Here is a 55,693-nt window from a genome sequence, read left to right as displayed (position 1 = left end):
CCGATCATGAGGCGGAAGCCCCAGTAGGTGACGAAGATGCTCGGGATGTAGTCCTTGGGGTCGCCGCCGTGCTGGGCGGCCTCGGCGGCCGCGGTGTCGTTGATGCCGGGGACGGAGGAGCTGAAGTCGTTGTGGGCGAGGAAGGAGAGTATCCCGGGGATCTCCAGGGCGACCGAGTTGTGGCCCTTGCTGACGTCGCCGACCGCGAAGACCGAGAACGGCGCCGGTGACTGGGTCTCCCACAGTGCCTCGGCGGCGGCCATCTTCATCGGCTGCTGCTCGAACATCACCTTGCCGAGGGTGTCGCCGCTGAGCGCGGTGCCGGCGCCGAAGATCACCGCGAGCACCAGGCCGAGGCGCAGCGAGGTGCGCATCGCGGCGGTCCGCTTGGGGTCGGCCGTCTCAGGCTTGCGCTTGGCCTTCCAGAGGTGGAAGGAGGCGATGCCGACCACGAAGGCCGCGCCGGTGAGGAAGGCGGCGGTCAGGGTGTGGAAGACGACCACGAGCGTGGTGTTCTGGAACAGCACCCGGACGATGTCGGTCAGCTGCGCCTTGCCGGTGGCCGGGTCGATCGCGTAGCCGACCGGGTGCTGCATCCAGGAGTTGGCGGCCAGGATGAAGTAGCCGGAGAGCACGGTGCCGAGCGCCACCATCCACATGCAGGCGCAGTGGATCTTCCTGGGCAGCTTGTCCCAGCCGAAGATCCACAGGCCGATGAAGGTGGACTCGAAGAAGAAGGCGATCAGCGCCTCCATCGCGAGCGGGGCGCCGAAGACGTCACCGACGAAGCGGGAGTAGTCGGACCAGTTCATGCCGAACTGGAACTCCTGGACGATGCCGGTGACCACGCCCATCGCGATGTTGATGAGGAAGAGCTTTCCCCAGAACTTGGTGGCGTGGAAGTACTTCTCCTTGTTCGTCCGCACCCAGGCGGTCTCCAGACCGGCCACGATCGCGGCCAGGCTGATCGTGAGCGGGACGAAGAGGAAGTGGTAGACGGTGGTGATGCCGAATTGCCATCGCGCGATGGTCTCGTGAGCGATTGCCAGTTCCACGTCGCCCTCTCTCCCAACCTGCCCGCGTGATGACGGGCATCTTCCGGACAAACTTCATCTATAGCCGTAGACCGTTGCTCAACCACGCAAGCTTGTCCGCTTGTGAACGTGAACACGTTCACAAGGAGCAGTATCCATCATCCTTACGAGCAAATCGCAGGCGGGGTGGGGTTGACACGGCGCGACGGTGGGTGACGCCGCCCACAAGTCTGCGCAGTCGCCAGGGGCCGGGGGCCGGGGGCCGGGACAACGAACGAGTGGGCGGCAGGGGCGCGAATCTTGGCCGAACCGGCGCTTGACAGGCCGGAACCCCGCTTGACCTGCGCCGGTCAGGCCCGGCCGAGCAGTTCGGCGCCGGCGACGGAGTCGGCGCGGGCGGTGAAGAACTCGGTGAAGCCGCGGAGGAACTCCTCCCGGGTGATCCGCCCGTCCCCGTCGGTGTCCAACTGGCGGAAGCCGTGCGACAGCTCGACCGGATGCACGCGCGGGCCGCCGAACACCGCGCGGTACTCGTCGAACTCCAGGAAGCCGCTGCCGTCGGAGTCGGCCGCGTCGAACACCGCCCGCAGCGCGGGCAGCAGCCCCCGCTCCAGGTACGCCTCGTCCCGGTCGCAGCCGGCCAGGGTGGCCGCCACGAACTCCTCCCGGCTGACCTTCCCGTCCCCGTTCGCGTCCATCGCCGCGCGCAGCTGCTCCCACCAGCTGTCGAAGGCCTCGTGGACCCTGGCCTCGGCGGCCTCGTCCAGCTCCAGCTGCCAGCAGACGTTGTGCGCCATCGCCCGCAGGTCGTGCACGGTGACGAAGCCGTCGCCGGTCTGGTCCAGCACCTCGCGGAAGAACCGGTCCAGCCGCGGTCCGCGGGTGTCCCGGCGCGGGCGGTAGCGGCGCGTCCCCGGATCGGACCGCTCCTCCGGGGTCCGGTAGCGCAGCCGGTCAGGGAGGAGGGGGACGACGGCGCCGGCGCCGCGGTGCAGCACGGCGGACAGCAGCGCGGCCCGCCGGGTCCTGACCATCCCGAACCGCTCCCGCACCGCCGGCGGCAGGTCCGCCACCGTCAGCTCGCGGATCAGCCGGGCGACGAGCCCCCGCACCACCCGCCACCCGGCGTCGCCGAGGAACCGGAGCCGGCGCGGCCGGGGCGCCTCGCGCAGCAGATCGTCCAGCAGGTGGCGCACTGCCTCGGTGAACTCCAGCCGCTCGCGCGCGTACCGGGCGAAGTAGGCCGGCAACTCCTTGGCCGAGGCGGGGAGTTCGCCCTCCGGGAGGTCGAAGGCGGCGACCGCCGTCCTGAACTCGGCGTACGCCTCCTCCAGTTGGGCGGCGTCGTACCCGTCCCCGCCCAGCCGGCGCATCTCGGCCACGCACTCGAAGAGCGTCAGCAGCACCCACGCCCTGGTCGCCGCGTCCCGGGCGTCGTACGGCCGCCCGTCCGGTCCCGTCCCCCGGATCCGCTTGTGCGCCCGCTCCAGCCGCGCGATCTCGCGCCGCAGCGTCTCCGCGTCCTGGTAGAACAGCCGCCGCCCGCTGCCCAGGGTGTGCTCCACCCGCCGCCACGGATGCGCCCGGTACGTCGAGTGCTCCGCCATCCCGGCCCCCACCACCGGATCCGCCGCCTGGAGCACCAGCAGCCGCCAGGCGACCAGGACGATCCGCCACTCCGAGAGGTCCCGCCTGAACGACGCTCCCCCGCGTTCAGCCACGGCGCTCGCCGGTGATCTCGGGGCCGATCACGAAGCCCTTGGCCGGGCCTTCGGGGATCACGGCCTCCTTGCCGTACGGGACCCGGGTCGAGGTGGCGTAGTCCCCGTACTCGGGGTCCGGCCCGCTGAGGATGATCACGGCGCCGCCGTCGTCGTGATCGTCGATGATCACGTACACCGGGATGCCGGCTGCCGCATAGGCGCGGCGCTTGAGAACGTGGTCGCGACGGCGGCCCTCGGCACCGGGCGAGACGGTCTCGACGACCAGGGGGATTCCGGAGGCGAGCAGGCCCAGGCCCTCGGGATGCTCGATCTCCTCGTCGTCCTCGGGGGCCACGTAGGCGTCCGGAATGAACACCTTGAGCCCGTGAATGACGTTGCAGTCGTTGCCCGGTGACCATCCGGAACCCTGGAGGTGACCGAACAGGGCCCCGAGCAACCGCCTGTTCACGCGCGCATGGCGACTGTTACCGGTGGGTGACACCTCGAACCCCTTGATGATCTCCACATGGACGCCCTCGGGGACGTCCATGGACTTCCACAGCTCCCACAGCGCCTGGTCCAGGTCCACGCCGGTCTCCTCAATAGCAACCGCGCTCATCGGAACACCTCATTTCCCGTCCAGTGTGATCAGCCCGCGCGATCTCGCACAAGCAACGGCTGGACGGTCGCACACGACTGAGGGGACGAGTGGGTGAACGGCTACCGGTTCACCCGAACGAGGGGTTTCGGAGCCGGGAGACCGGTCAGCGCTGGCGGGGGAGTTCGACGCGGAAGGTCGCACCCTCGCCCGGGGCGGTGTGCAGGGTGAGGGTGCCGCCGTGGGCGCGCGTGAGGGCGGTGGCGATGGCGAGGCCGAGGCCGGCGCCGCCGCCCTTGTCCCGGCTGCGGGAGGCGTCCACCCGGAAGAAGCGGTCGAAGACCCGCTGGGCCTGCTCCTCGGTGAGGCCGGGGCCCGAGTCGGCGACCTCCAGCAGGCAGATCCCGCCGGGGCCGGAGCCCACGCCGATCCGGACCGGGGTGCCGGCCGGGGTGTGCTTGACGGCGTTGCCGACCAGGTTGGTGACCACCTGCCGCAGCCGCGCCTCGTCGCCGAGGACGGGCGCCGCCCCGGGCGCGCCGTTGCCGGCCGGTCCGGTGAGCGAGACCCGGCGGCTCGGGTCGAGCGCGGTGAGGTCGTGCAGCGCGTCGGCGGCGAGGGTGCGCAGGTCCATCGGGGCGAGGTCGAGCGGGCGCTCCTCGTCCAGCCGGGCGAGCACCAGCAGGTCCTCGACCAGGGCGCCCATCCGGTCGGCCTCGCTCTCGATCCGCGTCATGGTCCGCTTGACGTCGGACTCGGTGGGCAACGCGCCCATCCGGTACAGCTCGGCGAAGCCGCGGATCCCGGCCAGCGGGGTGCGCAGTTCGTGCGAGGCGTCGGCGACGAAGCGCCGCATCCTCGCCTCGGACTCGGCGCTGGCGGCGAAGGCCGCCTCGATCTGGGTGAGCATCCCGTTGAGCGCGATCGACAGCCGACCGACCTCGGTGCCCGGGGAGAGCTCGGGCATCCGGTGCGACAGCTCGCCGGCCGCGATCCGTTCGGCGCCCGCCTCGATCCGGTGCAGCGGCCGCAGCCCGGCCCGCACCGCGAAGAAGCCGAGCGCGGAGATCAGCACCAGGACGCCGCCGCCGATGGCGAGGAAGGAGGTGCTCAGCCTGCCGATGGTGGCGTCGATGTCCTCGCGGGAGACCGCCACCATGACGTGGCTGGGGGTGACCGTCGGCGAGGCGTACGCGCTGGCGCTCGGGGCCTGCCCGCGGGGGGCCTGGAGCGGCAGCACCAGCACCCGCCAGCTGTGGTGGCCGCGCTGGTCGGGCAGGTCGAAGGGGACGTCGGGGGTGTCGGCCGGGTCCAGCCCGGCCAGCTGGGGCGCCGGGTCGCTGTCCGAGACGGGCTGGCGCATCAGTGCCTGGACCTTGCCGTCCGAGGAGAGGTACTGCACCAGGTACTGGCTGGGCAGGCTGACCTTCCGGCTGGTGACGGCGGGCCGGCCCGCGGTCGGCGTGATCAGCTGCCCCGGGGGCTTGCGGGAGAGCGGCGGCCCGTACCGCTGGAGCTGCTCGTCCAGCTGGGCCACCAGCTGGGACCGCACGGTGCCGAGCACGAAGGTGTCGCTGACCACGAGCCCGGTGGTGACCAGGACGAGGGCGAGCACCAGCAGCCGGGCGCGCAGCGACAGCCGGGAGGAGAACCTGGCGAACACGACGAGTGGGCCCGGTCAGCCCTGCGGGGGACGGCGCAGGGCGTAGCCGATGCCGCGCACGGTGTGGATCAGCTTGGGGCCGTGCGCCGGGCCCGAGTCGAGCTTGCGGCGCAGGTAGGAGATGTACGACTCGACGATGGAGAGGTCCCCGCCGAAGTCGTAGGCCCAGACGTGGTCGAGGATCTGCGACTTGGAGACCACCCGGCCGACGTTGGCCATCAGGTAGTGCAGCAGCTTGAACTCGGTCGGGGAGAGCGAGACCGGGATGCCGCCCCGGGTGACCTCGTGGGCGATCGGGTCGAGGCTGAGGTCGGCGACGATCAGCCGGCCGTCCTCGGCGGGCCCGCCGGCCCGGCGCAGGATCGCGCGGATCCGGGCGATCAGCTCCTCCAGGCTGAAGGGCTTGGTGACGTAGTCGTCCGCACCGGCGGCCAGGCCCTGCACCTTGTCGCCGACGCCGTCCTTCGCGGTGAGGAAGAGCACCGGCAGGTGGTCGCCGGGGTGCCCGTGGGCTGGCCCGGCTATCTGTCCGCGGCTGGTGCGCTCGCGCAGCTTCTCCACGACGGTGAAGCCGTCGAGGTCGGGGAGCATCACGTCGAGCACGACCAGGTCGGGGCGCTCGGCGGCGACCAGTTCGAGTGCCTCGGTGCCGGTGGCCGCGGAGGCGACGCGGAAGCCGGAGAAGCGCAGCGAGGCGGAGAGCAGCTCGCGGATGTTGGGCTCGTCGTCCACGACGAGCAGGAACGCCTCGCCCTGGCCCCCGGCCACCGATGATCCGCCTGGTGTGGTGACAGTGCCTTGCACGGGGCTTTCGCCTCCTGGTCGGACGGTGACGTTCAGCATGAGGCTAGCCCTCGGAGGCTATGCGGCATGGATGAATGTTGGATTAACACCTTATCGGGCAGTTTTTGGGCGCCAGGCGCGCAGGGGTGGGCTCGGTGGTGTGCGCACGGGCGTGGACACGTCGAGCGCGCGCCGGGGCGGGGAACCCGGCACGGGTGATCCCCCTCACGCCCGCTCCTCACCACCGCGTCGCACGCCCCGCTCGGCACCTCGCCTGGACCCCCGGCCCGGCACCCCGCCACCTCGCGCTCACGCGCCGCCGCGTTTCTCCGGCTTCCGAGACCGAATCGAACAGCTGCGGCTGCGGCTGCGGCTGCGGCTGCGGCTGCGGCTGCGGCTGCGGCTGCGGCTGCGGCTGCGGCTGCGGCTGCCTGCTAGGATTGTCCACGAGGCGAAGGCAATGCGCGAGCAATTGCCCGGCCCGATCATTTCGGTGGTCATAGCGAGAGGGAAACGCCCGGCTCCATTCCGAACCCGGAAGCTAAGCCTTTCAGCGCCGATGGTACTGCAGGGGGGACCCTGTGGGAGAGTAGGACGCCGCCGAATTCTTTTTCAGGCCCCTGCCGTGTCCGACAGTGACACGGCAGGGGCTTTTTGCGTTGGGTTCTCCGGGTTCTCCCGTTTCCACGGCCGTTTCCGCCGTTTCCTTTGCCTTCGCTGCTTCCGCCATTTCGATCCCCCGTCTCGATCCCCCGCTTGAACACCCATTTCCGATCCCCCGTTTCGGTTCGGCTTCGACGGTGGGGGGGCGCCCTTCGCCGTGTCCATCATCCGAGACATCGGATCCCGGAGGAGCCGCTTTGCGGGTATCTGCGAGGATGGCGACCTGGGAAACAGACTTGCGTCTCGCTACCTGAGACTGCAATATCAGGCTATGGACAACACTAGCGGCGTCGGCGTTCTCGACAAGGCCGCTCTGGTGCTCAGCGCACTGGAGTCGGGCCCCGCCACTCTGGCGGGGCTGGTCGCCGCCACCGGTCTGGCGCGCCCCACCGCCCACAGACTCGCCGTCGCACTCGAACACCACCGTCTGGTCACCCGCGACATGCAGGGCCGTTTCATCCTCGGTCCCCGCCTGTCCGAACTCTCCGCCGCAGCCGGCGAGGACCGACTGCTCGCCACCGCGGGCCCCGTCCTCACCCACCTGCGCGACGTCACCGGCGAGAGCGCACAGCTCTACCGCCGCCAGGGCGAGATGCGCATCTGCGTCGCCGCGGCCGAACGACTCTCCGGCCTGCGCGACACCGTCCCCGTCGGCAGCACCCTGCCGATGAAGGCCGGCTCCGCCGCCCAGGTGCTGCTCGCCTGGGAAGAGCCCGAGCGCCTCCACCGAGGCCTCCAGGGCGCCCGCTTCACGGCCACCGCGCTCAGCGGCGTCCGCCGCCGCGGCTGGGCACAGTCCATCGGCGAACGCGAACCCGGCGTCGCCTCGGTCTCCGCCCCCGTCCGCGGCCCCTCCAACCGCGTCGTGGCCGCCGTCTCCGTCTCCGGCCCGATCGAGCGGCTGACCCGCCACCCGGGCCGCCTGCACGCCCAGGCCATCATCGAAGCCGCCAACCGGCTCACCGAGGCCCTCCGCCGCACCTGACCCCAGCGGCGGACAGCAGCAGACGGCGGAAGGGCCGCGCCCGAGGAACGGATCTCCTCGGGCGCGGCCCTTCCGCTGTCCCGGCCCCTCCTGGGGTTCACGGTTCGAGGCGGTGCGGCCCCCGGAAAAGGAAGGTGGCCTCACGGATCGAGGGCAGGCCGAGGGCGAGCATCAGGAGCCGGCCGAGGCCCAGCCCCAGACCACCGTGCGGCGGGGTGCCGTAGCGGAAGCAGTCGAGGTAGCCGGAGAGCGGGCCGGTGTCCATGCCCTTCTCCCGCGCCTGGGCGACGAGGCGCTCGTACCGGTGCTCACGCTGGGCGCCGGTGGTGATCTCCACGCCCTTCCACAGTAGGTCGAAGGACTCGGTGACGGTCGGGTCGTCCTCGGGCCGCAGGTGGTAGAAGGGCCGTACGGCGGCGGGGAACCGGGTGACGAAGACGAACTCGTGCCCGGTCTCCTCCGCGACCAGGGCGCAGAGCGCGCGCTCGCCCTCCGGGTCGAGGTCCTCCCTGACGCCCTCCCGGTCCCATCCGGTGGCCCGCAGCCCGGCCAGTGCGTCGGCCATCGTAACGCGGGGGAACGGCAGTTCGGGGACGACGACCCGGCTGCCGAAGTGCTCGGCGATCGCCGCACCGTGCCGCTCGGCCACGGCGGCCAGCACGCGGTGCAGCATCCGCTCCTCGAAGGCCATCACGTCCTCGACCCCGTCGGTCCAGGCGATCTCGACGTCGACCCCGGTGAACTCGGTGGCGTGCCGGGACGTGAAGGACGGCTCGGCCCGGAACACCGGACCGATCTCGAAGACCCTGTCGATGCCGCCCGCGATCGCCATCTGCTTGTAGAACTGCGGGGATTGGGCCAGATAGGCGGTGCGGCCGAAGTAGCCGACCTCGAACACCTCGGCGCCGGACTCGGAGGCCGTCCCCATCAGCTTCGGCGTGTGCAGCTCGGTGAAGCCCTCCTCGGCCGTCACCTCGCGCATCGCCCGCTCGACGGTGGTCTGGACGTCGAAGACCAGGTGCTGGGCGGGGCGGCGGATGTCGAGGAAACGCCAGTCCAGGCGCTGGTCGATCCCGGTCCTCTCGTCGATCGGCAGCTTCGGCCCGGCCGGCGAGACGACCTCCACGCGGGACGGGACGATCTCCAGCCCGCCGAGCTTGACCTGCGGGTTCTCCACCACCCTGCCGGTGATCTTCACGGCGGACTCGACCGTCACGTGCTCGAAGGCGGCCTCGATGGCGTCGCCCTCCCCACCGCGCGGATGGGTGACCTGCACGAGACCGGTGTGGTCCCGGACCAGAACGAACTGGATGCGCCGCTGGAGCCGGAGCGTGTTCACCCACCCGTAGACGGTGACCGTCTCCCCGAGGTGCGAGTGAAGCTCTGTGACAAGGGTGCGCGTCATGACAGGGAACCCCCTGGTGTGCGGGCGCGTTGGTCGCGCCACATCGACGGGCGGTAGACGGCCGCCCTGGGCGCGTTCACCGTAGGGGACCAGCCCGCGGGAGTCGCCCGGTTTTCCCTCGCACCCGAGCGGACGGGAGGCCGCCGGCCCATGAACGCCCGTGTACGGGCATGAGATCGGGATCAATGGTCAAGCTGCGCTGTACTCCCTCAACAGCCGGCTACGGCCCGCCGCCGGCCTACGGACAACAGCCGTACGGGCAGCAGCCCGGCCCCCGGACCGGCCTGGTCGAAGGTACGGAGCTGTACACGGGTAGAGGCGGCCACTGGGCCGGCGGAAACAGCGTCCGGGGAAAGCCCACACGCGCGTCACCGGTCGCCGGCGGTGGGAGGAGGGCACGGTGGGCGGGCGCGGTGGGTGGCCCGGCGGCTCCTCGCCTCCCGCGAGGAGCCGCCGGAACGATTCACCGGGGCCGGGGTGGGGCGTCAGTGGAGGTGGGACTGCCAGTCGGCGGGGACCTTTCCGGCCGGGCCCGGGGTCGGCTGGGTGGGCGGGTGGGCGGTCGGCGGGGCCAGCGGCGGGCCCTCGTAGTAGGCGTCGGTCTCCAGGTTCCAGAACCAGTCCTCGCCGGGCTCGAAGCTGACCAGGAACGGATGGCCGGCCTGGCGCGCGTGCCGCGTCGCGTGCTGGGCGGGGGACGAGTCGCAGCAGCCGATGTGGCCGCAGGCCGCGCAGCGGCGCAGGTGGAGCCACCAGCCACCACCTGCCAGGCACTCCGCGCAGCCGTCGCCGCTGGGCACCGCGGTGGGGTCGATTCCCGGGATCGGCTCGCCGGTCATAGCTGCCTCCTCGGCTGGGCGGTCCGTCCCCACCAGCGTGGCCCGGCCGTGGCGGTGCTGCCAGTCCGGCATCGTCCTACGCTGGCTGGAGGGGGCTCGGGGCAATCACCGGCATCACCTCACGGAGTCGCCATGGCCACCACGAAATGGTTCTTCGAGCCCAGCCACACGGGTGCGGAGTTCTGTGCCAGACACATGATGGTCACCTACGTACGGGGCCAGCTGAAGAACGTGACCGGCTTCCTGGAGGTCGACCCGGACGCCCCGGAGCGGGCCCGGGTCGAGGCGACCATCGACGCGACCCAGGTGTACACCGGTTCGCCCGAGCGGGACGCGCACCTGCGCAGCGCCGACTTCTTCGACGTCGAACACCATCCGGCCTGGCACTTCGTCGGGTCACGGGTCCACCAGGTGAGCGCGAGCGGCTTCGAGGTCACCGGGGAGCTCACCATCCGCGGCGTGACGCACCCGGTCACCTTCGACGTGAGCTACCTCGGCCAGTGGGACACCCCCTGGTGGGAGGACGGGCGCGACCTGGGCCCCAGACGGCGCGCCGGATTCACCGCCGGCACCCGGATCAACCGCCAGGACTTCGGCGTGAGTTGGAACGACACGGTGGACCGGGGCGGCGTGGTGGTCAGCAACCTGGTCGACGTCACGGTCGATGTCGAGGCGGTCCTGGAGAGCACCTCCGGGACGGCCGCCGCCGGTGGCGGCCAGGCCGCCTGAGCCGTGCCGGACCCCGGACCCGGGATCCGGGATCCGGGTGCGGACAGGCCGCTTCGCTCACGCTGCCGCCCCGTCGAATAGTCGCCCGACGGGGCGGCACCGCCGGCCCCCGGTTTCACCGACGGCGTCCGGGACCGGGTACGCCTACTGGCCGGAGTAGATGAAGGTCCAGAGCTGGTTGACGTTGGGCTTGCCGAAGACCTCGACGAGTCTGACGACCTGACCCGCGCCCTCCGCTGCCAGGGCCTCGTTCTTGTTCTTCTCGCTCACGATCGTGCTGTGCTCCAGGGCGGAGTTCACGAACCATCGCTGCGCCATGTTCCCGTCGTTGCACTTCTCCAGGAGCACCGGCCGGTCGGACCCGTCGTTCGTGATGCACAGACCGGTGGAGGTGTCCGCCTCGATCGTGAAGACCCCGGTCCCTTCGTGGGTCTCCGCGACCTTGTTGAACCTCCAGGACTGGGCCGCCACGCCCAGCTCCGGAGTCTCGGTCGTGACCCCGGTGTCCTTGGGGTGGGCGAGGTTGGTGTCGTACAGCTCGTTCTGGGCCTTCGCCCGGAAGGCGACGCCGGCGTCCCGCACCGCCTCGTCGTCGGCCACCGCGGAAGCGACGCCGATCGCCGTGCCCGAGAGCACGACCGCCCCCGCGACCACGCCGATCTTCCTCATGATGCTCACGTGATTCCTCCTCGGACATTCCCTGCGCCCATGCTCATGGGCTCCGATTCGGGCAGGTCCTCCTGCTCGGGGGAAACGTAGCAGCGAGTGATTCGTATACGTCCGCACCAGGCATCGGATCGCCGACAGACAACCCGAATCCCGACAGGACCCATGGGCCCCATCGGGATTCGGCAGAGCCCCGCCGCACCGGAAGTCGGGCGGGCCGACTTCCGGTGCGGCGGCTACGGCTTGGGGAAGGCGGCGGCAAGGGCCGAGGCGCGGGTGAGGACGGCGACGGGAACCAGGGCGAGGGCGGAGAGGCCCTGGAGGACGGCGTACCAGGGCGGGCAGAGGCCCGGGACGAGATCGACCCCGATGATGGCGATCGGCATCACGGTGGAGAGGGTGCGGAGGCGGTCGAAGGCCTTGGGGGACCCCGCGGCCGCCTCGGTGGCCTTGCGGTGGAGGAAGAGGGCCAGCAGGGGGAAGATCGCGCCGCGGATCCACATGAACGGGGTCGTCTCGTGACCGGTGGACGCCATCACGGCGACCGTGCCGAGGACGACGGCACCGCCGGCGCCGAACAGCGCGACGTACTTCTTCACCGTGGTGAAGGCGCCCTGGTGGGTCGTGGTCGCCATGGTTCCGTTCCCTCCGAGTCGTTGTGGGAACGACGCTACGGAGCGGACGGCGGGCGGCCCATGGGTCCAGCCCCACGGAGGGGTGGGGCTGGACCCACCCCTCCGGACGGACGGTCAGGCCCCGGCCGAGGCGAGCCGGTGGAGCTGCTCGGGGGTGAGCACGAGGTCGACGGCGGCGAGGCTCTCGTCGAGCTGGGCGACGGAACTGACGCCGATGACCGGGACGGTCGGGACGGGGTGACCGAGCAGCCAGGCGAGCACGACCTGGTTGACGGTGGCCCCGGTCTGCGTGGCCACCTCGGCGAGGGCTTCCCGTCGGGCCTCCGCGGCCGGGTGGTCGTACTGGTCGGGAAGGGGCCGGTCGGGGCGGACATAGGCGCCGCCGAGGAGGGGCGAGTAGGCGAGCAGGGTCATGGCCGGGTGGTCGGCGAGGTAGGAGAGCAGGGCCTCGTCGGCGTGCTTCTGGACCCCGAAGCCCGCGCCGGGGCCGGGTTGCAGGTAGCTGTGGCGCTGCTGGACGCACTGGTAGCCGGGCCGGCCCCGTTCGGCCGCGAGGGAGTTGGCGACGGCGAGTTCGGCGGCGCTGTGGTTGCTGCACCCGAGCATGGTGACCTTGCCGTCGGCGACCAGGTCCGCGAAGGCGCCCATGGTCTCGCCGACAGGAGTGGCCGGGTCGGTCAGGTGGGCGTAGTAGAGGTCGAGCCGGTCGGTGCCGAGTCGGCGCAGGCTGCCTTCGGCGGCACGGCGGAGGGCGGGGGCGGAGAGGCCCTCGATGTGCTCGGGGAAGGGCAGCCCGGGTACCGGGCGGGCGCCGGCCTTGGTGGCGATGACCAGCTCGTCGCGGTTGCGGCGGCGGGCCATCCAGCGGCCGAGCAGTTCCTCGCTCTCGTGGCCGTCCGCGCCGGGGGCCCAGAAGGCGTAGTTGTTCGACGTGTCGATGAAGGTGCCGCCGGCGGCGGTGAAGCGGTCGAGGACGGCGGTGGCCGTGCCTTCGTCGACGGTGGTGCCGAACGTCATCGCGCCGAGGCAGAGTGCGCTCACCCGGTGCCGGTCGGTTCCGATCTCGCGGTACAGCATCGGTGTTGCCCTTCCCTGGAGAACGGCGGCCACTCGCGGAGGAGCGAGGGGCCACCGGAACGATGCGTCAGGCGACGCTGGTCAACAGGTGGTCGACGTCGCCGGCCTTCGTCTCCTGGAGGAAGGCCGCAGACCTGCGGGCGCTCATGCGGATGCTGACGTGCCCTTCGTCGGACTCACGGGGTTCGACCGCGCCATCAGCTGCACGGACATCAACTGCGAGCCGGCTGCCGCGAGGCCGCCCTGCTCCCGCATCCTGCGCAGTTCGGCACCCAACCTCAGCTGGCGAAGAGTCGGGTTCGATCGAAGAGCCATGCGATCAGTCTGCCTCAGAGCCGCTGCCATGTTCGGGGGAACTCCTCGCGGGTCGCCACAAATCTGTGGCGACCCGCGCCAGGGTCGTCCCAGACCGATCCGACGGATCGTCAACCACGCTTCCGTGCAGGGTAGTAGGCGCCTGCCGCCCTCCTGCCGAGGAGCCAACCGCACCCCGGCCTGGCTCACGGCTCCCCCTCCCCACACCACAGCCTCCCGGAGGATCCCGTGTGCACCCGTAGCACCCCCTCGATCACCCTCACCCGGCAGGCCCCGCGGGACGCCCTCACCCGTGCCGCCTGGGACACCGAGACCATCCTCAACGCCGAACTCGCCCTCTGCGAGCTGATCGTCAACGCCTTGCGGCACGCCGAGACCGCCGCTGAGCACCTGCGGAGGCCCTCGCCCGGCATGGGGGCGAGGGCCTCGCGGTCGTCCGACGGCTCCGGGTCAGCCGCCGGACGGGTTCCTGGGGACGCCGGCGCCACCGCCGCCACCACCGCCGCCACCACCGAAGCCGCCCGTACCAGCGGCGCCTTCGACCAGCTGACTTGCGGTGTAGCCACCGTTGGCGTCGGGGGTGCCGACGACGGTCACGCTCTGGCCGGGCTGGAGGTCGGCGACCTTGCCCTCCTTGTTGAGCTGGACCTTCGTCGCGTCGCCGGTGGTGACCTTGACGGTGTTGCCGTCGGTGTCGGTCAGGTAGACGGTGTTGCCGTCGACCGCCTTGACCGTGCCACGGGCGAAACCGGCCTGCCCGCCCTGGCCGCTCTGCCCCTGTGCGCCCTGGCCCTGCCCCTGGCCCTGGCCCCCACGACGGGAGTTGCCCTGCCCGTACCCGCCGCCGGCAGCGGCCGGAGCAGCCGCCGGACGAACGGACTTCCCGCCCGACGCCCCGTGGTCCTGCTGGTACCGGACCCCGCCCGCGAACGCCCCCGTGGCGATCACTCCCCCCGCCAGCACCAGGCTGAGCCAGGGCAGCTTCCGCCGTGGCGGCGCGGCCAGTTCGGCGGACACGTCCCGCCCGTCCGGCGGGGTGGCGAGCAGGGCGAGCTGCTCGGCCGGGGTGCCGGCCCCGACCGTGGCGGTCCCGGCGGTCTCGGCGGTCTCTTTGCTCATGAAGTGGAGTCCTACTCGTGCCGGAGGGCGTCGATCGGCCGCAGCGAGGCGGCCCGGTTGGCGGGGTAGCTGCCGAAGAACAGCCCGATCGCGACGGCGACGGCGAACGCGCCGAGCACCGACTCGGGGATCACCACCGGCTTGATGCCGACGATGCTGAAGTGCGACCCGACGATCCCGGCCACCACCCCCAACCCGGCGCCGATCACCGACAGCAGCGTCGACTCGGTGAGGAACTGCCCCAGGATCACCGCGCGCGGCGCGCCGAGCGCCTTGCGGATGCCGATCTCCCTGGTCCGCTCGGTGACCGTCACCAGCATGATGTTGGTGATCCCGATCCCGCCGACCAGCAGCGAGATCGCCGCCACCGCGCCGAGCAGCACGGTGAAGGTCTTCGTCGTGCTCTCCCTCGCCGTGAGCAGCGAGGACTGGCTGGTGATCCGGAAGTCCGCCTTGGCCGGGTCGGCGATCGCGTGCGTCCCGAGCAGGACGCGGGTGATCTCGGACTGGGCCGCCGTCGTGGAGTCCGCGGACGAGGCCTGGACCAGGATCTGGTTGACCGGGCCGAAGCCGGTGAAGGAGTTCTGCACCGTCGGGAGCGGGGCGACGACCACGTCGTCCGGGTCGGTGAAGCCGCTGCCGCCCTTGGCCTGGAGCACGCCGACCACCGTGAACGGCGTGCCGCCGAGGACGACCGGCTTGCCGACCGGGTCCTCGGTGTCGAACAGCTGCTTGGCCGTCGTCGCGCCGAGCACCGCGACCTTGCGCGAGGCGAGCACGTCGTCGTCGGTGAAGTACTCGCCGTGGGCGACCTTCTGGTTGGCGGTCTCGAAGTACGACGGGTAGGTGCCGACGATCGACCCCGGGCTGTACGAGATGTTCCCGTGCAGCGCCGTCGCGCTGGTGGTGACCACCGGGGCGACCGACCTGACCGCGTCCGGCGAGGCCCCGCTCGCCAGCGCCTTGGCGTCGGCGACCGTGAGCTTCCTGACCGAGGAGGTGGCGCGGGAGCCGCCGTTCGCCGAACCGGAGCTGACCGTCAGGGCGTTGGTGCCGAGCGAGGTGATCGAGTCCTTCACCGCCACCGAGGAGCCGTTGCCGACCGCCAGCAGCAGGATCACCGAGGCCACGCCGATCAGCACCCCGAGCATGGTGAGCGCGGAGCGCACCTTGTTGGCGGCCAGGCCGCCGACGGCGAAGCGGAGCGTCTGCCAGAGGATCACGCCGGCACCTCCGCGACCGCCACGCCCAGCAGGGGTGGCGGGCCCTCCACCGGGGCCTGCCGGACGTCGCTCACGATCTGCCCGTCCACCAGCCGCAGCACCCGCTTGGCGTGCCGGGCGACCTCGTCCTCGTGGGTGATCAGCACGACCGTGCGGCCGGTGGCGTTGAGCGCGTCGATCAGGGCCAGCACCTCCTCCGTCGAGCGGCTGTCGAGGTTGCCGGTGGGCTCGTCGGCGAGCAGCATCGCGGGCGCCGTCACCAGCGCCCTGGCCACCGCGACGCGCTGCTGCTGGCCGCCGGAGAGTTCGTTGGGCCTGTGGCCGGCCCGGTCGGCGAGGCCGACCAGGGAGAGCGCGGCCAGTGCCCGGCGACGGCGTTCGGCGGTGCGGACTCCCGCGTAGGCGAGCGGCAGCTCGACCTGGGCGAGGGCGGTGGTGCGGGGCACCAGGTTGAAGGACTGGAAGACGAAGCCGATCCTGCGGTTGCGCACCAGCGCGAGCTGCCGCTCGTCCAGGTGGCCGACGTCGGTGCCGTCCAGCAGGTAGCTGCCCGAGGTCGGGACGTCCAGGCAGCCGAGGATGTTCATCAGGGTGGACTTGCCGGAGCCCGAGCTGCCCATCACGGCGACGAAGTCGCCCTGCTCGATGTCCAGGCTGACGCCCTGGGATCCGCCGGTCCGCGGGTCGGACGGGCCGCGCAGCGCGTGCACGGTGGCGTCGCCGTGGCCGTACGCCTTGGTGAGCCGGCGGATCCGGATCACCGGGGCGGGCCGCGCCGGGACGCGCTTGTCGATGACGTGACGCATGACCGCTCTCAGCCCCTGCCGCCGCGGCCGGCCCCGCCGCCGTTGCCGGCACCGCTACCGCCGCTACCGCCGTTGCCGCCGTTGCCGCCCGGGAGGACCGCACCGCCGACGCCCCCCGCGCCCCGGTTGCCGCCGAGGCCGGGGAAGGAGGCGTTCGGGAAGCCGTTGCCGCCGCTGGTGGTGGGGAGTTCGACCTTGTCGCCCTCCTTCAGCCCGGAGACCACCTGCACCGTGCTGTCGCCCTCGACGCCGACCCCGACGGTGACCCGCTCGGAGCTGCCGTCCGGCTGCACCAGGGTCGCGGTCCGGCTCGCGCCCGTGCCCGACAGCGCGGTGGTGGGCAGCGAGAGCGCGTTGTCGGCCTCGCCGGTGATCACCTGGACGGTGGCGCTGAGACCGGTGCGCAGCGCGCCGGTGTCGCCGTTCAGTTGCAGCGTGGCCGCGTACTGGACGGCGGCGGAGCCGGCCGCGCCGCCGGAACCGCTGCCGCTGGGCAGCGAACTGACCGACAGGACGGTCGCGTTGAGCTTCGTGTCGGACTGCGCGTTCAGGGTGACGGTGGCCGCCTCGCCCTTCTTCAGCTTGAGCGAGTCGAGCTCGGAGAAGTTCGCGGTGACCTGCATCCCGGTCGGGTTGGTGAGCACGATGAAGCCGCTCGGCGCGGCCGTCGCACCCGTGCCGGTGGTGGTCGACTTGCCGGAGGAGCCGGCGGAGGAGGCGGCGGAGGAGCCGCTCGCGGTGGCCCCGACGGTGTCGCCGGCCTTGCCCGCGATCGAGGCGACCGTGCCGTCCACCGAGGCGGTCAGGGTCGTCCCGGCCAGCGCCGCCTGGGCGTTGGTGAGGCTGGTCTGCGCGGTGGTGACCTGCTGCTGGGCCTGGGCCACGGCCGCGTCGTCGACCTTGGTGGTGGTGATCGTGGTGGTCTGCGGGGCGGGCGTACTGCTCACGCCCGCCCCGCGGCCACCGCTGCCGGCCCCGCCGCCGGGTGCGGTGGCGGAGGTGGCGCCCGGCAGGGGCTCGGTGGTCGTGGTGGTCACGCCGGCCCGGGCCTTGGTGAGGTTGGCCTCGGCCGTGGTGAGGGCCGCCCGGGCCGTGTCCACCTGCTGCTGGGCCGCCGTGGTGTCGACGGTGGCGAGCACCTGGCCCTTCTTCACGGCGTCCCCGACCGCGACCCGGACCTCGGTGAGCCGGCCGCCGGTGGTGAAGTCCTGGGCGGCGTCGGTCGGTGAGGCCAGGGTGCCGGTTCCGGACACGGTGGCCAGGACGGTGCCCTTGGACACCGTCGCGGTACGGGCAGCGGGCTTGGCGGACGCCGGGCCCGAGCTGCCGCTGACCGTGGCGTACACGAGGGCCGCGCCGCCCAGCAGGGCCACGCCGAGCGCGGAGTTGACGAGGACGGCGCCTCGCCGCCGTGGGAGCACCTTCATGCCGGACAGCTTCCCGGGGACCTCTTGCGGAGCCCTGGGCGCGGGCTGGGAGAAGACTGACCGGCCGGATCCGGGCATTCCGGACGGATGACCCGTCCTCCGTCGGCGCCTTGGCCGCTCCGTGGGTCGTCGTTGGCCGAACTCCCAGCGGACTCCCAGTGATCCACAGTCTTCCGGGAGGACGCTCGAAGCGCCGCGGGGTCAGCCGCAGGGGCCTGGGGAACGCGCTCGACGCAGCGCGGGGAACGCCGCAGGGGCGCGCCGGCGGACCGACGCGCCCCTGCGGACCCGACTAGGACGTCAGAGCGACTTGCGGAAGGCCTCCGCCACCGACAGGAAGATCGAGTTGCCCTCGGCCTCCCCGATCGACACCCGCACGCCCTCGGGGAACGGCCGCACCATCACGCCGGCCTCGGCGCACGCGGCGGCGAACTCCGGCGAGCGCTCGCCGAGCCCGAGCCAGACGAAGTTGGCCTGCGAGTCCGGGATCTCCCAGCCCTGGGCGCGCAGCCCGGCCACCACCCGGGCGCGCTCCTCGACCAGCGCCTCCACCCGCACCAGCAGCGCCTCCTCGGCGCGCAGCGAGGCGACGGCCGCGTTCTGGGCGAGCTGGCTCACGCCGAACGGGACGGCCGTCTTGCGCAGCGCGGCCGCCACCGGCTCGTGCGCGACGGCGAAGCCGACCCGCAGGCCGGCCAGGCCGTACGCCTTGGAGAAGGTGCGCAGCACGCAGACGTTCGGGCGGTCCCGGTAGAGGTCGATGCCGTTGGGCACCTCGGGGTCGCGGATGAACTCGATGTACGCCTCGTCGACCACGACCAGGACGTCGCCGGGGACGGCGTCCAGGAAGCGCTCCAGCTCGGCACGGTGGATCACGTTGCCGGTGGGGTTGTTGGGGTTGCAGACGAAGACCAGGCGGGTGTTCGGGGTGATCGCGGCGAGCATCGCGTCCAGGTCGTGGTCGCCGTTCTCCCTGAGCGGCACCGGGACGGGCGTGGCGCCGGCGACCTGGGTGATGATCGGGTAGGCCTCGAAGGAGCGCCAGGCGAAGACCACCTCGTCGCCCGGGCCGGCCGTGGCGAGGATCAGCGACTGGGCGACGCCGACCGAGCCGGTGCCGGTGGCGATGTGCTCGACGGGCACCCCGAAGCGCTCGGCCAGCACCGAGGCCAGCTCGCTGACGCCCATGTCGGGGTAGCGGTTGAACGACCCGGCCGCCTCGACCGCCGCCGCCAGCACGCCGGGCAGCGGCTCGTACGGGTTCTCGTTCGAGGACAGCTTGTAGGCGTCGGCGCCGGCCGGCTTGCCGGGCTTGTACGTGGGGATGCCGTCGAGGGTCGGCCGCAGCCGCGGACCCTGCGCTGACGTACCACTGCTCACGGTCGTACTCCGTTTCCAGTTGCTGAACTCTCCGGTGCGCGCTCCGGTGCGCTCGCCCGCCACGGACGGGTTCGCCTCCGTGCCCGGAACCTCGTGACGCGCCCGGACCACCCCGGTCGGGTGCCTTGCACCATATCGAGCGCCCTCACCCGTAGGAGTGAGATGCCCGGACGGGTTACAGGCGCAGATCAGCCATTCTGCCCGGTTCCTTTGGCACATGTCAGAGGTAAGAAGCCTGGTTTCAGGCGGGTATCGAAGGGGCGCACCCCGGCTCACTCTTGGAGAAACGTATCTCCGAGGGCTTCCGATGCGCCGGTCACAGACCCTTGGCAGGAGCCATACGATCGGTCCGCCATGACAGCAGCAGCCAACCAGAGCGGTCGGCGTCCCACCACCTCACGGCGTCTGGAGCGGGCCGGCATCCGGGATGTGGCAGCAGCCGCCGGAGTGTCGATCACCACTGTCTCCGATGCGCTGAACGGTAAGGGCCGCCTGCCCGACGAAACCCGCAGCCGGGTGCGCGAGGTCGCCGAGCGCCTCGGCTACCGCCCCTCCGCGGCGGCCCGCACCCTGCGCACCGGACGGTCCGGCCTGATCGGGCTGACCGTGACGACCTACGGCGAAGAGCCCTTCACCTTCACCGAGTTCGCCTACTTCGCCGAGATGGCCAGGGCCGCCACCAGCGCCGCCCTGGGCCGCGGCTACGCGCTCGTGGTGCTGCCCGCCTCCTCCCGCCACGACGTCTGGGGCAACATCGCCCTGGACGGCACCGTGGTGATCGACCCGCCCGACCAGGACCCCCTGGTGAGCGAGCTCTACCGGTCCGGCGTCCCGGTGGTCAGCGACGGCAAGCCGGGCAACTGCCCGGTCACCGCCTGGGTCGACAACGACCACGAGGCCGCCGTGCTCGGCATCCTCGACCACCTCTCCGAAGCCGGCGCCCGCCGGATCGGCCTGCTCACCGGCACCAGCACCGACACCTACACCCGGCTCTCCACCGAGGCCTACCTCGGCTGGTGCGCCAAGGTCGGCCAGGAGCCGGTGTACGAGACCTACCCGGCGCACGACCCGGCCGCCGGCGCCGTCGCCGCCGACCGGCTGCTCGCCCGCCCCGACCGGCCGGACGCCGTCTACGGACTGTTCGACCCCAACGGCACCGACCTGCTGGCCGCCGCCCGCCGGTACGGCCTGCGGGTGCCGGACGACCTGCTGCTGGTCTGCTGCAGCGAGAGCGACGTCTACGCGACCACCGAGCCGCCGATCACCACGCTCTCGCTCAAGCCACGCAAGATCGGCACCACGGTGGTCAACCTGCTGATCGACGCGATCGAGGGAGTGGACTCGGGGACGGGCGTCGACATCGCCCGGCTCTTCCCGCCCCGCTTCCGCACCGCCGGCACCGGGCCGCCGCCGGGCACCCTGATGCCGACCGAGCTGATCGTCCGCGCGTCCTCCCAGCGCCGGAGTCCGCGCACCACCGTCAGCCCGCCCCGGCCCCCGGGCGAGGTCTAGACCACCGTGCCCCCTCGCCCCGACCGGGCCGAGGGGGCACGGGCCCGGGGCGCGACGAGCGCTCGACGAGAGTTGACGAGACCGTACCGAGCCGGGACAAAACGGACCTTGTGGGGCCGCCCGGCTGACGCTCCGGAGGATTGGATACCCACCAGGTGACGACGCCGGGAGAGTGGTCTTCCTATGATGGGCGAATGACACCCGAGGACCGCTTCTCCGGGCCTGAGCACCCCCACTCAGGCCTCCGCCACCAGCCGGACCTCGACGTGCTGCCGTACGGCACCTATTACGAACCCGACCCCGCGCCCGGCTACCCCGCCCCGCCCTACGAGGGGGAGACGTACGACGGGGAGACCTACAGCGGCTACGGCGGAGCCCGCTACCTGGAGCAGCACTGGCCCGCCGACGGCCAGGGTCACACCGTGCACGCCCAGGGGATCGGCGTCGACCCCGCCCCGGCCTTCGCCCACCAGGGACAGGACGGCTACGAGGGGCAGGAGCGCTACGAAGGGCAGGAACAGGGCGGCTACCAGGGACAGGAGCAGGGCGGCTACGAGGACGGCCGCGGCTACGAGGGGCAGAACCAGGGCGGCTACGAGGACCGGGAGCAGGGCGGCTACGAGCCCACCCTGCCCGACCAGCCCTCCCCGGCGCTCCAGCTCGCCGGCCGCGACGACCCGCCGACCATCGAGCTCGGCCCACCGCTGGCCGACCCCGCCGCACCGACCTACCCGTACCCGGCCCCCGGCCCCGACGAGCCGCCGGGCCCGGTCTACGTCGTCGGCGACGTGCACGGCTACCTGGAGGAGCTGCGCGCCGAGCTGCGCAACCAGGGCCTGATCGACGCCGACGGCCACTGGTCCGCCGGCCGCTCCCGGATCTGGTTCCTCGGCGACTTCACCGACCGCGGCCCCGACGGCATCGGCGTCATCGACCTGGTCATGCAGCTGGCCGCCGAGGCAGCCGCGGCCGGCGGCTACTGCCGCGCCCTGATGGGCAACCACGAACTGCTCTTCCTCGGCGCCTCCAAGTACGGCGACGAGCCCGTCCAGTCCACCGCGGGCACCGCCTCCTTCCTGGCCGCCTGGCGGCTCAACGGCGGCCAGCAGAACGACCTGGACCGCCTGGAGGCGCACCACGTCAGCTGGCTCTCCCGGCTCCCCGCCGTCGCGCTGGAGGACGGCCACCTGCTGCTGCACTCCGACACCACCGCGTACCTGGAGTACGGCGAGTCCATCCCCGACGTCAACGACGCGGTGCACGAGCTGCTCTCCGACGGCAGCGTGGACGAGTGGTGGGACTGCTTCCGCCGCTTCACCAAGCGGTTCGCCTTCCGCGGCGACGCCGGCCCGACCGCCGTCCACGAGCTGCTGGACACCTACGGCGGCAGCCGGATCGTGCACGGGCACAGCCCGATCCCGTACCTCACCGGCGCGGTGCACAACGACGACGGCCAGCCGCCGCACATCCCGGGACCGTACGTGTACGCGGACGACCTGGCGGTGGCGATGGACGGCGGCGTGACCATGGAGGGACGGCTGCTGATCGCCCGGCTGCCGGTCGGCTGAGGCGTCGACCGATCGTCAACTGACGAGGTGCGGGGAACAGTTGTTCCCGGCGCTCGGGCCGTCACACGCGCGCGTCCCGGGGCGCGAAATTCCGGAAACCGACTGTCAGCCCGGGTACGCCCGCCCCTACCATGAGGCACACCACACCCGGCCGCCCGTCCGGCGGCCCGCCTCCGCGCCCGTTTCGGCGCCCTGAGGGCCGCGCGCCCCCGGGGCGGAACGAACCGGGGTCCGCACGAACGGGGTCCCCATGTCCAACCCCCCGCCACTGCTCGCCGAGGACCGCCCGGAGTACGAGCGCCTCCTCACGGAAGCCCTGCGCGACCGCGCCGTCCTCGCCGCCCTGCGCGCGCCCGGCGCCCTCACCACCGACCAGCTGCGCGTCCGCGCCCTGCGCGACGCCGACCGCGTCAACGCCGCGGCCGCCGCCGAGTACGCGCACTACACCCGGCTGCGCGCGAGCCCGCACAGCACGCCGCCGCCACCGCCCGACGCCCAACCTACCGCCCCCGGGCTGCTCACCCAGCTGCGCTCCGCCGACGGCGGCGCCGGGCTGTTCCCGGTCCTCACCGTGCTCACCCCGATCCTGGCCTGGGCCGCCGCCCTGTGCCTCCTCCTGGCCGGCTACCTGCTGCGCGCCGCCGACCCCGGCCTCGGCCTCGCCCGCTCCCTGGTCACCGCCGGGTGGGTGGCGCTCGCCGCCGGGGTCGCCGCGATGGCCATCGGCATCATCGGGCTGCTGCTCACCGCCCTGCGCGACGGCGCCTCGACCGCCCCGGCCGGCACCGACCCCGAACTCGCCGCCGCGCTCTCCGACGCCCACGGCGAGTGGCGCGGCGCGCTGCGCGAGCGCGGTCTGCTCCCGTACCTGCTCGACGCGCTGCCGCCGGTACCCGGCTCGGCGGCGGGCTCGGCGGCGGGCTCGGCCGCGTCGGGGCCGCAGGTGGCAGCCGGTGCGGAATCCGGTGACGCGGGGCCCGACTTCAGCAGCCCCGGGTACAGCTCCCCCGCGTACACCAGCCCCGGCCCCGACGGCCTGACCGATCCCGGAGGCCGCACGCCCCGGCCGGCCGCCACCTCGCCCGACTTCACCCCGCCCGACTTCACCCGACCCGGGTACACCGCGCCCGGCTTCACCGGCCCGGACGAGGTCGGCTGAGCCCTCCGCAGCCCCGGCCCCGACGGCCTGACCGATCCCGGAGGCCGCACGCCCCGGCCGGCCGCCACCTCGCCCGACTTCACCCCGCCCGACTTCACCCGACCCGGGTACACCGCGCCCGGCTTCACCGGCCCGGACGAGGTCGGCTGAGCCCTCCGCTCCCGGCCCGATCCCCCGCCCGGGGGAGCGGGTTCGGCCCGGGTGAGGACGCCCCCGCCGGGCCGCTCCGGAAGCGTGGCAGCCGGTGGCGGACGGACGGCGTCCGCCCGGTCCCTGAGGCGGAAACCATGGGCGCACGGACGATCGCGGCACGACTGCACGGCACACCCGCCCCCGGCGTGCCCCGCTGGGCGGTGCTCACCGGGTATGCCATCACCCTGGCCGTCCTGCCCTCCTGCCTCTGGCGGATCGGCGGCTTCGTCCTCGGACTGCCGCTGCTCCACCACGGCCCGACGCCCCCGGATCAGGACCCGGCCTCCTTCGACGGCGGCTGGGCGTACATCCTCGCGCTCAGCGTGGTCAGCGAGGCGCTGGCCCTCCTCTGCTTCGGCCTGATCGCCCGCTGGGGCGAGGTCTGGCCGCGCCGGATCCCCGTCCTCGGCGGCCGGCCGGTGCCGGTGCTCGCCGCGGTGATCCCGGCCGGGCTGGGCTCGGCGGCGCTGATGGTCTTCCCGTACGCGATGGTGATGTTCTCGCTCGGCCTGACCATCCGGGGCGACCGGGGCGGGATCGTCACCCACGGCTGGCAGACCGTCGCGTTCTGGATCTGCTACCTGCCACTGGCCGCCTGGGGCCCGCTGCTCGCCGTGCTCACCGTGCACTACTACCTTCGGCGCACGGTGAGTTGACTGATCATCAGGTCAGTCGACGCCCTGACCGCGTGCCTTCCTGCGGCCCCGTCACAGCCCGGCGGCAGTGGCGCCGTGCGGGCAGGGCTCGGCGAGCGGCCCGTCCCCGAACCGGCCCGGCCACGGCGGACGCTCCTTCCCGACCGGCAGCCCCGCCGCCACCGCGTTCCAGCGCTCGGCCCAGGGCTGCGCCAGGGCGGGGCAGCACCACACCCGGTCGAGGTTCCAGAACGGGCTCCGCCACCTGGCGCGCGGCACGCCGGGGTCGTACAGACCGCGGACCCGGAAGTTCTCCAGGTGGCGCCGGCGGATGACGATGCTGATGTGGCGCCGTCCTCGGCCCCGGTGCAGACCGACCACGTGCACGCTGTCGTCCTCGTCCCGGTAGCGGGGCGGCGACACCCAGAGCCGCGCGCCCGGTGCGAAGTGCCGGAGACCGGACCGCGGCTCCGCACCGTGCGGACCGTCCGTACCGGCCGGACCGTGCGTGGTCGTGGCGGCCACGTTGGCCACCACGCACCACTCCAGCGGCCCGGCCGCGCCGCCGTCCCGCCCGGCCGCCACGTGGCGCTCGGTCGACTCGTCCGGCTTCTCGTCCCGCTCGGTCATGCGGGGCAGTCTGCCTCCGGGCCGTCGCCGTCCGCCAACGGATTTCCCCTGGTAACCCGGCTGCCGGGCGGTACGACGGAGGTCACTCCTGCGCCAGGACGCACAGCGGCCCCGTCCCGCCGTCCCGGCCCTCGGCGACGTCCGTCGCCGCCTGGACGAAGGCACGGACCCGGGCGGTGGTGTTGCTCTCCAGCCAGACCGGGCCGCGCTCGATCGGGGGCGCGTCGTGGATCGGCACGTAGGCGACGTCCGGGCGCGGGTAGTAGCGGCGGGAGTGCTCACCGACCGGCAGGACGCCGCGCCCCATGGCCACCAGGCTGAGCAGCTCGGAGAAGGTGGCGCCGGACGGCCCCTTGGGCACCGGGCGGCCGGACGGGGTGCGGTCGGGCGTGCGGTCGCGCTTGAAACCGGCCGAGGTGACGGCCGGGTACTGCACCACCGGGTGGTCGGCGAGCACCTCGACCGACACCGACCGCTCGGCGGCCAACGGATGCCCGGCGGCCACCGCGAGGACCCGCCGCTCGGTCAGCAGCACCGGGCCGCGGGCCATGCCGTCGAACGGGTAGGAGGCGATCAGGACGTCGACCGAGCCGTCCGCCAGGCTCGACCGGGAGTCGGCGAGCTGCGCCTCGCGCACGTCCACCCGGCAGTCCGGGTACCGCTCGCCGAACAGCGCGACCGCCCTGAGCAGCACCGGCGCCGTCCACTCACCGAGGAACGCCACGCTCAGTCTCCCGGTGACACCCCGGCCGGCGTCCTCCGCCCGTTGCAGCGCCGCGTCCATCGCCGCCACCACCGGGACCAGGTCGTCCGCCAACTGCCGCCCCACGGCGGTGAGTCGGACCGACCGGCTGGTGCGGTCGAACAGCGGGCCGCCGATCCGGCGCTCCAGCTTCTTCACCAGCTGGCTGACCCGCCCGGTGCTCAGGTGCAGCCGCTCGGCGGTCCGGCCGAAGTGCAGCTCCTCGGCGAGCGCGAGGAAGACCTCGGTCTCCAGCCGTTCCAGCATCCCGCCCCACCCCTCGATCGTTGAATCCTGCTCAACGATCGTACGGCCATCCAGCGTTGATGCCGCGTCCGACCAGGAGGATCGTGGAACCCGTCCCCAGCAGCCGTACCCGAACGGAACCGATCACCATGCGCGTCGTAGCCTTCGACCACCTCGTCCTCAACGTCGCCGACGTCGAACGCTCGCTGGCCTTCTACCAGGGCCTGCTCGGCCTGGCCCCCGTCCGGGTCGACGAGTGGCGGGCCGGGCAGGTGTCCTTCCCCTCCGTCCGCGTCACCCCCGAGACCATCATCGACCTGATCCACGGCCCCCGGCACGAGTCCAACGTCGACCACATCTGCCTCACCGTCGAGCCCCTCGACTGGCAGGAGGTCGTCGACGCGGGCACCTTCACCGTCCTCGACGGCCCCGTCTCCCGCTACGGCGCCCGCGGCACCGCCACCTCCCTCTACGTCAGGGACCCGGACGGCAACACGGTCGAACTGCGCTGGTACCCCCAGGACGCCGCCAACTGAGCGGTGCCGCCCCACCCCGCGCGGGCCGGGACGGCACCCCGAGAGTTGCGAACTCCCGCTGCGCGCGGGTCAGTTCCGCCCGGCGAGGTGCTCGACCAGGCGGTCGAAGCTGGAGTTGAGCCCGGCCTCGGCCTCCGGGCCGCGGTACATCTCCGGCACCCCGGTCTGGTGCAGCACCACCCGGGTGCGGCCCTCGCCGAGGTCGGTGAAGGTGAGGGTGGACCGCATGCCGGTGTTCTCCTCCACCATCGCGAAGAACTCGCCGGCCCTGATCCCGGTGATCTCGGCCTTCAGCGGGTACCGCTCACCGGTCTCGTCGAGCACCATGGTGCTGTCGTACCGTCCGCCCTCCCGCGCCTCGATCGTCACGGTCTCCAGCGGCACGTGGGTGCCGACCGGCCCCCAGAAGCGGACGAACTGCTCCGGCTCGAAGTACGCCTCGAACGCGGCGGTCGGCCCGCCCGGCAGCTCGCGGGTGATGGTCAGCTCGCCCAGGTTCTCGGTCATCTCGGTGTCTCCTCCGTGGTCACGTCGTCGCTTGCACAGGGGTAGACCGGGGCCGCTCCGAAAACTCATCGCTCCTACGGAAAATTCTTCCGCCGGATCCGCCCGCCCTGCGGCCCCAGCCCGCCGGCTAGCGCGGAACGTCCCGGACACTGCGCTGAAGCACATCGGTCAGCACCCCTGCGACGGTGACGAAGTCGTTGTCGTCGTGCAGCACGATCAGCCCGTGGTGGGCCGCGGTGGCACAGACCATCAGGTCGACGGTGGACAGCGCCCGGACCGCTCCGCCGCTCTGAGCGAGCCTGAACTGGGCGGACTCGATCCAGCCCCACGTGTTCTTCGGCAGAGGCACATCGGGATACAGGTCGGCGAACATCTCGCCCATCTGCTCGTAGTGCGCGAGGTTGCGGGCGGAGCGCCGGAACTCGGTGCGCTGGGGAGCGCACGATCCGATGACCCGGAGGTCGATGTCCTCACCCCACGCGTTGTTCAGATGCTCTTCGCGCAGCAACCGCCACACGGCGGTGGAGTCGGCGAGGTAGCGGATCATCCCTCCCCTCGCTTCTCGGCCTCCCGGAGCTGCTGCCACCCCTCGTAGTCCCACTCCTGGGCGGCCTGGAAGTGCCGAGCCCGCCGGGCGGCCCGTTCGTGTCTCTCGGCGTACTCGCGCAAGGCGGTGTTCACCACCTCCTTCTTGGTCGCGCCCACGGAGAAGCGGAGAGCCTTCGCCAGGGCGTCGTCATCCAGATCGATGGTCGTCACGCTCATATTCGCCTCCGCTATATAAGACCAACAGCTCTCTTGAATATAGCAGTGCCCGCCCGGCTCGGGCCGGTGAACGGCGACGGCGATGCGGACAGCGGAGCCCGGATCAGGACTCGCCGTGCTGGCCGCGGGAGAAGATGGTCGGGCTGCCGGGGAGCTCCGGGTTCGCGCCGAGGTGGTCGACCACGTCCCGCACGCCCTCGGTGAGCGCGACCGCCGGCCGGTAGCCCAGCCCCTGGAGCTTCGAGATGTCCCCCACCAGCCGGTAGGTGTCGTCCTCGATCTCCGGGATCACGCTGACCTCGGGCGTCACGCCGGTCGCCTCGCCGATCGCGCCGACGAGCTGCCGCATGGACGTCTCCGTACCGGAGCCGATGTTGAAGACCTCACCCAGCTCCGCCCGGTCGGCGATGGTCAGCAACCCCTGGACCAGATCGGTGACATGGACGAAGTCACGGGTCTTCCGGTCGATGTCCCCGACGATCTGGATCGGGCGGTGGTTGAGGTGCCAGCGGAGGAAACGGCCGACCTCCACCATCGCCTCGTGCGGGTTCTCGCCCGGCCCGTAGACGCAGAACGGCCGGCCCACCACCACGGGCAGGCCGCACGCGTGGTGGAGCGCGAGACAGGAGATCTCGCCGCTGAGCTTGGAGGCGCCGTACGGAACGAACGGCCGCGTCGGGTGGTCCTCGTCCATCGGGAACCGCCGCGGCGTCCCGTAGACGGACGCGGACGAGACGTAGACGACCCGGCGGACGGCCGACTTGAGCAGGGACTCGGCGAAGGAGACGGTGCCGAGGGCGTTGATCTCGAAGTCCAGACGCGGCTGCGTCACCGACAGCGTCCCGTTGGCGTTCGCGGCGACGTGGAAAACCAGTTCCGCACCGTCGACGGCTTCGGCGATGGCATCGCCCTCACGAATGTCGAGCAGGTGCAAGGTGACCCCGGACGGCGGTTCAACACTCATCGCCGTCCTGGCGTTGTCGATGATGGTCACCTCTTTCCCCAGAAAGAGGAGAGAATTGGTCAGGTGCCGTCCGACGAATCCCAGCCCGCCGGTCACCAATACCTTCTCGTATGCTTCGAGCATGCTTTCAATGTGCCGACGCCACGGCCGACTCGCATGCCGGCGGACCTGAAGCCGCAACCATTCGGGTGAAAACCGGTTCGATCATGTGTCGGCCGCGAACACCAGCGGCGGGCACCCCACCACGGCCACGGTGAACTCCGACCGGGCCGCGAGGGTCGATGCGGACAGCATGCCGCGAACGGTACCCGCCGGGTACGACAGAACGGCCCGCAAGGATCTTCAAGACCTTCGACGCCGTCGCCCCGGATGCTGGGGCCCAAGTCCGTCGAGCACGGTTCGGCGGTGATCCGCCGCACCCTGGAGGCCGCTTCATCGACCCCCCGGCCCGGCGCCCACCCCGACCGCGACGCGATGAGCAGCCACGACATCGTCCAGGCCGCCTGGAAGGCGTTCGCCACCCACGACGCCGACCGGATCTCCGCGGTCTTCACCGAGGACGCCGAGTGGCTGGCGCCTCCGGGGAACGCGACGGCCACCGCGCTGGACTGCCCCAGCCACCTGGTCGGCAGGGAAGTCATCACGCGCTTCCTCGCCGAGGACTTCTCCCGCCTGTTCGCCAGTGACGTGGACGTCACCTTCCACGGTTTCCACGCCGACGGCGACCGCGTGGTGGTGGAGGAGACCATGACCGCGACGCTCGCCAACGGAAACCACTACGCCAACGACTACTGCCTGGTCTTCGAACTCCGCGACGGTCTGATCCACCGCGTCCGCGAGTACATGGACACCGCGCGCGGACACCGCACGGTCTTCGACGGCACCGAGAAGTAGCCGAAGACGGCAGAGCGCCGCCCCGAGGTGATCGAGGGCGGCGCTCGGGTGTCCCGCGTCAGTCGACCAGGGGGAGGTACACCTTGTTGCCCTGGGCCGCGAACTCGGCCGACTTCTCGGCCATGCCGGCCAGGGCCTCGGCGTCGAACTCGGTGTTCACCGCGGTGGAACCGTCGCCGTGCTCGTCACGGATCTTCTGGGAGATCTTCATCGAGCAGAACTTCGGGCCGCACATCGAGCAGAAGTGGGCGGTCTTGGCGGGCTCGGCGGGGAGGGTCTCGTCGTGGAAGGACCGGGCGGTCTCCGGGTCGAGGGCCAGGTTGAACTGGTCCTCCCAGCGGAACTCGAAGCGGGCGTCGGAGAGGGCGTCGTCCCAGGCCTGGGCGCCGGGGTGGCCCTTGGCCAGGTCGGCGGCGTGGGCGGCGATCTTGTAGGTGATCACGCCGGTCTTGACGTCGTCCCGGTTGGGCAGGCCCAGGTGCTCCTTGGGGGTCACGTAGCAGAGCATCGCGGTGCCCCACCAGGCGATCATCGCGGCGCCGATGCCCGAGGTGATGTGGTCGTAGCCGGGCGCGACGTCCGTGGTGAGCGGGCCGAGGGTGTAGAACGGCGCCTCGTCGCAGATCTCCTTCTGGAGATCCATGTTCTCCCTGATCTTGTTCATCGGGACGTGGCCCGGGCCCTCGATCATCACCTGGACGTCCCGCTCGCGGGCGATCCGGCCGAGTTCGCCGAGGGTCTTCAGCTCGGCGAACTGGGCCTCGTCGTTGGCGTCCGCGATCGAGCCCGGGCGCAGGCCGTCACCGAGCGAGAAGGTGACGTCGTAGGAGGCGAGGATGTCGCAGAGCTCCTCGAAATTCGTGTAGAGGAAGTTCTCCCGGTGGTGCGCCAGACACCAGGCCGCCATGATCGAGCCGCCGCGCGAGACGATGCCGGTCTTGCGGCGGGCGGTGAGCGGGACGTAGCGCAGCAGCACGCCGGCGTGGACGGTCATGTAGTCGACGCCCTGCTCGCACTGCTCGACGATGGTGTCCCGGTAGACCTCCCAGCTCAGCTCCTCGGCCTTGCCGTCGACCTTCTCCAGCGCCTGGTAGAGCGGCACCGTGCCGATCGGCACCGGGGAGTTGCGCAGGATCCACTCGCGGGTGGTGTGGATGTTACGGCCGGTGGAGAGGTCCATGACGGTGTCGGCACCCCAGCGGGTGGCCCAGGTCATCTTCTCCACCTCCTCCTCGATCGAGGAGGTGACGGCCGAGTTGCCGATGTTGGCGTTGATCTTCACCAGGAAGTTGGTGCCGATGATCGCCGGCTCCACCTCCGGGTGGTTCACGTTGACCGGGATGACGGCCCGTCCGCGGGCCACCTCGGCGCGCACGAACTCGGGCGCCAGGCCCTCGCGCAGCGCCACGAACTCCATCTCGGGAGTCACCACGCCCCGCTTGGCGTAAGCGAGTTGGGTGACGGCGACACCGCCGCGGCCACGCAGCGGGCGACGCGGACGGCCAGGGAAGACGGCGTCCAGGTTGCGCAGGTTGCCGCCGCGCGGCGAGGTGTGCCTGATCCCGTCGTCCTCGGGGCGCGCCTCGCGGCCGTCGTACTCCTCGACGTCGCCGCGCTGGCGGATCCAGGCGTCCCGCAGCGCGGGCAGGCCGCGCCGCACGTCGGGCTCGTAGGACGGGTCGGTGTACGGGCCCGAGGTGTCGTACAGCGGGACGGTCCTGCCGTTGGTGAGCTGCACCTCGCGGTACGGAACGCGCAGGTCGGGACGCGATCCCTCGCGGTGGGCCTTGCGCCAGGCCGGGGTCGGGTAGCCGGTGCGCTCGCTGCTGGGGGCGCCCTGGGCAGACTGCGGCTGTGCTTCGAACGTGGTCATCAGACCTCTACTCCCTACGCCGGCATTACCCGGTCAGGTTCCTGCGGTCGACGCAGCCGTCGGTCCGTCCGTCGACGTCCCGGTCAGCGCCCTCTCAGCCCGGTGCTCCGAGCTCCCGCGTCGCAGGCGGTGTTGCCTGCACACGACGCCCAACACGGTAGCGAGCGGATCGCCGCAGGTCCAGAGCGTGTCACCGGGGGGCCGGCCGACGACGCCCGGAGCACCCCACGGCCGAAACCGTCCTACCCCGCCCCCATAATGCTCACCAACGCTCCGCAGACACTCCATCAGGGCGTGCACGGCCCACCCGGGCCCGCACTCCGCCCGGGGGGTCCGCGGCTTTGACGACTCTTGGGGGAAACGCACCGTGCGCATCCGTCATGCGGCGGGCCTGAGCGCCGCCGTGATCTCCGCGGTGGTGGGCCTGCCACTGCCCGCGGTGGCGGCCGAACCGGCCGCCGTGCTGTACGTGAAGGACCATGGTTCCACCTGCGACGACAGCGGCCCCGGCACCCGGGCCATACCGTTCTGCACCATCCAGGCCGCCGCGGACCGAGTGCTGCCGGGCCAGACCGTGGAGGTCGCGCAGAGCAGCTACATCGAGGACGTGACCGTCCGGCACTCCGGAGAGCCCGGCAAGCCGATCACCTTCCGCGGCGCGGGCCGTCTCGGCAAGTCGCCGGACATCCCGTCCATCTCCGGTCCGCTGCGGCAGCCGGTGAAGATATCCGGCCAGCACGACATCGTGTTCTCCGGCTTCGACGTGCCCGGCTTCGAGCTCGACGGCGTCAGCCGGGTCGAGCTCTCGGGCAACTGGATCGAGCAGGAGAACAACGCGGCCGTCCGGCCGGCCGTGAGGATCACCGGGCCCAGCGACCGTGTCAGGGTCGAGCGGTCGGTCGTCCGCGGAACGAGCGGCGGTGTGACGGCCGGCCCGGGTGTCACCGGGACGGTGATCGCCGGGAACGACTTCGTCACCGTGTACGGTTCGTCGGTCTCGCTGACCGACGCCCCGGGCGCGACGATCACCCACAACACCACGCACACGACGTGGAACACCTCGGTCGTCCTCGATCTGGCCGGCTCGTCCGACCATGCCACGATCACCGACAACGTCGTGGCCCTGGGCACCGTCCAGGTGTCCGCCGGCTCGACGGCGGGGACCACCCTCGACTACAACACCCTGCGATGGCCCTCCGCCGACACCTACAAGTGGGCCGGCGCCGTCTACAGGGCCCCCGAAGACCTCCTGGCCGCCACCGGCCAGGGCAAGCACGACCTGAACGGCTACGTGCAGTTCGACGACGCCTTCTGGCCGCTGTCCGTCCCCAAGGCCGCCACCGGCCCTGCCGCGGGCACCGCGATCGACTCCGCCGGTCCGCAGACGCCCGGCACCCCCGCCGTCGACCTGCTCGGCCACGGAGCGGTCGACCACCCGGAGGTCGCCAACACCGGACCGGACAGCAGCTACCGGGACCGCGGCGCGTACGAGGTCGTCGGCCTCCAGGAGGTCCGGCTGGACGCGCGCGGGACCGTGCACGAGGCCCCGACCGGCCCCGCGCCATTCACCGTCGAGCTCACCGCGACGGCGACCGACACCTGGAAGACGACGCTCGGCTACACCTTCGACTTCGCCGACGGCACCGATCCGGTGACCTCCGCCGAGCCGACGGTCCGCCACACCTACACCGCTCCCGGCGACTACCGGCCGAAGGTCACCGTCACCGACGGCCTCGGTGGCTCGGTCACCGGCGAGCTGTCCTGGCCGGTCCAGGCGGGCGAGGACAAGCCGCTCACCGCTTCCCTCACGGTGGACCAGGACACCAGCAGCGACCCGCTGGCGGTCAGGGCCAAGGTCACCACGACCAGCCCGTGGCGGATCAGCGGCTACTCCTTCGACTTCGGCGACGGCCCGGCCAAGCCGAACGAGGGCTACTTCACCGAGCGCCACGTGTACGCCAAGCCCGGCACGTACACCGTGAAGTCCACCGTCACCGACGACTCCGGCGCGACCGTGACCAGCACCCGGCAGGTCACCGTCGACTACGCCCCGTCCGGCTTCACCGCGATCACGCCGACCCGGATCATGGACACCCGCCAGCCCGGCAGCCACTACCCGCGGTTCGGCCCCGGCTCGACCTTCGACCTGGACATCCGCAACCGGGTCTCCGGCTCGGCCGGCAACCTGGTGCCCGCGAACGCCACCGCCGTGGTGATCAACCTGACCGCCACCCAGGGCACCGCCACCAGCCACCTGGACGTCTACCCGTCCGCCGCCGCCCGGCCGGCCACCTCGAACGTGAACTTCGGCCCCGGCCAGGACGTCGCCAACCTGGTGACCGTGCCGGTCGGCCCGAACGGCACGGTGGTGATCCGCAACAACTCCGGCTACGTGCACGCCGTCGCCGACGTGCTCGGCTACTTCACGGCCGGCAGCACCGACCGGTTCGCCTCCGTCGCCCCGGCCCGGCTGCTGGACACCCGGTCCGACGACAACCCGCTGACCTCGGGCAGCGCCCGCCGGCTGAAGGTCGCCGGCGCCGGCGGTGTGCCGGCGAACGCGACCTCGGCGGTGCTCAACGTGACGGCCACCGGGTCCACCTCGGCGGGCTTCGTCGCGGCCTACCCCGGCGGCACCCAGCGCCCCGCGGCCGGTTCCAACCTCAACACCGTCCCCGGCCGGAACATCCCCAACCAGGTGGTGGTCCCGCTGGGCGCGGACGGCAGCGTCGAGCTCTTCACCAACGCGGCCGCCACCCACCTGGTGGTCGACGTCTTCGGCTACTACGGCCCGGACGGCAAGGGCCTGTTCACCCCGGTCACGCCGAGCCGCCTGCTGGACTCGCGGGACAGCGGCCCGTTCGGTCCGTCCTCCAGCCGTACGGTCGGCGGCGTGCCCGCCGGGGCGACCGCCGCGGTGGTCAACCTGACGGCGACCGGGACCACGGAGCCCACCCACCTCACCGCCTGGGCCACCGGCACGGCCAAGCCCGGCACCAGCAACCTCAACGCCAGCCCGGGCCTGGACGTCCCCAACCACACCACCATCCCGGTGGACCCCCAGGGCCGGTTCGACATCGCCAACAACTCCGGCACGACCCACGTCATCGCCGACCTCTTCGGCTACTACCGCAACCAGTAGCGGCCCCGCTCCCGGGAACGCCCGAGGCCCGGCTCCCCCTTCGCGGGGGGCCGGGCCTCAGGGCGGCGTCACGGGAAGCCGGTCAGCCCTTGGCGGCCTTCTTCACCAGGACCACCACGGCGGCCGCGATGCCGACCACCACCAGCAGCTTGATCACGATCGAGAGCAGCGCGCCGACGACGCCGAAGACGAAGGCGACGATGTTCCAGGCCAGCACCAGGACCAGCACCGGGATGACGATGTTGCGCACCCAGGAGGGCAGCGACTTCCAGAGCTCAGCCATGTCGGTTCCTCTTCTCCCCTCGGGTCGGCCGCCGTCCGGTGCCGCATCCCGCTTGCTTTCGGTACTTCGATCGTACGGTGGCGCGAGTGCGGGAACGAGGCCCAACGGCCCGGAGAGAACCCCGAGATCACCCCGATCCCGTCCCCCCGGGGGACCCCCGAGAATTCACCCGGACGGACGCGCAACCTCCGGGCTTCCCGTTCGTCCAACCAGTGCCGGAAGCAGGCCGGTCCGGCACCGTCGATCCGGGGGAGTCCGATCATGCGAGCCCGTACAGCCGTTTCCCTGGCCGCCCTGGCCGCCCTCAGCCTCACCGCTCCCGCCCTCGCCGCCGGCGTGGCCACCGCCGCACCCGCCACTCCCGCCGCACCGGCGACCGCCGCGGCCGACGTCACCGCCCCGGCCGGCTTCACCGGGATGGTCCCGACCCGGGTCCTGGACACCCGCGACTACAACCAGGTCCCGGCGACCCGCACCGCACGGCCGCTCCAGGCGGGCGAGTACTTCTCGACCCCGCTCGCCACGGGCTGTCACAGCCACCCGCCGCAGGAGTGCTACTCCGTCGTCCCGGCCGACGTCACGGCCGTGGTGGTCAACGTGACCGCGACCAATCCGACCGCCGACGGCTTCCTGTCGATCGGCTCCGTCCCCGGCCAGCCGGGCACCAGGCCCGCCACCTCCAGCATCAACTTCAAGGCCGGCCAGACCGTCTCGAACCTGGTCACGGTCGCGGTCGGCCCGGTCAGCCGCACCTCCCCGTGGATCACCGTCTACAACAACTGGGGCACCACCGACGTCGTGCTCGACGTGGTCGGCTACTACCGGCCCGGGGCGACCGACAAGTACGGCCCGCTGAACCCGGTCCGGATCGCCGACAGCCGGACGGACGGCACCGGACGGCTCGGCGGCGACGCGGTGCGCACCTACCAGGTCCGCCGCCCCGAGCTGGGTACCGCGGACGCCACCTCGGTGATCCTCAACGTCACCGCGACCGACGGCACCTGGGACAGCTACCTGACCGCGTACCCGAGCGGATCACCGCGGCCCGCCTCCGGTTCGAACGTCAACTTCCCGGTCGGAAGGACCGTCGCCAACCAGGTCGTGGTGCCGGTCGGGGCCGACGGAAAGATCGACATCTACAACCACGCCGGCTGGGCGCACGTCATCGTGGACGTCGTCGGCTCCTACGGCCCGTCCGGCCAGGGGCTCTTCAGCGCGCTCAGGACGCCGGTGCGCATCCGCGACACCCGGGAGGCCGGCGGCAAGCTCCTGCCGCTGTCGACCACGGACCTCCAGGCCGTTCCCACCGACGGCTCCGTCCCGAACGCGATGGGCGTCGAGGCCAACCTCACGGTCACCGACGCCGGCGAGTCCGGTTACCTCACGGTGTTCCGGGGCCAGGGCCAGGGCACGCGGCCGGACACCTCCACGGTCAACTTCGAGCCCGGGCAGACCGTCGCCAACTCGGCGACCACCGCGGTCACCGGCAGGGGCACCTACTCCGTCTACAACCACAGCGGACCGGTGCACCTGATCGCCGACCTGACGGGCTACTTCGTCACCGGCTGAGCACACCCGCGTGCGGCCGGCCCTCCCGGAACACCGGGGAGGCCGGCCGCACGGGCTCAGACCGGCCAGCGCTCGCCGCGCCAGGCGGCGTCCCAGAACATCCACTCGTAGCGCGAGGTGGTCACGAAGTGCCCGACCACCTTGCGGCGTTCGGTCGCGGACAGCTCCTCGCCCAGCCGGTCGGTGAGCGCCAGCACCCGGCGGACCACCGACTGGAAGGCCTCGTCGCCGTAGGTGGCGATCCACTTGGCGTACAGCGGGTCGGGCGAGCCCTGGGCGAGCAGCGCCTCGCCGACCCGGGCGTAGATCCAGTAGCAGGGCAGCACCGCGCCGACCGCCTCGGCGAAGGAGCCGCCGTAGACGGTGGCCAGCAGGTAGCTGGTGTAGGCCCGGGTGGTGGGCAGCACCGGCTCGGCGGCCGCCTCTTCGGCGCTGCCGCCGAACGCGGTCAGGAACTCGGCGTGCATGCCCTGCTCGGCCGCCAGCGCGCCGACCGCGTCGTCGGCGAAGGCCCTGACGTCCTCCTCGCCGGGCGCCCTGGCGGCGCAGACGGCGAGCGCGCGGGCGTAGTCGCGCAGGTAGTGCGAGTCCTGGACGACGAAGTGGCGGAAGGCCTCGCGCGGCAGCGTGCCGTCGGTGAGCCCGGCCAGGAAGGGGTGGGCGAGGATCTCGGCGTACACCGGCTCGATGGCCGCCCAGAGTTCTTCGGTCAGCGTCTTGGTGCTCATGGGGCGACCCTAACCGGCGGGCCGCTCGGCCCCCGGGCCCGTCCGTCCGCCTACGCGCCCCCTGGCGTTCGCCACCGACCCGCCGTCCGGTGGTTCCGCTGGGACCGGGGTTCCTGTCAGGCTTGGGCGGCATGAAGAGTTTCGTCATCAAGACACTGATCAACGCGGCGGCCATCTGGGTCGCCGCCTGGATCGTCAGCGGCATCCAACTCGCCCAGGGGAACGCCGACTGGCAGCACAAGGCGCTGACGGTGCTCGGCGTCGCCGTGGTGTTCGGCGTGGTCAACTGGCTGATCAAGCCGGTGGTCAAGCTGTTCTCGTTCCCGCTGTTCATCCTCACGCTGGGACTGATCACCTTCGTGATCAACGCCCTGATGCTCCTGCTCACCTCCTGGGCCTCCGGGAAGCTGAGCCTGGACTTCCACGTGGTGAACTTCGGCTCCGCGCTGGTGGGTTCGCTCATCATCAGCCTGGTCGCCTGGGGCCTGCACCTGGCCCTGGACGACGACTGACCGATGTCGTGCGGGCACCCGGAAGGGGCCCGTACCCGGTGTTCCACCGGGTACGGGCCCCTTCGTCGTCACGGTGCGGGCGGACGGCCCCCGGAGCGTTCACCCCGCGTTCTCACGCCCCTTGAGGATGTCCGCGAGCTGGGCGTCGATGTCCCGTCCGGTGAGCTCCTGGCCCATCGGCACCAGCCGGTCGGTACGCGCCAGGAAGGCGATCAGCGGCGCGGACGGGGCCCGCAGCAGGGCGTCGCCGTCGGGGGAGCGCAGCACGATGCAGACCTCCGAGAGCTCCTCGCCGACCGGGCGGACGTGCACGTCGCCCTCGCCGGCCGGGCCGCTGATCCCGTCGAGCAGCAGCTCCCGCGCGAAGAACCAGGTGACCGGGGCGTCCCCGGGCAGGTGGAAGGTGAGCCGGACGGCGTACGGGTCGTCGGCCTCGTACGCCAGGTCCACCGGGAGGCGGAAGGAGAGCTCGTGCGAGACCACGAGGTTCATCACCAGGTGTCCCTGGACTGTGTTGTGCTGCATGGCGCCAGTACCTCTCGTTCTGCCCGCACGCCGCCGGTGGTGCTTGGCCCGATGGCGGCCGGACATGTTTTCGACGGTTTTTGTGACGGTTTATGCAACCAATCCACGTTCGATCATCATCGTCCACGTTTGGGGATGTAGTGGACAAGGTGTGCTTTTTCAAATGGTGAACGAATCGGCATCGGTCTAGACCAAGTAGGGTCAGAGGATGAACGCCGGGCTCATCGCCCCGACCCCGCGCCGCAGTTGGCGGGCGGCGGGCACCAGCCGGTCGGACTGCTCGACCGGGAGCGAGAGGGCCATGGTGGCGACCACCGGGCCTATGGTGATGGCGACGGCCGCGCAGACCGTGCCGAGCGCGTACTCCTGCCGCTCCAGCACGGGCATGGTCGGCCGCAGCGAGGCGAGCCGGCGCAGCACTGCGGTCTCGCCGCTGAGGGTGGACGGGGTGAGCCCGTCGGGCGGGTGGCGGGAGAGGTGGTCGCGGCGCTCCTCCTCGGGCAGCTGGCCGAGCAGGCACTGGCCGATGGCGTGCGCGTGGGCGGTGGCCCTGAAGTCCGCCCAGGGCTCGACGGCGGGCCGGTTCGGGTCCTCGACCACGTCCACCACCTGGACCTCGCCGTCCCGGTAGAGCGCGAAGTAGACGGCGGCGCCGAGTTCGTCCCGTAACGCCTGCATCCGCGCCCGCAGGCCGGGATCACCGTGCCCGGCGCGGGAGCGGGCTATCCCGTCGAGCGCCTCCCCGTGGAAGAACCGCCCCTCCGAGCGCCGCAGGTAGCCCTCGTGGACCAGGGTGCGCAGCAGGTGGTAGGCGGTGCCGAGGGGCAGTTCGGCGGCCCTGGCCAGCTGCTTGGCGGTCGCGCCGTGCCGGAAGCCCCCGACGGCCTCCAGCAGCCGCAGCGCCCGCTGGACGGAGCCGATCAGGGTGGGCCCGCGGTCCGCGGCCGTGCCGCGCGGCACGGCTTCCCCGGGTTCCTGCGCGGCCCCGAACGACTGTGCCTGTGCGAACGACTGCGATGTCCCGAACGCCTGCACCTGCTCGAAAGACTGCGCCTGCTCGAACGACCGCGCGATCCGATCCATGCCACCCAACCCCCAGCCCGAGTCCCTCGTACAGGTCCGTGCCCAGAATGGACATGCGGGACGAAACCTCCGCTTCGCCCGATGGCTGCCCATTGCAGCACAGCGGGACTCCGAACGGATGCACCCGACCAGGTCGGCGTTTCGACCCGATCCCGGGGTGTTTCGACCCGTTCTCCTGGTTTCGCCCCGGCTCCGGCGCGGGAGACTCCCGCACAACGCGCCAGCCCCGGAGGTGGCCATGGGCCCCGAGAACCGCACCCCGCCACCGCGCCCCGTGGTGAAGCGCACCGCACGGGCGATCCTGCTGGAGCTGGACCCGGACGATCCGTACGGCCCGGCCTCGATCGTGCTGATCCGCCGGGTCCGTCCCGGCTCGCCGCACCCGTACTGGATCACCCCGGGCGGCGGGGTCGAGCCTGAGGACCGGACGGTGGTCGAGGCGCTGCACCGCGAGGTGGACGAGGAGCTCGGCGGCAAGATCGTGGACGTGGTGCCCGCCTTCGTCGACACCATCAGCCACACGCACCACGACGACGGCACCCTGCTGCACCCGCACGGGGTCAAGGTGCAGCACTTCTTCGTCTGCCGGCTCGCCTCGATGGACCTCAGCCGGCGGCACGGGCCCGAGGTGACGGACCCGCACGGCGAGTACGAGGTGGTCCGGCTGCCGTTCACCCGCGAGGGCGTCACCTCGGTCAACGTGGTCCCGCCCCGGCTGCGGGCGTACCTCGCGGCCAACGTCGAGGGCATCCGCGCGCTCCTCGCACCCGATCTCGGGTGATCACCCGAGGGCCGGGCCGCCGACCGGGTCGTGCCGGATCCGCTCGGCCGGCACTCCCGCGCGCAGCAGCACCCCGACGCCCCGGCGCACCATCGCGGGCGGCCCGCTGAGCACCGCCTCGCGGCCGGCCCACGGGCCGAACCTGCCCACCACCTCGGGCAGTTCACCGGTCAGCAGGCGCCCGGCGGGGCCGCCCCCGGACAGCACGGCACGGACCGTCAGCCAGGGGTGACGCCCCGCCAGTTCGCGCAGTCCGGCCAGCCCGTACAGCTCCTCGGCCCGGCGGGCGCCGTAGAACACCTCGACCCGGCGGCCGGGCACGCCGTACTCGGCCGCCTCCTCGACCAGGGCCAGGACCGGCGCGATGCCGGTGCCGCCGCCGAGGCAGAGCAGGTCGGCGCCGGCCGCGTGGTCGACGGTCATCGAGCCGGCCGCCGGGCCCAGCCGCAGCACGTCCCCCGGCGCGGCCCGGTGGACCAGCGCGTTGCTCACCCAGCCCGCCTGGACGGCCTTGACGTGGAAGGTCAGCAGCCCGTCCCCGCGGGGTGCGCAGGCGAAGGAGTAGTGCCGCCAGACCCGCGGCCACCAGGGCGTCTCCAGCGCGGCGTACTGCCCGGCCCGGAACGGGTACGCCTGGTCCGGCCGGACGGTGATCGCCGCGACGTCCCGGGTGCGGCGCTCGTGCCGGACGACCTCGCCCTGCCACCAGGGCGGCGAGGTGCGGGCGTCCTCCTCGGCGGCCTCGATCATGGTCGCGGCGGTCATCCGGTAGGCGCGGCGCCAGGCCTGATCGGCCTCCGCGTCCCAGCGGTCGGCCGCGTACCGGGCCAGTGTCCGCAGCAGGCACTCCTCCACCGCGGCGTAGTGGGCGGCCAGGGTGCCGTACCTGCGGTGGCCGCGGCCGAGTCCGGCCAGGGTGGCCCGCAGGGCCGCCGGCTGGTCGAGCTGGCGCACGACGGTCAGCAGGGTGCGGAACAGCAGGTCGCGGTGGGCGTCCATGGCGGCGGGGAAGAACGAGCGCAGCTCGGGGTGGCGCAGGAAGAGCAGCGCGTAGAAGTGCCCGGTGGCCCGGTCGGCGACCGGCTCGACGGCGGCGAGGCAGGACCGGACCACCTCGACGTCCCTGGCGGTGGGCTCCTCCACCGGCCGGCCCGCCCCCGCGGCGGGGAGGGGCGCGGCCCGGAGCCGTCCGGCGGCTGTCCGTACGCCCCAGGCGTCGCTCCACCGGTCGCCGGGGCCCGCCCGGTTGAGACCGGGCGCGTCGGCGAACGGCGGACGGAACTCCGGGACGGGCACGGCCGCAGGTACGGGGACGGCCGGCGGCCAGGCCGGGACCACCGGCCGGACGGGTTCCATCATCGGCACCGGCGGAAGCACCGGCACCGGCGGAAGCACCGTCGGCAGCACCGCAGTCGGCGCGTCCGCCGGCACCGGCGGCGGGAGGTGCTGCTGGTCCGACGGCCTCGGCGGCCGGACGGCCGCCGCCTTGGACGTGCCCCCCTCGGGCGCGGCCTCCGACAGGCCCGGGACGGAGGCGACCCCCGCCGAGCCGCGTCCGGTGCGGACCAGAACTGTTCCGCGGGACTTCACCGCAACGTTTCGAGTACCCAAGAGAATCGTTTCGCCTCCGGCCGGCCTGCGCCACCGCCTGGCTTGTCCCTGCTGGCGCCCAGGCAGCCTGGCACGCCAGGGCCGCGCGGCCGACGAATCACGCGAATCCCGGACAACCGGGCCGGGAACGCGCTACTCTCCCCGGCCCGCGGTCGCCCTGGGTGGCCCTCCGCACACCCAGGGCGACCGTGCCCGCACCGCCCGGCGCCGTACTCGAAGCCGTACTCGAAGCCCTGCTCAGAGCTGTCGCAGCAGCATCCCCGGCTGCTCGACGCAGTCCGCGACGAACCGCAGGAAGCCGCCCGCCGTGCCCCCGTCGCAGACCCGGTGGTCGAAGGTGAACGACAGCTGGGTCACCTCCCGGACCGCCAACTCCCCCTGGTGGACCCACGGCTTGGCGACGATCCGGCCGACTCCGAGCATCGCCGCCTCGGGGTGGTTGAGGATCGGGGTGGAGCCGTCCACGCCGAACACTCCGTAGTTGTTCAACGTGAAGGTGCCGCCGGTCAGTTCGGCGGGGGTGAGCGCACCGCCCCGCGCCGCCTCGGTCAACCGGGCCAGCTCCTCGCCGAGTTGCTCGGTACTGCGGCCCTGCGCGTCCCGCACCACCGGGACGACCAGGCCGCGCTCGCCCTGCGCGGCGAACCCCAGGTGCACCGCCGGGTACCGGACGATGCCAGAACCGTCGGCGGTCACCGAGGAGTTGAGTTCGGGGAAGCGCGCCAGCGCGACCGTGCAGATCCGCGCCAGCAGTGCCAGCACGCTCACCTTCGGCCCCGGCGTGGCGTTCAACTGTCGTCGCAGCGCCATGAGTTCGGTGGCGTCCGCGTCCACCCAGCAGGTCGCCGCCGGGATCTCCCGGTGGCTGCGGCTGAGCTTCTCGGCCACCGCCTTGCGCAGCCCGCGCAGCGGGACGACGCCACCCTGCACCGAAGCCGACGCCGACGCCGACGCCACCACCGGGTCCGCCACCCCGGCGGCGACCGCCCGTTCGACGTCCGCCCGCATGATCAGCCCGTCCGGCCCGCTCCCGGTGAGCGCGGCCAGGTCGACCCCCTGCTCCCGGGCCAGCCGCCGCACCAGCGGCGAGATCACCGGCATCACCGCGGGACCGGCCGGCACCGCCGGAGCCCGGACGGCCACGGCCACACCGCCGGCTCCGGCCGGGGCCGGAGCCCCGACCCGGCGCCGCCGCCCGCCCCGGCCCGGCTCGGCGACCCCGTACCCGACCAGCGGCCGCTCGACCTCGGCGGCGGGCGACGACGAGGCCGCGGACGGCGACGCAACAGGCGAGGCCGAGGGCGGCGAAGCGGCCGTCCCGCCCGACGCCACCGCGACCGTCACCAGCGGCGCGCCCACGGCGATCTCCTCGCCCGCCTCGCCGTACCGCGCGGTGACCACCCCGCCGTACGGGCAGGGCACCTCCACCACGGCCTTGGCGGTCTCCACCTCCACCACCGGCTGGTCGACCGCGATCACCTCGCCGACCTCGACCATCCAGCGCACCACCTCCGCCCCGGTGAGCCCCTCACCGAGGTCGGGCAGCCGGAACTCCCGCACGACGGGCATCATCCTCGGTCCTCCCACTGGAGCCGGGCGACCGCGTCCAGGATCCGGTCCACCCCGGGCAGGTGGTGGTGCTCCAGCATCGGCGGCGGGTACGGGACGTCGAAGCCGGTGACCCGCAGCACCGGCGCGGCCAGGTGGTGGAAACAGCGCTCGGTGACCCGGGCGGCGATCTCCGCGCCGGTGCCGCCGAAGCCGCTCGCCTCGTGCACCACCACGGCCCGGCCGAGCGAGCGCACCACCCGGCAGACCGTCTCGTCGTCGAACGGCACCAGGGTGCGCAGGTCCAGCACCGCGAGGTCCCAGCCCTCGGCCTGCGCCGCCTCCGCCGCCTTCAGGCAGACCGGCAGCGAGGGGCCGTAGGTGATCAGCACGGCGGAGGTGCCGGCGCGCCGCAGCACCGCCCGGCCGATCGGCTCGACCGGCGCCGCCGGGTCGAAGCCGGCCTTGCCCCAGTAGAGCCGCTTGGGCTCCAGGAAGACCACCGGGTCGTCGGAGGCGATCGAGGCGCGCAGCAGCCCGTACGCGTCGGCGACCGTCCCCGGCGTCACCACGTGCAGGCCAGGGGTGGCGGCGTAGTACGCCTCCGAGGCGTCGCTGTGGTGCTCGACGCCGCCGATGCCGCCGCCGTACGGGATGCGGACGGTGATCGGCAGCGGGAGCCTGCCCGCCGTGCGGTTGCGCATCTTGGCGACGTGCGAGAACAGCTGCTCCAGCGCCGGGTAGGCGAAGGCGTCGAACTGCATCTCGACCACCGGGCGCAGCCCGTACATCGCCATGCCGATCGCGGTGCCGAGGATGCCGGCCTCGGCCAGCGGGGTGTCCAGGCAGCGGTCGGGGCCGAACTCGGCGGTGAGGCCGTCGGTGATCCGGAAGACGCCGCCGAGCGCGCCGACGTCCTCGCCGAGCACGTGCACCGCCGGGTCCTCGCGCATGGCGTCCCGCAGCGCGGAGTTGAGCGCCTGCGCCATGGAGGCGGTCCGGGTCGAGGTCGCCGTGCCCATCAGTCGGCCACCTCCGCCTCGGCGGCCAGCTCGGCGGCCAACTGGGCTGCCTGCTCGCGCAGTTGCGGGGTCGGTTCGGCGAAGACGTGGGCGAACAGCGACATCGGGTCGAGCTCCGGGTCGGCGTGGAACTCGGCCCGCATCCGGGCCGCCAGCGCCTCCGCCTCGTCCGCCGCCTCCTGCACCAGCCGGTCGTCCAGCAGGCCGAGTCCGCGCAGCGCGCGCTCCATCAGCAGGACCGGGTCGTGCTCCCGCCAGGCGGCCACCTCGGGCTCGGTGCGGTAGCGGGTCGCGTCGTCGGCGTTGGTGTGCGCCTCGATCCGGTAGGTCAGCGCCTCGACCAGGGTCGGGCCGTCGCCGGCCCTGGCCCGCTCGACCGCCTCGGTCAGCACCGCGTGCACGGCGGGCGCGTCGTTGCCGTCCACCAGCCGGCCCGGCATGCCGTAGCCGACGGCCTTGTGGGCCAGGCTCGGGGCGGCGGACTGCGCGCTGAGCGGGACGGAGATCGCGTAGCCGTTGTTCTGCACCAGGAAGACCACCGGGGCGTTCAGCACGGCCGCGAAGTTCAGCGCCTCGTGGAAGTCCCCCTCGCTGGTGCCGCCGTCGCCGAGCATCGCCAGCGCGACCACCGGCTCGCCGCGCAGCCGGGCGGCGTGCGCCAGCCCGACGGCGTGCGGGGCCTGGGTGGCGAGCGGGGTGCTGAGCGGGGCGGTGCGGCTGGCCCGCGGGTCGTAGCCGGTGTGGGCGTTGCCGCGCAGCAGGGTCAGCGCCTCCAGCGGGTCGACGCCCCGGGAGACCACGGCGAGGGTGTCGCGGTAGCTGGGGAAGAGCCAGTCGTGCTCGCCGAGCACCAGCGCGGCGGCGACCTGGCAGGCCTCCTGGCCGGTGGACGCCGGATAGACGGCGAGCCTGCCCTGCTTGGTGAGGGTGGTGGCCTGCTGGTTGTACCGGCGGCCGACGACCAGGCGCCGGTGGAGCTCGCGCAGCAGGGCCGGGTCGTGCTTCTCCAGCGCGGGGGTGCCCAGCACCCGGACGGGGGAGAGGTCCGGGAGGAGCGGGGCCGGATCGGTGCGCGGGGCGGTGGCCCCGGGCATCCAGCCGGGCACCGGCGTGCGGTGTCTGTGGTCGAGAACGGTCATCTCGGGGCACCTCCAGGGGTCGCGGGGGGCTCCCTACCGATTGTTCGGTCGTCTGTTCATCTTGACCAGAAGCGTGACAAGGTGGTGGACATTCGGCCTGCCGGGCGGTCGACTGGGGGCAGTACGTCCAATCGGGGAGGGTGGGGGGTCATGTCGGCTGAACAGATGTCCAGACTCGACCGGGTCGACCGGTCGATCCTGCGGCTGCTGCAGCAGGACGGCCGCGCCTCCATCCGCTCGGTGGCCGAGCGGGTGCACGTGTCCCGGGCGAACGCGTACGCCCGGATCTCCAGGATGGTCGAGGACGGCATCATCCGCGGCTTCACCGCCAGGGTGGACCACGAACGGGCAGGTCAGGCCGCGTCCGCGTACGTCACCCTGAAGATCGTCCAGAACTCCTGGCGGACGGTGCGCGAGCAGTTGCTGGAGCTGCCGGGGGTGGCGCACATCGCGCTGGTCGGCGGGGACTTCGACGTCCTGCTGCTGGTGCACACCGCCGACAACAAGGCGCTGCGGGAGCTGGTGCTGGGCAGCATCCAGTCCATCCCCCAGGTGCTCGGCACCCGCACCATGCTGATCTTCGAGGAGACGGACCAGGTGCCGCCCGACTGAGGCGCGCCGGTCAGCGCGCCCGCAGCCCGTCGAAGGCCAGGTGGACCACCGCGTCCGCGACGCCGTCGGCGGACTTGAGGCCCGGCCGGTACCACTCCACGATCGAGTTGATCATCCCGAACAGCAGCCGGGTGGCCAGCCGCGGCTCCACGTCCGAGCGCAGCGCGCCGTCCGCGACCGCCGCCCGCAGCAGCTCGGCGACCTGGTGGTCGAAGTCCCGGCGGCGCTCCAGCGCCCACTGCTCGGTGGCCGTGTTGCCGCGCACCCGCAGCAGCAGCGTCACGTACGGCAGTTCCGCCAGCAGCACCTCGGCGGTGCGCCGCACCACGTGCTCCAGCCGCTCCACCGCGGGGCCCCCGACCGCGGCCGGCTCGGCCAGGATCGCGAACAGCCCGTCCAGCGCCCGCCCGACCGCCAGCCGCAGCAGTTCCTCCTTGCCGCGCACGTGGTGGTAGATGGAGGACTTGGAGATCCCGGCCGCCCGCGACAGGTCCTCCATCGAGGTTCCGTCGTAGCCGCGCTCGTTGAAGACGTCGACGGTCACCGCGAGCAGTGACTCCACGGTGTAGGCGGTGCGCGTGGTGTGATCGGCCATCCTCCGAGTATCCCCGGCCGTCCGTGCCGGTACGCGATCGGGCCCGCTGGTCCACACCACTTCCGAGGCGCAGGCCCTAGAATCTGCGGACGATCCGTCCACGTCCAGCAGGCTGGGGTCCACGGCTGATGAACGCAATACCGGCAGTCGCCTCCGACGTGCCCGAGCAGCGCAGCGAGGGAGGGCCGGAGGACGCCGCGCGCACCTGGCAGGACCGCGGCCGGGCGCTGGTCGTCCGCTTCGGTCCCGCGGTGTGGTGCTACGCGGTGCTGAAGCTGGTCGGCTTCACCGTCTTCATGAAGCTGCTCTCCTTCTCCGGCGAGTACGCGAAGAAGCCGGACCGGTTCGGCGGCGGCGCCAACCCCTGGGACGTGGTGGCCAGCTGGGACGGCTGGTGGTACCAGCAGGTGGCCCAGTTCGGGTACCACCCGGCGATCGTACCGATCCCGAACGGGCCGGTCGGCTTCAGCATCGAGCAGAACTCGGCCGCCTTCTTCCCGCTCTACCCGGGCCTGATGCGCGGGGTCTCCGAGGTCACCGGCCTCGGCCTGTACGGCGCCGGGATGCTGGTCTCGGTGGTGGCCTCGCTGTTCGCCGCGGCCGGCATCTACGCCGTGGTGGAGAAGCTGACCGGGGACGTGCGCTCGGGCGTGATCGCGGCCGGGATCTGGGCGATCGCCCCGGGCTCGGGCGCCGAGTGGGCGGTCTACTCGGACTCCCTGTTCGTCGCGCTGGCCGCCTGGGCCTGCTACTGCGTGATGACCAAGCAGTGGGTCGCGGCCGGGGTGATCACCCTGGTCGCCGGGCTCAACCGGCCCACCTCGGCGGCACTGATAGGCGCCGTGGGCCTGGCCGCGCTGGTCGAGCTGTACCGCCGGGAGAGCGGCGTCCTGCGCCCGCTGGCCGCGATGCTGCTGGCCCCGGTCGGCCTGCTCGGCTACGTCGGCTGGGTGGGCTGGCGCACCGGCGAGTGGGGCGGCTACTTCCGTCTCCAGCACGACGCCTGGCTGCACTACTTCGACTGGGGGCAGGGCACCTGGCACGCGGTCCGCGGGGTGCTGCTGGGCCGCAACGACTACCCCTTCGCCTTCGGGGTGCCCGACGTGTTCGCCACCCTGATCGTGCTCAGCCTGCCGGCGCTGATCGCGCTGCTGATCCGGCTGCGCCCGCCGCTGGTGCTGACCGCCTACACGCTGGCCACGATCGTCTCGGTGCTCGGCAGCCTGGGCATCTTCGGCAACGTCTCGCGCTACCTGCTGCCGGCGTTCCCGCTGTTCATCGCGCTGGCGGTGGGACTGCGCAGGCTGAGCCTGCCGGTGCTGGCCACCGTCCTGGGCACCGGAGCGGTCGCCTCCGGCTGGTACGCCGGGTACGTCATCTTCGAGCTCGGCGTGCCGTAGACCCGGATCACCAGGCACCCGCACGGGGGCGCGTCCACCACGGACGCGCCCCCGTCCGTTTGCCCGGATTCCCCGCCCCGCACCCTCGTGAGCCGACCGATCGTTCGGTTACTCTGGGCGTGTCCCGTCCTGCTTTCCGAGGCCCTCCGAGGAGCGCACAGATGTCCGCAGCGGTCACCCACCCCCTCGTCAGCGAGCTGGTCGAGCGCCACCAGGCCACCCTGGACGCCGCGCTGGCCGCCGCCGCCGCACGCGACTACTGGTCGCCCTACCCCGAGTTCCCGAAGGCGTACGGCGAGAGCGGCCCCGCGGACGGCAAGGCCGCCTTCGACGCCCTGCTCGGCGAGCCCTTCGCCCTGGCGGGCCACCCCGCCGACGGCGACCTGGTCGGCGGCGAGGCCTCCCCGTACGGCGTCGAGCTGGGCATCGGCTACCCGCACGCCGACCCGGACGCGCTGATCGCCGCGCTCACCGCCGCCCGCCCCGGCTGGGCCGCCGCGAGCCCGCTGGAGCGCGCCGCCGTCTGCCTGGAGATCCTGCACCGGATCAACGCCCGCTCCCACGAGTTCGCCCAGGCCGTCATGCACACCACAGGACAGGCCTACGGCATGGCCTTCCAGGCCGGCGGCCCGCACGCCCAGGACCGCGGCCTGGAGGCCGTCACCTACGCGTACGCCGAGCAGACCCGGCTGCCTCGGCAGGCCGGCTGGACCAAGCCGCAGGGCAAGCGCGACCCGCTGGTGATGACCAAGGAGTTCACCGTCGTCCCGCGCGGCCTCGCGCTGCTGATCGGCTGCAACACCTTCCCCACCTGGAACGGCTACCCCGGTCTGTTCGCCTCGCTGGCCACCGGCAACCCGGTGCTGGTCAAGCCGCACCCGCGGGCCGTGCTGCCGCTCGCACTGACCGTGCGGATCGCCCGCGAGGTGCTCGCCGAGGCCGGCTTCGACCCGAACCTGGTCGTCCTGGCCGCCGAGCACGAGGGCGGCACCGTCGCCGCGGCGCTCGCCGTCCGCCCCGAGATCAAGCTGATCGACTACACCGGCTCCACCGCCTTCGGCGAATGGCTGGAGGAGCACGCCGGGCAGGCGCAGGTGTACACCGAGAAGGCCGGCGTCAACGCGGTGGTGATCGACTCCACCGACGACTACAAGGGCATGCTGGGCAACCTGGCCTTCGCGCTCTCCCTCTACAGCGGCCAGATGTGCACCACCCCGCAGAACGTGCTGATCCCGCGCGGCGGCATCGCCACCGACCAGGGCGACAAGTCCTACGACCAGGTGGTCACCGACCTGGCCGGCGCGATCGAGGGCCTGCTCTCCGACGACGCCCGCGCCGCCGCCGTCCTCGGCGCCGTGGTCAACCCCGGCGTGCTCCAGCGCTCGGTCGCCGCGGCCGGCGGCGAGTACGGCGAACTCGCCCTCGCCCCGCGCGCGGTGACCTCGCCGGACTTCCCCGGCGCGACCGTCCGCACCCCCGCGCTGGTCAGGCTGGACGCCGACAAGCCGGACGACCGCGCGGTCTTCCGCAGCGAGTGCTTCGGCCCGGTCTCCTTCGCCGTCGCCGTCGAATCCACCGCCGCCGCCGTCGAGTTGCTGCGCACCACGGTCCGCGAGAAGGGCGCCATGACCGCGTCCGGCTACACCACCTCGCCCGAGGTGGAGGCGCTGCTGGTCGAGGCCGCGCTGGACTCCGGAGTCTCGCTCTCGCTCAACCTGACCGGCGGGGTCTACCCCAACCAGACCGCCGCCTTCTCCGACCTGCACGGCACCGGCGCCAACCCGGCCGCCAACTCCGCGTACTGCGACGGCGCGTTCGTCGCCAACCGGTTCCGCACCGTGGAGATCCGCCGGCACTCCTGAGCCGGTCCGGCACCCCCTGGGACGGACCCGGGCCCCGGCGGTCACCCACCGCCGGGGCCCGGCGGTTCACGGCTCCGGGGCCCGGCGGTTCACACCTCCGGCAGCGCCCGCGATGATGGAGGCTGGGAGAACGCCGGGAACGGCGTCCGACCGCCCTTTGAGCAACGGGAGCTGATACATGGCCGTGAAGCCGACGACCGAAACCGACGTCCTGATCGTCGGTGCCGGACCGACCGGACTGCTGCTGGCCGGCGACCTCGCCGCCGCCGGGGTCGGCGTCACCGTGCTGGAGAAGCGGGCCGCCGAGTCCAACCTCACCCGGGCGTTCGCCGTGCACGCCCGCAGCCTGGAGCTGCTGGACGCCCGGGGCCTGGCCGAGGGGCTGATCGCCACCGGCCGTCCGCTCGGCGAGCTGAGGATGTTCGACCGCTTCGGCGTCGACCTCGGCTCACTGCCGACCCGCTTCCCGTTCGTCCTGATCACCCCGCAGTACAACGTCGAACGGCTGCTGCTGGAGCGCGCGGAGAAGGCCGGCGCGACGGTGCTGCGCGGCGCCGAGGTCACCGGACTGCGCCAGGACGCCGAGGGCGTCACCCTGGAGACCCGCGACGGCGGCAGCCACCGCGCCGCGTACGCGGTCGCCACCGACGGCGTCCACTCCACCGTCCGCGACCTGCTGGGCATCCCGTTCCCCGGTGAGTCGGTGGTCGACTCGGTGGTGCTGGCCGACGTCCGGCTGGAGCGCGAGCCAGGCCAGGCGATCACCGTCGGCGCCAACCAGGCCGGCTTCGCGTTCATCGCCCCGTTCGGCGACGGCTGGTCCAGGATCATCGCCTGGGACCGTGAGGAGCGCTACCCGGACGGCACCACCCCCACGCCCGAGCAGCTCACCGCCCTCACCCGGGCCATCCTCGGCGAGGACTACGGCCTGCACGAGGTGCGCTGGAGCTCCACCTTCCACAGCGACGAACGACAGGCCCCCAACTACCGCTCCGGCCGGGTCTTCCTGGCCGGCGACGCCGCGCACTGCCACTCCCCGGCCGGCGGCCAGGGCATGAACACCGGCCTCCAGGACGCCGCCAACCTCTCCTGGAAGCTCGCCGCAGCGCTCCGGGGCCACACCACCGACGCGCTGCTGGACACCTACCAGACCGAGCGGCACCCGGTCGGCAGGACCGTCCTGCGCACCTCGGGCGCGCTGATCCGGCTGGCGCTCGCCGAGTCCGCCCCCACCCGCGCCCTGCGCGGGGCGCTCACCGCGCTGGGCAGCCACCTCGACCCGGTCACCGAGCGCGGCGCCCGGCTGGTCTCCGGCATCGGCATCTCCTACCCCGCTCCCAAGGACGCCCACCCGCAGGTCGGCAAGCGCGTGCCCGACCTGCGGCTGACCGCCCTGAGCAGGCCCGTCGAGGGCGCCCCGGCCGCCCCCGAGCGGCTCTACGAGGCGCTGCGCGCGGGCAGGTTCGTCCTGGTCAGCAATGACGAGCTGGCCGCCGCCGAGCCCTGGGCGGACCGGCTGGTCTGCGCCGCCCCCGCCGACCCGCACGGCAAGCTGCGCGACACCGTCCTGCTGATCCGCCCGGACGGCTACGTCGCCTGGGCCTCCGTCGACCCCGGCCAGGGCGAGCTGCGCACCGCCCTCACCGGCTGGCTCGGCACCCCGGCCTGACCGTCCCCGGGGCGGGCGCGGCCCACCGCGCCCGCCCGCGCCCGGCCGCCGGTCAGCCCCGCGCCCTCTCGTAGTGCCGCGCGGCCTTCGCCCGGTTCCCGCACACCGCCATCCGGCACCACCGCCGGCGCCCGTTCTGCGAGGTGTCGAAGAAGTGCAGGATGCACGCCTCGTGCGCACACTGCCTGACCCGGTGCGCCCCCTGGCCGAGCAGCGCGAGGAAGCCGTCCGCCGCCAGCCAGGGCGCCAGCCACTGCGGCCGGTCGGTCTCGACCAGTTCCTCGGCCCCGTCGGGCCCCGCCGTCCGCCGGATCCGTCCGTGCGCCAGCACCGCGTCCAGCCCGTCCCGCGCCGCGGCGCCCAGGCCGCCCCGCTCGCGGGCGTCCCGGGCGGCCAGCAGGACCGCCTCGCGGGTCTGCCGGATCGCCGCGAGCCCCGCCTCGTCGGCCGCGCAGCGCGCGCTCAGCCCGGCGGAGGAGAGCCAGATCGCGTACCCCTCGACACCGGTGAGCAGGTCGTTGACGGGTGTTCCGGCCCAGCGCGTGTTGAGCAGGTCGATCGCGAGCGGCTCGCCGATCAGCGGCCGCGGGTCCCGCGGATCCGGCTGCACCTCAGTCATCGTCCTCCCTCGGCCCGGTCCGATTCTACGGGCGCCCGGACGGCCGGGAGCGGCCCGGGACGCCGTCATTCACCGTATGGAACCGCCGGGTTCCCCGCCCTCCACAGTTGACTGTTTTTTAGCAACGAATTGCCTGGCCATGAGTCATTTCGCACACGGGTTCTGTCATGTTCGAGCCAGCGTTCTCGACCCCCTGAACGCCTGGTCCCTTGCCGGCCCCCACAGCCGGCCAGAGGAGGATCCGTTGCGCCCCCGCTCCCTTGCCCTCGCCGCGGCGATAGCCGTGCTGCCGCTGACCGCCGTCTCGCTCGGTGTCTCCACCGCGCAGGCCGCCACTCCCAACGCCACCCCGCGCGTCGCCCTGCCGAACACCGTGAACCCCGCGGTGGCCCACTCGGAGAAGAAGGGCGACGTCCCGGCCGCGCAGCAGATCTCGGTGTCCGTCAGCCTGAAGCTGCGCGACCAGGACGCCCTGGACCGCCTCCTCACCGCGGTCGCCACCCCGGGCACCCCGGAGTACGGCCACTACCTGACGCCCGAGCAGTTCACCGCGCGGTTCGGCCCGACCCAGGCCGCCGTCGACCAGGTCAAGGCCTACCTGGCCCAGCAGGGCCTGACCGTCACCGAGGTGAGCGCCAACCGCCAGGCGGTGAACGCCCACGGCACCACCGCCCAGGTCTCCCAGGCCTTCGGCACGCACGAGAGCGCGTACCTCGACCCGCAGCTCCAGCGCGCCTTCTTCGCCAACGACGCCGCCGCCTCGATCCCCTCCGACCTGGCCGCCGTGGTCCAGGGCGTCAGCGGCCTGGACAACCACGCGGTGCGCAAGAACCGGCTGGCCACGCCGAGCGCGGTCACTCCCGGCACCGCGAACTCCACCCCGAACTCCACCCCGAGCGGCATGGCCCCGGCCCAGTACACCGGCGCCTACAACCTCAACAAGACCGGCGCGGACGGCACCGGCACCACGGTCGCGCTGTGGGAGTTCGACGGCTACAAGTCCTCGAACCTGACCACCTACGACGCCCAGTACGGGCTGACCGGCCCGGCCGTCACCACCGTGTCGGTGGACGGCGCCTCCTACGACTCCGCCCCCGGCCAGGGCCAGGGCGAGGTCGAGCTGGACAGCGAGATCGTCCGCGGCGCGGCACCCAAGGCCACCCAGCTGGTCTACGAGGCGCCCAACAGCGACCAGGGCGAGATCGACATGGCCAACAAGATCGTGACCGACAACCGGGTCTCGGTCATCTCGATCTCCTGGGGCTCCTGCGAGCCCGACACCACCGCCTCCTCGATGACCGCGGTCGACAACGCCTTCAAGCAGGCCGCCGCCCAGGGCATCTCGATCTTCTCCGCCTCCGGCGACGACGGCTCCCGCGACTGCACCCGCTCCACCAGCGGCTCGACCGTCAAGGCCGTCGACTTCCCGGCCTCCAGTCCCCACCAGACCGGCGTCGGCGGCACCAACCTCAAGGTCTCCGGCAGCAACACCTACTCCTCGGAGAGCGCCTGGAGCACCGCCGGCGGCGGCGTCTCCACCGTGTTCGCCAAGCCGAGCTGGCAGACCGGCACCGGCGTCGGCGGCACCATGCGCACCGTCCCCGACGTCTCCTCCGACGCCGACCCGGCCAGCGGCTTCGCGATCTACACCGCCGGCAGCTGGCAGGTCTACGGCGGCACCAGCGCCGCCGCGCCGCTCTGGTCCGGCTACGCGGCCCAGTTCGACCAGAAGGCCAAGGCCGCCGGGCAGCCCGCCCTCGGCGAGGCGAGCCCCCGGCTGTACGCGGTCGCGAACGGCAGCGGCTACGGCAGCACCTTCCACGACGTGACCAGCGGCGCCAACCAGGACTTCCCCGCCAGGACCGGCTACGACCAGGTCACCGGCTGGGGCTCCCCGGTCGCCGACGCGCTGACCACCGCCCTGCTCGGCGGCGGCACCACCCCGCCGTCCGGCGGCTGCACCGCCGCCCAGCTGGTCGCCAACGGCGGCTTCGAGAGCGGCACCGCCGCCCCCTGGACCGCCTCCAGCGGCGTCGTCGACAACAGCTCCTCCCAGCCGGCCCACTCGGGCGGCTGGAAGGCCTGGATGGACGGCTACGGCTCGACCCACACCGACACCATGGCGCAGACCGTCTCGATCCCGGCCGGCTGCGCCTCCGCCAAGCTGACCTTCTGGCTGCACGTCGACACCGCGGAGACCGGCTCCACCGCGTACGACAAGCTGACCGTCCAGGCCAACGGCACCACGCTGGCGACCTACTCCAACGCGGACGCCGCCGCCGGTTACGTCCAGCGCGCCCTGGACCTGACCTCCTTCGCCGGCCAGACCGTGACCGTCAAGTTCACCGGCACCGAGGACTCCTCGCTCCAGACCGGCTTCGTGATCGACGACGTCGCGCTGAACGTCGGCTGACACCGCCGGCAGCACCACAGGACCCCCGCCGGGGCGGCGCCGTCAGGGCCCGCCCCGGCGGTGTCGCGCCCCCGGCCGTCCCGGCGCCGCGAAGCGCGTGTTTCCGGGCTGTTTCTTGATCGTCAACCCTTCGGTCCACCGACCGTGACCACTGTCATACGCACGACTGATGACGTAGCCTCTCGACCGTGCGTAGGGTTCCCCAAAGCTCGGTGAAGCCGCTGGGGGCGCGCCCCGGCGTCGGCCCGGTCGCACCGAACTCACCTGGTGGGGAGGGTCACCGCATGGCCGCACAGCAGCCTCAGGACGCCGCTCGGCTGCGACTGGTCGGGTCGCACACGGAGCACACCGGCCCGGCAGGCCCGGCCCCCGCCGCACCGCCCCCGGGACGGCTCACCCCCGTCGGCGGCTTCGCGGACACCCTGCACCTGGCCATCGAGGCCAGCGGCCTCAGCCTGGACCGCATCCGCGCCGCCCTCGCCGGGCGCGGCGTCAGGGTCAGCGTCACGACCCTCAGTTACTGGCGGCGCGGCCGCAGCCAGCCCGAGCGGGCCAGCTCACTGCGCGCCGTCCACCTGCTGGAGGAACTGCTCGGCCTGCCGCACAGCGCGCTCTCCTCCCTGCTCGGCCCGCCGCGCCCGCGCGGCCGCTGGGCCGCCGCGGCCAACACCTGCCACCTCGGGCTGGAGGACGTCTGGCCGGGCGAGCAGGAGATCGCCAACATCTTCGCCGAGCTGAACGCCCCGCCGGCCGGCGAGCTGGAGCGCCTGAGCATCCACGACTCCTACTACGTGGACGCCGAGCGGCGCGGCAACCTGCTGCGGATGCGCCAGGTGGTGCGCGCCACGGTCGGCGGCGTCGGCCGCTGCCTGGTGGTGCACATGGCCGACGAGGAGGCGGCCGGCTGCCCGGAGATCACCGCGGTGCGGCACGGCCGGCTGGGCCGGGTGCGCCGCCGCCCTGAGGCCGGGCTGACCGTCGGCGAGCTGATGCTGGACCGCCCGCTGGGCCTCGGCGACAGCACGGTCTTCGAGTACGAGGTGGAGATCCCGCCCGGCGGCCCGACCCTGGAGTACAGCCGCCGCTTCGCCACCCCGGTGCGCGAGTACGTGCTCCAGGTGCACTTCGACCCGGCGGCCGTCCCGGCGCACTGCGAGCGCTACGACCGCGAGCCGGGCGCCGACGTCGACCACCGCCGCGAACAGCTGTGGATCGGCGCCTCGGCGAGCGCCCACGTCCTGGCCCCGGACCAGCAGCCCGGCCACATCGGCATCCGCTGGGAGTGGGCGTAGCAGCGGCTCCCCCCT

The 55,693-nt window shown here is 72.6% G+C and carries 50 protein-coding genes and 1 rRNA gene (1 of these 51 cut by a window edge); 19 read left to right on the top strand and 32 right to left on the bottom strand.

Translation table 11 applies throughout. The features are described from left to right. From ACZ7C5_RS02035 to ACZ7C5_RS02015, 5 genes are all read right to left on the bottom strand, one after another. On the bottom strand, positions 1–1,055 hold the 5' portion of the coding sequence (locus tag ACZ7C5_RS02035; RefSeq protein WP_401089171.1) for a cytochrome ubiquinol oxidase subunit I. Its footprint begins 490 nt before the window's first position; only the first 1,055 of its 1,545 coding nucleotides appear in the window; the start codon lies at positions 1,053–1,055; its stop codon lies off the left edge, out of view. A gap of 329 nt (positions 1,056–1,384) precedes the next feature. Next, positions 1,385–2,755 carry an oxygenase MpaB family protein gene (locus ACZ7C5_RS02030; RefSeq protein WP_401089173.1) on the bottom strand — a complete coding sequence of 457 codons (1,371 nt, stop codon included), beginning with the start codon at positions 2,753–2,755 and terminating at the stop codon, positions 1,385–1,387. After that, the gene (locus ACZ7C5_RS02025) at positions 2,748–3,356 is read right to left on the bottom strand and encodes a Uma2 family endonuclease (protein ID WP_401089175.1); all 609 of its coding nucleotides are present in this window, start codon (positions 3,354–3,356) and stop codon (positions 2,748–2,750) included. Before ACZ7C5_RS02025 ends, ACZ7C5_RS02030 begins: the two co-directional genes overlap by 8 nt. A gap of 145 nt (positions 3,357–3,501) precedes the next feature. Continuing rightward, a complete protein-coding gene (locus ACZ7C5_RS02020; RefSeq protein ID WP_401089177.1) occupies positions 3,502–4,998 on the bottom strand; it encodes a sensor histidine kinase in 1,497 nt (498 codons plus the stop codon). A gap of 15 nt (positions 4,999–5,013) precedes the next feature. Continuing rightward, the gene (locus tag ACZ7C5_RS02015) at positions 5,014–5,841 is read right to left on the bottom strand and encodes a response regulator transcription factor (RefSeq protein WP_401089179.1); all 828 of its coding nucleotides are present in this window, start codon (positions 5,839–5,841) and stop codon (positions 5,014–5,016) included. A 429-nt stretch (positions 5,842–6,270) separates the two neighbouring features. Between ACZ7C5_RS02015 and rrf the strand changes: the two genes are divergently transcribed. Both rrf and ACZ7C5_RS02005 read left to right on the top strand, forming a co-directional pair. Then, positions 6,271–6,387 (top strand): 5S ribosomal RNA (gene rrf, locus ACZ7C5_RS02010). A gap of 328 nt (positions 6,388–6,715) precedes the next feature. Then, positions 6,716–7,429 carry an IclR family transcriptional regulator gene (locus ACZ7C5_RS02005; protein WP_188296568.1) on the top strand — a complete coding sequence of 238 codons (714 nt, stop codon included), beginning with the start codon at positions 6,716–6,718 and terminating at the stop codon, positions 7,427–7,429. Positions 7,430–7,526: 97 nt separating this feature from the next. Here ACZ7C5_RS02005 and aspS read toward each other — a convergent pair whose 3' ends face one another. Both aspS and ACZ7C5_RS01995 read right to left on the bottom strand, forming a co-directional pair. Continuing rightward, entirely contained in the window at positions 7,527–8,834 is a 1,308-nt protein-coding gene (gene aspS, locus ACZ7C5_RS02000; protein WP_401089181.1) for an aspartate--tRNA(Asn) ligase, read from the bottom strand. A 485-nt stretch (positions 8,835–9,319) separates the two neighbouring features. Further along, the gene (locus tag ACZ7C5_RS01995) at positions 9,320–9,673 is read right to left on the bottom strand and encodes a UBP-type zinc finger domain-containing protein (protein WP_401089280.1); all 354 of its coding nucleotides are present in this window, start codon (positions 9,671–9,673) and stop codon (positions 9,320–9,322) included. Between the two features lie 132 nt (positions 9,674–9,805). On the opposite strand from ACZ7C5_RS01995, the gene ACZ7C5_RS01990 reads away from it, so the two are divergent. After that, positions 9,806–10,402, top strand: a complete 597-nt coding sequence (locus ACZ7C5_RS01990) for a YceI family protein (protein ID WP_401089183.1) — start codon at positions 9,806–9,808, stop codon at positions 10,400–10,402. A gap of 144 nt (positions 10,403–10,546) precedes the next feature. Here the strand turns inward: ACZ7C5_RS01990 and ACZ7C5_RS01985 are convergent, their stop codons facing one another. The 8 genes from ACZ7C5_RS01985 to hisC all read right to left on the bottom strand — a co-directional run bounded on the left by ACZ7C5_RS01985 (position 10,547) and on the right by hisC (position 19,050). After that, positions 10,547–11,080, bottom strand: coding sequence for an RICIN domain-containing protein (locus ACZ7C5_RS01985; protein WP_401089185.1), 534 nt, complete (start codon positions 11,078–11,080; stop codon positions 10,547–10,549). Between the two features lie 224 nt (positions 11,081–11,304). Then, positions 11,305–11,703 carry a hypothetical protein gene (locus ACZ7C5_RS01980; RefSeq protein ID WP_401089186.1) on the bottom strand — a complete coding sequence of 133 codons (399 nt, stop codon included), beginning with the start codon at positions 11,701–11,703 and terminating at the stop codon, positions 11,305–11,307. Positions 11,704–11,817: 114 nt separating this feature from the next. After that, positions 11,818–12,780: an aldo/keto reductase gene (locus ACZ7C5_RS01975; RefSeq protein ID WP_401089188.1), complete on the bottom strand. Its 963-nt coding sequence runs from the start codon at positions 12,778–12,780 to the stop codon at positions 11,818–11,820. A 765-nt stretch (positions 12,781–13,545) separates the two neighbouring features. After that, the gene (locus ACZ7C5_RS01970; RefSeq protein ID WP_401089190.1) at positions 13,546–14,214 is read right to left on the bottom strand and encodes a DUF5666 domain-containing protein; all 669 of its coding nucleotides are present in this window, start codon (positions 14,212–14,214) and stop codon (positions 13,546–13,548) included. 11 nt (positions 14,215–14,225) lie between these two features. Then, complete coding sequence (locus ACZ7C5_RS01965; protein WP_401089192.1) at positions 14,226–15,437, bottom strand: ABC transporter permease; 1,212 nt, start codon at positions 15,435–15,437, stop codon at positions 14,226–14,228. Further along, entirely contained in the window at positions 15,434–16,243 is an 810-nt protein-coding gene (locus ACZ7C5_RS01960) for an ABC transporter ATP-binding protein (RefSeq protein WP_470321700.1), read from the bottom strand. Before ACZ7C5_RS01960 ends, ACZ7C5_RS01965 begins: the two co-directional genes overlap by 4 nt. 8 nt (positions 16,244–16,251) lie before the next feature. After that, positions 16,252–17,670 carry an efflux RND transporter periplasmic adaptor subunit gene (locus ACZ7C5_RS01955; RefSeq protein WP_470321699.1) on the bottom strand — a complete coding sequence of 473 codons (1,419 nt, stop codon included), beginning with the start codon at positions 17,668–17,670 and terminating at the stop codon, positions 16,252–16,254. A gap of 300 nt (positions 17,671–17,970) precedes the next feature. Beyond that, complete coding sequence (hisC, locus tag ACZ7C5_RS01950) at positions 17,971–19,050, bottom strand: histidinol-phosphate transaminase (RefSeq protein ID WP_401089198.1); 1,080 nt, start codon at positions 19,048–19,050, stop codon at positions 17,971–17,973. A gap of 354 nt (positions 19,051–19,404) precedes the next feature. Here hisC and ACZ7C5_RS01945 point away from each other — a divergent pair, with 354 nt between their 5' ends. From ACZ7C5_RS01945 to ACZ7C5_RS01930, 4 genes are all read left to right on the top strand, one after another. After that, a complete protein-coding gene (locus tag ACZ7C5_RS01945) occupies positions 19,405–20,562 on the top strand; it encodes a LacI family DNA-binding transcriptional regulator (protein ID WP_188296553.1) in 1,158 nt (385 codons plus the stop codon). A gap of 629 nt (positions 20,563–21,191) precedes the next feature. Continuing rightward, on the top strand, positions 21,192–22,130 hold the full coding sequence (locus ACZ7C5_RS01940; RefSeq protein WP_470321875.1) for a metallophosphoesterase: 939 nt from the start codon (positions 21,192–21,194) through the stop codon (positions 22,128–22,130). Between the two features lie 250 nt (positions 22,131–22,380). After that, a complete protein-coding gene (locus ACZ7C5_RS01935) occupies positions 22,381–23,289 on the top strand; it encodes a hypothetical protein (RefSeq protein ID WP_401089201.1) in 909 nt (302 codons plus the stop codon). Positions 23,290–23,576: 287 nt separating this feature from the next. Then, on the top strand, positions 23,577–24,137 hold the full coding sequence (locus tag ACZ7C5_RS01930) for a hypothetical protein (protein WP_401089205.1): 561 nt from the start codon (positions 23,577–23,579) through the stop codon (positions 24,135–24,137). 51 nt (positions 24,138–24,188) lie between these two features. Here ACZ7C5_RS01930 and ACZ7C5_RS01925 read toward each other — a convergent pair whose 3' ends face one another. After that, complete coding sequence (locus ACZ7C5_RS01925; RefSeq protein ID WP_470321698.1) at positions 24,189–24,746, bottom strand: hypothetical protein; 558 nt, start codon at positions 24,744–24,746, stop codon at positions 24,189–24,191. An 82-nt stretch (positions 24,747–24,828) separates the two neighbouring features. After that, positions 24,829–25,755 (bottom strand): LysR family transcriptional regulator, encoded by a 927-nt coding sequence (locus ACZ7C5_RS01920; RefSeq protein WP_470321697.1) that lies wholly within the window; start codon positions 25,753–25,755, stop codon positions 24,829–24,831. Between the two features lie 128 nt (positions 25,756–25,883). Between ACZ7C5_RS01920 and ACZ7C5_RS01915 the strand changes: the two genes are divergently transcribed. Then, positions 25,884–26,270, top strand: coding sequence for a VOC family protein (locus ACZ7C5_RS01915; RefSeq protein WP_401089211.1), 387 nt, complete (start codon positions 25,884–25,886; stop codon positions 26,268–26,270). A gap of 69 nt (positions 26,271–26,339) precedes the next feature. Here ACZ7C5_RS01915 and ACZ7C5_RS01910 read toward each other — a convergent pair whose 3' ends face one another. The 4 genes from ACZ7C5_RS01910 to ACZ7C5_RS01895 all read right to left on the bottom strand — a co-directional run bounded on the left by ACZ7C5_RS01910 (position 26,340) and on the right by ACZ7C5_RS01895 (position 28,629). Then, positions 26,340–26,777, bottom strand: a complete 438-nt coding sequence (locus ACZ7C5_RS01910; RefSeq protein WP_470321696.1) for an SRPBCC family protein — start codon at positions 26,775–26,777, stop codon at positions 26,340–26,342. A gap of 127 nt (positions 26,778–26,904) precedes the next feature. Next, the gene (locus tag ACZ7C5_RS01905) at positions 26,905–27,324 is read right to left on the bottom strand and encodes a PIN domain-containing protein (RefSeq protein WP_401089215.1); all 420 of its coding nucleotides are present in this window, start codon (positions 27,322–27,324) and stop codon (positions 26,905–26,907) included. Next, on the bottom strand, positions 27,321–27,542 hold the full coding sequence (locus ACZ7C5_RS01900; protein ID WP_401089217.1) for a type II toxin-antitoxin system VapB family antitoxin: 222 nt from the start codon (positions 27,540–27,542) through the stop codon (positions 27,321–27,323). Before ACZ7C5_RS01900 ends, ACZ7C5_RS01905 begins: the two co-directional genes overlap by 4 nt. A 103-nt stretch (positions 27,543–27,645) precedes the next feature. After that, positions 27,646–28,629, bottom strand: a complete 984-nt coding sequence (locus ACZ7C5_RS01895) for an NAD-dependent epimerase/dehydratase family protein (RefSeq protein ID WP_401089219.1) — start codon at positions 28,627–28,629, stop codon at positions 27,646–27,648. Positions 28,630–28,875: 246 nt separating this feature from the next. Here ACZ7C5_RS01895 and ACZ7C5_RS01890 point away from each other — a divergent pair, with 246 nt between their 5' ends. Then, positions 28,876–29,400, top strand: coding sequence for a nuclear transport factor 2 family protein (locus ACZ7C5_RS01890; RefSeq protein ID WP_470321695.1), 525 nt, complete (start codon positions 28,876–28,878; stop codon positions 29,398–29,400). Positions 29,401–29,458: 58 nt separating this feature from the next. Here the strand turns inward: ACZ7C5_RS01890 and thiC are convergent, their stop codons facing one another. Beyond that, a complete protein-coding gene (thiC, locus tag ACZ7C5_RS01885; protein ID WP_470321694.1) occupies positions 29,459–31,273 on the bottom strand; it encodes a phosphomethylpyrimidine synthase ThiC in 1,815 nt (604 codons plus the stop codon). Positions 31,274–31,640: 367 nt separating this feature from the next. Here thiC and ACZ7C5_RS01880 point away from each other — a divergent pair, with 367 nt between their 5' ends. After that, positions 31,641–34,415 carry a PKD domain-containing protein gene (locus ACZ7C5_RS01880; protein ID WP_470321693.1) on the top strand — a complete coding sequence of 925 codons (2,775 nt, stop codon included), beginning with the start codon at positions 31,641–31,643 and terminating at the stop codon, positions 34,413–34,415. Positions 34,416–34,497: 82 nt separating this feature from the next. Here the strand turns inward: ACZ7C5_RS01880 and ACZ7C5_RS01875 are convergent, their stop codons facing one another. Continuing rightward, a complete protein-coding gene (locus ACZ7C5_RS01875) occupies positions 34,498–34,698 on the bottom strand; it encodes a DUF5326 family protein (protein ID WP_188297167.1) in 201 nt (66 codons plus the stop codon). Between the two features lie 261 nt (positions 34,699–34,959). Here ACZ7C5_RS01875 and ACZ7C5_RS01870 point away from each other — a divergent pair, with 261 nt between their 5' ends. Further along, positions 34,960–36,267: a hypothetical protein gene (locus ACZ7C5_RS01870; protein WP_470321692.1), complete on the top strand. Its 1,308-nt coding sequence runs from the start codon at positions 34,960–34,962 to the stop codon at positions 36,265–36,267. A gap of 56 nt (positions 36,268–36,323) precedes the next feature. Here ACZ7C5_RS01870 and tenA read toward each other — a convergent pair whose 3' ends face one another. After that, complete coding sequence (gene tenA / locus ACZ7C5_RS01865; RefSeq protein WP_401089231.1) at positions 36,324–36,995, bottom strand: thiaminase II; 672 nt, start codon at positions 36,993–36,995, stop codon at positions 36,324–36,326. Positions 36,996–37,126: 131 nt separating this feature from the next. Here tenA and ACZ7C5_RS01860 point away from each other — a divergent pair, with 131 nt between their 5' ends. Next, positions 37,127–37,507, top strand: coding sequence for a phage holin family protein (locus tag ACZ7C5_RS01860; protein WP_188297164.1), 381 nt, complete (start codon positions 37,127–37,129; stop codon positions 37,505–37,507). Positions 37,508–37,606: 99 nt separating this feature from the next. Here the strand turns inward: ACZ7C5_RS01860 and ACZ7C5_RS01855 are convergent, their stop codons facing one another. Together ACZ7C5_RS01855 and ACZ7C5_RS01850 are read right to left on the bottom strand one after the other, a co-directional pair. Then, positions 37,607–38,032 (bottom strand): SsgA family sporulation/cell division regulator, encoded by a 426-nt coding sequence (locus ACZ7C5_RS01855; protein ID WP_401089233.1) that lies wholly within the window; start codon positions 38,030–38,032, stop codon positions 37,607–37,609. 201 nt (positions 38,033–38,233) lie between these two features. Further along, positions 38,234–39,115 (bottom strand): IclR family transcriptional regulator, encoded by an 882-nt coding sequence (locus ACZ7C5_RS01850; RefSeq protein WP_470321691.1) that lies wholly within the window; start codon positions 39,113–39,115, stop codon positions 38,234–38,236. A 238-nt stretch (positions 39,116–39,353) separates the two neighbouring features. Between ACZ7C5_RS01850 and ACZ7C5_RS01845 the strand changes: the two genes are divergently transcribed. Next, complete coding sequence (locus tag ACZ7C5_RS01845) at positions 39,354–39,896, top strand: NUDIX domain-containing protein (RefSeq protein ID WP_401089237.1); 543 nt, start codon at positions 39,354–39,356, stop codon at positions 39,894–39,896. On the opposite strand, the gene ACZ7C5_RS01840 is transcribed toward ACZ7C5_RS01845, so the two are convergent. The 4 genes from ACZ7C5_RS01840 to ACZ7C5_RS01825 form a co-directional block, all read right to left on the bottom strand. Next, on the bottom strand, positions 39,897–41,255 hold the full coding sequence (locus tag ACZ7C5_RS01840) for a globin domain-containing protein (protein WP_470321690.1): 1,359 nt from the start codon (positions 41,253–41,255) through the stop codon (positions 39,897–39,899). It abuts the gene before it with no gap. Between the two features lie 489 nt (positions 41,256–41,744). Then, positions 41,745–43,076, bottom strand: coding sequence for a dihydrolipoamide acetyltransferase family protein (locus ACZ7C5_RS01835; RefSeq protein ID WP_401089284.1), 1,332 nt, complete (start codon positions 43,074–43,076; stop codon positions 41,745–41,747). After that, on the bottom strand, positions 43,076–44,077 hold the full coding sequence (locus ACZ7C5_RS01830) for an alpha-ketoacid dehydrogenase subunit beta (protein ID WP_401089241.1): 1,002 nt from the start codon (positions 44,075–44,077) through the stop codon (positions 43,076–43,078). Before ACZ7C5_RS01830 ends, ACZ7C5_RS01835 begins: the two co-directional genes overlap by 1 nt. Next, positions 44,077–45,216 (bottom strand): thiamine pyrophosphate-dependent dehydrogenase E1 component subunit alpha, encoded by a 1,140-nt coding sequence (locus tag ACZ7C5_RS01825; protein ID WP_401089243.1) that lies wholly within the window; start codon positions 45,214–45,216, stop codon positions 44,077–44,079. The genes ACZ7C5_RS01830 and ACZ7C5_RS01825 overlap by 1 nt, the downstream gene beginning before the upstream one ends. 150 nt (positions 45,217–45,366) lie before the next feature. On the opposite strand from ACZ7C5_RS01825, the gene ACZ7C5_RS01820 reads away from it, so the two are divergent. Next, complete coding sequence (locus ACZ7C5_RS01820) at positions 45,367–45,828, top strand: Lrp/AsnC family transcriptional regulator (protein WP_470321689.1); 462 nt, start codon at positions 45,367–45,369, stop codon at positions 45,826–45,828. Between the two features lie 10 nt (positions 45,829–45,838). Here ACZ7C5_RS01820 and ACZ7C5_RS01815 read toward each other — a convergent pair whose 3' ends face one another. After that, positions 45,839–46,423, bottom strand: coding sequence for a TetR/AcrR family transcriptional regulator (locus ACZ7C5_RS01815; protein WP_188297157.1), 585 nt, complete (start codon positions 46,421–46,423; stop codon positions 45,839–45,841). Positions 46,424–46,551: 128 nt separating this feature from the next. On the opposite strand from ACZ7C5_RS01815, the gene ACZ7C5_RS01810 reads away from it, so the two are divergent. From ACZ7C5_RS01810 to ACZ7C5_RS01800, 3 genes are all read left to right on the top strand, one after another. After that, the gene (locus ACZ7C5_RS01810) at positions 46,552–47,823 is read left to right on the top strand and encodes a hypothetical protein (RefSeq protein ID WP_401089248.1); all 1,272 of its coding nucleotides are present in this window, start codon (positions 46,552–46,554) and stop codon (positions 47,821–47,823) included. 161 nt (positions 47,824–47,984) lie between these two features. Then, positions 47,985–49,685 carry a phenylacetic acid degradation protein PaaN gene (paaN, locus tag ACZ7C5_RS01805; RefSeq protein ID WP_470321688.1) on the top strand — a complete coding sequence of 567 codons (1,701 nt, stop codon included), beginning with the start codon at positions 47,985–47,987 and terminating at the stop codon, positions 49,683–49,685. A gap of 178 nt (positions 49,686–49,863) precedes the next feature. After that, a complete protein-coding gene (locus tag ACZ7C5_RS01800) occupies positions 49,864–51,354 on the top strand; it encodes an FAD-dependent monooxygenase (RefSeq protein WP_470321687.1) in 1,491 nt (496 codons plus the stop codon). Between the two features lie 52 nt (positions 51,355–51,406). On the opposite strand, the gene ACZ7C5_RS01795 is transcribed toward ACZ7C5_RS01800, so the two are convergent. Continuing rightward, the gene (locus ACZ7C5_RS01795; protein ID WP_401089254.1) at positions 51,407–51,973 is read right to left on the bottom strand and encodes a CGNR zinc finger domain-containing protein; all 567 of its coding nucleotides are present in this window, start codon (positions 51,971–51,973) and stop codon (positions 51,407–51,409) included. Between the two features lie 244 nt (positions 51,974–52,217). Here ACZ7C5_RS01795 and ACZ7C5_RS01790 point away from each other — a divergent pair, with 244 nt between their 5' ends. Both ACZ7C5_RS01790 and ACZ7C5_RS01785 read left to right on the top strand, forming a co-directional pair. Continuing rightward, on the top strand, positions 52,218–54,386 hold the full coding sequence (locus ACZ7C5_RS01790; protein WP_470321686.1) for a S53 family peptidase: 2,169 nt from the start codon (positions 52,218–52,220) through the stop codon (positions 54,384–54,386). Positions 54,387–54,670: 284 nt separating this feature from the next. Next, positions 54,671–55,678, top strand: a complete 1,008-nt coding sequence (locus ACZ7C5_RS01785; RefSeq protein WP_401089258.1) for an XRE family transcriptional regulator — start codon at positions 54,671–54,673, stop codon at positions 55,676–55,678. Positions 55,679–55,693 lie beyond the last annotated feature (15 nt).

It is taken from the genome of Kitasatospora sp. NPDC036993 (assembly GCF_055607525.1).
This window is presented reverse-complemented; position numbering and strand designations above follow the sequence as displayed.

What these genes read in the sequence shown, in the direction of transcription:
- ACZ7C5_RS01930 (WP_401089205.1), top strand. Translation starts at nt 23,577, where the DNA reads ATGGGCGCACGGACGATCGCGGCACGACTGCACGGCACACCCGCCCCC.
- ACZ7C5_RS01910 (WP_470321696.1), bottom strand. Translation starts at nt 26,777, where the DNA reads ATGACCGAGAACCTGGGCGAGCTGACCATCACCCGCGAGCTGCCGGGC.
- aspS (WP_401089181.1), bottom strand. Translation starts at nt 8,834, where the DNA reads ATGACGCGCACCCTTGTCACAGAGCTTCACTCGCACCTCGGGGAGACG.
- ACZ7C5_RS02005 (WP_188296568.1), top strand. Translation starts at nt 6,716, where the DNA reads ATGGACAACACTAGCGGCGTCGGCGTTCTCGACAAGGCCGCTCTGGTG.
- ACZ7C5_RS02015 (WP_401089179.1), bottom strand. Translation starts at nt 5,841, where the DNA reads ATGCTGAACGTCACCGTCCGACCAGGAGGCGAAAGCCCCGTGCAAGGC.
- ACZ7C5_RS01870 (WP_470321692.1), top strand. Translation starts at nt 34,960, where the DNA reads ATGCGAGCCCGTACAGCCGTTTCCCTGGCCGCCCTGGCCGCCCTCAGC.
- ACZ7C5_RS01825 (WP_401089243.1), bottom strand. Translation starts at nt 45,216, where the DNA reads ATGACCGTTCTCGACCACAGACACCGCACGCCGGTGCCCGGCTGGATG.
- ACZ7C5_RS01840 (WP_470321690.1), bottom strand. Translation starts at nt 41,255, where the DNA reads ATGATGGAACCCGTCCGGCCGGTGGTCCCGGCCTGGCCGCCGGCCGTC.
- ACZ7C5_RS01875 (WP_188297167.1), bottom strand. Translation starts at nt 34,698, where the DNA reads ATGGCTGAGCTCTGGAAGTCGCTGCCCTCCTGGGTGCGCAACATCGTC.
- ACZ7C5_RS01925 (WP_470321698.1), bottom strand. Translation starts at nt 24,746, where the DNA reads ATGACCGAGCGGGACGAGAAGCCGGACGAGTCGACCGAGCGCCACGTG.
- paaN (WP_470321688.1), top strand. Translation starts at nt 47,985, where the DNA reads ATGTCCGCAGCGGTCACCCACCCCCTCGTCAGCGAGCTGGTCGAGCGC.
- ACZ7C5_RS01980 (WP_401089186.1), bottom strand. Translation starts at nt 11,703, where the DNA reads ATGGCGACCACGACCCACCAGGGCGCCTTCACCACGGTGAAGAAGTAC.
- ACZ7C5_RS01815 (WP_188297157.1), bottom strand. Translation starts at nt 46,423, where the DNA reads ATGGCCGATCACACCACGCGCACCGCCTACACCGTGGAGTCACTGCTC.
- ACZ7C5_RS01960 (WP_470321700.1), bottom strand. Translation starts at nt 16,243, where the DNA reads ATGCGTCACGTCATCGACAAGCGCGTCCCGGCGCGGCCCGCCCCGGTG.
- ACZ7C5_RS01945 (WP_188296553.1), top strand. Translation starts at nt 19,405, where the DNA reads ATGACAGCAGCAGCCAACCAGAGCGGTCGGCGTCCCACCACCTCACGG.
- ACZ7C5_RS01975 (WP_401089188.1), bottom strand. Translation starts at nt 12,780, where the DNA reads ATGCTGTACCGCGAGATCGGAACCGACCGGCACCGGGTGAGCGCACTC.
- ACZ7C5_RS01820 (WP_470321689.1), top strand. Translation starts at nt 45,367, where the DNA reads ATGTCGGCTGAACAGATGTCCAGACTCGACCGGGTCGACCGGTCGATC.
- ACZ7C5_RS01855 (WP_401089233.1), bottom strand. Translation starts at nt 38,032, where the DNA reads ATGCAGCACAACACAGTCCAGGGACACCTGGTGATGAACCTCGTGGTC.
- thiC (WP_470321694.1), bottom strand. Translation starts at nt 31,273, where the DNA reads ATGACCACGTTCGAAGCACAGCCGCAGTCTGCCCAGGGCGCCCCCAGC.
- ACZ7C5_RS01920 (WP_470321697.1), bottom strand. Translation starts at nt 25,755, where the DNA reads ATGCTGGAACGGCTGGAGACCGAGGTCTTCCTCGCGCTCGCCGAGGAG.
- ACZ7C5_RS01810 (WP_401089248.1), top strand. Translation starts at nt 46,552, where the DNA reads ATGAACGCAATACCGGCAGTCGCCTCCGACGTGCCCGAGCAGCGCAGC.
- ACZ7C5_RS01890 (WP_470321695.1), top strand. Translation starts at nt 28,876, where the DNA reads ATGCTGGGGCCCAAGTCCGTCGAGCACGGTTCGGCGGTGATCCGCCGC.
- ACZ7C5_RS01955 (WP_470321699.1), bottom strand. Translation starts at nt 17,670, where the DNA reads ATGAAGGTGCTCCCACGGCGGCGAGGCGCCGTCCTCGTCAACTCCGCG.
- ACZ7C5_RS01915 (WP_401089211.1), top strand. Translation starts at nt 25,884, where the DNA reads ATGCGCGTCGTAGCCTTCGACCACCTCGTCCTCAACGTCGCCGACGTC.
- ACZ7C5_RS01845 (WP_401089237.1), top strand. Translation starts at nt 39,354, where the DNA reads ATGGGCCCCGAGAACCGCACCCCGCCACCGCGCCCCGTGGTGAAGCGC.
- ACZ7C5_RS01860 (WP_188297164.1), top strand. Translation starts at nt 37,127, where the DNA reads ATGAAGAGTTTCGTCATCAAGACACTGATCAACGCGGCGGCCATCTGG.
- ACZ7C5_RS01830 (WP_401089241.1), bottom strand. Translation starts at nt 44,077, where the DNA reads ATGGGCACGGCGACCTCGACCCGGACCGCCTCCATGGCGCAGGCGCTC.
- ACZ7C5_RS02025 (WP_401089175.1), bottom strand. Translation starts at nt 3,356, where the DNA reads ATGAGCGCGGTTGCTATTGAGGAGACCGGCGTGGACCTGGACCAGGCG.
- ACZ7C5_RS01900 (WP_401089217.1), bottom strand. Translation starts at nt 27,542, where the DNA reads ATGAGCGTGACGACCATCGATCTGGATGACGACGCCCTGGCGAAGGCT.
- ACZ7C5_RS01835 (WP_401089284.1), bottom strand. Translation starts at nt 43,076, where the DNA reads ATGCCCGTCGTGCGGGAGTTCCGGCTGCCCGACCTCGGTGAGGGGCTC.
- ACZ7C5_RS01895 (WP_401089219.1), bottom strand. Translation starts at nt 28,629, where the DNA reads ATGCTCGAAGCATACGAGAAGGTATTGGTGACCGGCGGGCTGGGATTC.
- ACZ7C5_RS01800 (WP_470321687.1), top strand. Translation starts at nt 49,864, where the DNA reads ATGGCCGTGAAGCCGACGACCGAAACCGACGTCCTGATCGTCGGTGCC.
- ACZ7C5_RS01990 (WP_401089183.1), top strand. Translation starts at nt 9,806, where the DNA reads ATGGCCACCACGAAATGGTTCTTCGAGCCCAGCCACACGGGTGCGGAG.
- ACZ7C5_RS01995 (WP_401089280.1), bottom strand. Translation starts at nt 9,673, where the DNA reads ATGACCGGCGAGCCGATCCCGGGAATCGACCCCACCGCGGTGCCCAGC.
- ACZ7C5_RS01795 (WP_401089254.1), bottom strand. Translation starts at nt 51,973, where the DNA reads ATGACTGAGGTGCAGCCGGATCCGCGGGACCCGCGGCCGCTGATCGGC.
- tenA (WP_401089231.1), bottom strand. Translation starts at nt 36,995, where the DNA reads ATGAGCACCAAGACGCTGACCGAAGAACTCTGGGCGGCCATCGAGCCG.
- ACZ7C5_RS01935 (WP_401089201.1), top strand. Translation starts at nt 22,381, where the DNA reads ATGTCCAACCCCCCGCCACTGCTCGCCGAGGACCGCCCGGAGTACGAG.
- ACZ7C5_RS01785 (WP_401089258.1), top strand. Translation starts at nt 54,671, where the DNA reads ATGGCCGCACAGCAGCCTCAGGACGCCGCTCGGCTGCGACTGGTCGGG.
- ACZ7C5_RS01905 (WP_401089215.1), bottom strand. Translation starts at nt 27,324, where the DNA reads ATGATCCGCTACCTCGCCGACTCCACCGCCGTGTGGCGGTTGCTGCGC.
- ACZ7C5_RS01850 (WP_470321691.1), bottom strand. Translation starts at nt 39,115, where the DNA reads ATGGATCGGATCGCGCGGTCGTTCGAGCAGGCGCAGTCTTTCGAGCAG.
- ACZ7C5_RS01970 (WP_401089190.1), bottom strand. Translation starts at nt 14,214, where the DNA reads ATGAGCAAAGAGACCGCCGAGACCGCCGGGACCGCCACGGTCGGGGCC.